This is a genomic window from Microbispora hainanensis, from assembly GCF_006874475.1.
GTDB classification, from domain to species: domain Bacteria; phylum Actinomycetota; class Actinomycetes; order Streptosporangiales; family Streptosporangiaceae; genus Microbispora; species Microbispora hainanensis.
The window spans coordinates 1-57,671 of record NZ_VIRM01000038.1 but is presented as its reverse complement, the minus strand read 5'-3'; the positions used below and the strand labels follow the sequence as shown (position 1 = coordinate 57,671).

35 protein-coding genes and 3 pseudogenes (1 of these 38 running past the window's edge) are annotated in these 57,671 nt (G+C 70.4%); 21 read left to right on the top strand and 17 right to left on the bottom strand.

Going from position 1 to position 57,671, the window contains the following annotated elements; all coding sequences use genetic code 11:
- Window positions 1-338 carry the 3' end of a CotH kinase family protein gene (locus FLX08_RS26830; RefSeq protein ID WP_142622612.1) on the top strand. 1,858 nt of this gene lie to the left of the window's left edge, so only the last 338 of its 2,196 coding nucleotides appear in the window; its start codon lies beyond the left edge, outside the window; its stop codon occupies window positions 336-338.
- Between the two features lie 56 nt (window positions 339-394).
- Here the strand turns inward: FLX08_RS26830 and FLX08_RS26825 are convergent, their stop codons facing one another.
- The 7 genes from FLX08_RS26825 to FLX08_RS26790 form a co-directional block, all read right to left on the bottom strand.
- The gene (locus tag FLX08_RS26825; RefSeq protein ID WP_142622610.1) at window positions 395-2,368 is read right to left on the bottom strand and encodes an outer membrane protein assembly factor BamB family protein; all 1,974 of its coding nucleotides are present in this window, start codon (window positions 2,366-2,368) and stop codon (window positions 395-397) included.
- Between the two features lie 13 nt (window positions 2,369-2,381).
- The gene (locus FLX08_RS26820) at window positions 2,382-3,734 is read right to left on the bottom strand and encodes a hypothetical protein (protein ID WP_142622608.1); all 1,353 of its coding nucleotides are present in this window, start codon (window positions 3,732-3,734) and stop codon (window positions 2,382-2,384) included.
- 470 nt (window positions 3,735-4,204) lie between these two features.
- Complete coding sequence (locus FLX08_RS41515; RefSeq protein ID WP_208761676.1) at window positions 4,205-5,587, bottom strand: 2-oxo acid dehydrogenase subunit E2; 1,383 nt, start codon at window positions 5,585-5,587, stop codon at window positions 4,205-4,207.
- Window positions 5,580-6,563 carry an alpha-ketoacid dehydrogenase subunit beta gene (locus tag FLX08_RS26805; RefSeq protein ID WP_142622606.1) on the bottom strand — a complete coding sequence of 328 codons (984 nt, stop codon included), beginning with the start codon at window positions 6,561-6,563 and terminating at the stop codon, window positions 5,580-5,582. The genes FLX08_RS41515 and FLX08_RS26805 overlap by 8 nt, the downstream gene beginning before the upstream one ends.
- A complete protein-coding gene (locus FLX08_RS26800; protein WP_142622604.1) occupies window positions 6,560-7,483 on the bottom strand; it encodes a thiamine pyrophosphate-dependent dehydrogenase E1 component subunit alpha in 924 nt (307 codons plus the stop codon). Before FLX08_RS26800 ends, FLX08_RS26805 begins: the two co-directional genes overlap by 4 nt.
- Window positions 7,480-8,979, bottom strand: a complete 1,500-nt coding sequence (locus tag FLX08_RS26795) for a condensation domain-containing protein (RefSeq protein WP_142622602.1) — start codon at window positions 8,977-8,979, stop codon at window positions 7,480-7,482. The genes FLX08_RS26800 and FLX08_RS26795 overlap by 4 nt, the downstream gene beginning before the upstream one ends.
- Window positions 8,976-10,397: a class I adenylate-forming enzyme family protein gene (locus tag FLX08_RS26790; RefSeq protein ID WP_244312905.1), complete on the bottom strand. Its 1,422-nt coding sequence runs from the start codon at window positions 10,395-10,397 to the stop codon at window positions 8,976-8,978. Before FLX08_RS26790 ends, FLX08_RS26795 begins: the two co-directional genes overlap by 4 nt.
- A 251-nt stretch (window positions 10,398-10,648) precedes the next feature.
- Here FLX08_RS26790 and FLX08_RS26785 point away from each other — a divergent pair, with 251 nt between their 5' ends.
- From FLX08_RS26785 to FLX08_RS26740, 10 genes are all read left to right on the top strand, one after another.
- Complete coding sequence (locus tag FLX08_RS26785) at window positions 10,649-16,699, top strand: non-ribosomal peptide synthetase (RefSeq protein ID WP_142622597.1); 6,051 nt, start codon at window positions 10,649-10,651, stop codon at window positions 16,697-16,699.
- Window positions 16,696-16,941, top strand: a complete 246-nt coding sequence (locus FLX08_RS26780; RefSeq protein ID WP_142622595.1) for an acyl carrier protein — start codon at window positions 16,696-16,698, stop codon at window positions 16,939-16,941. Before FLX08_RS26785 ends, FLX08_RS26780 begins: the two co-directional genes overlap by 4 nt.
- Window positions 16,938-18,284, top strand: coding sequence for a condensation domain-containing protein (locus tag FLX08_RS26775; RefSeq protein WP_142622593.1), 1,347 nt, complete (start codon window positions 16,938-16,940; stop codon window positions 18,282-18,284). Before FLX08_RS26780 ends, FLX08_RS26775 begins: the two co-directional genes overlap by 4 nt.
- On the top strand, window positions 18,281-20,122 hold the full coding sequence (locus FLX08_RS26770; RefSeq protein WP_244312904.1) for a N,N-dimethylformamidase beta subunit family domain-containing protein: 1,842 nt from the start codon (window positions 18,281-18,283) through the stop codon (window positions 20,120-20,122). The genes FLX08_RS26775 and FLX08_RS26770 overlap by 4 nt, the downstream gene beginning before the upstream one ends.
- A 10-nt stretch (window positions 20,123-20,132) precedes the next feature.
- Window positions 20,133-20,822: a hypothetical protein gene (locus FLX08_RS26765; RefSeq protein WP_142622591.1), complete on the top strand. Its 690-nt coding sequence runs from the start codon at window positions 20,133-20,135 to the stop codon at window positions 20,820-20,822.
- Between the two features lie 153 nt (window positions 20,823-20,975).
- Window positions 20,976-24,521 (top strand): DUF4132 domain-containing protein, encoded by a 3,546-nt coding sequence (locus tag FLX08_RS26760; RefSeq protein ID WP_142622589.1) that lies wholly within the window; start codon window positions 20,976-20,978, stop codon window positions 24,519-24,521.
- Window positions 24,518-25,594, top strand: coding sequence for an ATP-binding protein (locus tag FLX08_RS26755; protein WP_142622587.1), 1,077 nt, complete (start codon window positions 24,518-24,520; stop codon window positions 25,592-25,594). The genes FLX08_RS26760 and FLX08_RS26755 overlap by 4 nt, the downstream gene beginning before the upstream one ends.
- 2 nt (window positions 25,595-25,596) lie before the next feature.
- Entirely contained in the window at window positions 25,597-27,840 is a 2,244-nt protein-coding gene (locus FLX08_RS26750; protein WP_142622585.1) for a DUF5682 family protein, read from the top strand.
- A complete protein-coding gene (locus FLX08_RS26745; RefSeq protein WP_208761675.1) occupies window positions 27,837-29,036 on the top strand; it encodes a VWA domain-containing protein in 1,200 nt (399 codons plus the stop codon). The genes FLX08_RS26750 and FLX08_RS26745 overlap by 4 nt, the downstream gene beginning before the upstream one ends.
- The gene (locus tag FLX08_RS26740; protein ID WP_142622583.1) at window positions 29,033-31,024 is read left to right on the top strand and encodes a hypothetical protein; all 1,992 of its coding nucleotides are present in this window, start codon (window positions 29,033-29,035) and stop codon (window positions 31,022-31,024) included. Before FLX08_RS26745 ends, FLX08_RS26740 begins: the two co-directional genes overlap by 4 nt.
- A gap of 24 nt (window positions 31,025-31,048) precedes the next feature.
- Here FLX08_RS26740 and FLX08_RS26735 read toward each other — a convergent pair whose 3' ends face one another.
- The 4 genes and pseudogenes from FLX08_RS26735 to FLX08_RS26720 form a co-directional block, all read right to left on the bottom strand.
- Entirely contained in the window at window positions 31,049-31,498 is a 450-nt protein-coding gene (locus FLX08_RS26735) for a hypothetical protein (protein WP_142622581.1), read from the bottom strand.
- A 116-nt stretch (window positions 31,499-31,614) separates the two neighbouring features.
- Window positions 31,615-31,980: pseudogene (locus tag FLX08_RS26730) on the bottom strand (VOC family protein); the annotation flags it as partial.
- Window positions 31,981-31,996: 16 nt separating this feature from the next.
- Window positions 31,997-33,586 carry a serine/threonine-protein kinase gene (locus FLX08_RS26725; protein ID WP_142622580.1) on the bottom strand — a complete coding sequence of 530 codons (1,590 nt, stop codon included), beginning with the start codon at window positions 33,584-33,586 and terminating at the stop codon, window positions 31,997-31,999.
- 89 nt (window positions 33,587-33,675) lie between these two features.
- On the bottom strand, window positions 33,676-34,173 hold the full coding sequence (locus FLX08_RS26720; RefSeq protein WP_142622578.1) for an NUDIX domain-containing protein: 498 nt from the start codon (window positions 34,171-34,173) through the stop codon (window positions 33,676-33,678).
- 140 nt (window positions 34,174-34,313) lie between these two features.
- Here FLX08_RS26720 and FLX08_RS26715 point away from each other — a divergent pair, with 140 nt between their 5' ends.
- The 6 genes and pseudogenes from FLX08_RS26715 (at window position 34,314) to FLX08_RS26700 (ending at window position 40,636) form a co-directional block, all read left to right on the top strand.
- The gene (locus FLX08_RS26715) at window positions 34,314-34,727 is read left to right on the top strand and encodes an RNA-binding S4 domain-containing protein (protein WP_142622576.1); all 414 of its coding nucleotides are present in this window, start codon (window positions 34,314-34,316) and stop codon (window positions 34,725-34,727) included.
- A 361-nt stretch (window positions 34,728-35,088) separates the two neighbouring features.
- Window positions 35,089-37,785, top strand: coding sequence for a ricin-type beta-trefoil lectin domain protein (locus FLX08_RS26710; protein ID WP_142622574.1), 2,697 nt, complete (start codon window positions 35,089-35,091; stop codon window positions 37,783-37,785).
- 182 nt (window positions 37,786-37,967) lie between these two features.
- Window positions 37,968-38,276, top strand: a pseudogene (locus tag FLX08_RS42375) (ADP-ribosylation/crystallin J1); the annotation flags it as partial.
- Window positions 38,277-38,357: 81 nt separating this feature from the next.
- On the top strand, window positions 38,358-39,713 hold the full coding sequence (locus FLX08_RS43265; protein WP_341874350.1) for a HEAT repeat domain-containing protein: 1,356 nt from the start codon (window positions 38,358-38,360) through the stop codon (window positions 39,711-39,713).
- Between the two features lie 30 nt (window positions 39,714-39,743).
- Complete coding sequence (locus FLX08_RS43465) at window positions 39,744-40,016, top strand: DUF7710 domain-containing protein (RefSeq protein WP_425280642.1); 273 nt, start codon at window positions 39,744-39,746, stop codon at window positions 40,014-40,016.
- The gene (locus tag FLX08_RS26700; RefSeq protein WP_142622570.1) at window positions 40,013-40,636 is read left to right on the top strand and encodes a helix-turn-helix domain-containing protein; all 624 of its coding nucleotides are present in this window, start codon (window positions 40,013-40,015) and stop codon (window positions 40,634-40,636) included. The genes FLX08_RS43465 and FLX08_RS26700 overlap by 4 nt, the downstream gene beginning before the upstream one ends.
- A gap of 194 nt (window positions 40,637-40,830) precedes the next feature.
- Here the strand turns inward: FLX08_RS26700 and FLX08_RS26695 are convergent, their stop codons facing one another.
- Window positions 40,831-41,382, bottom strand: a complete 552-nt coding sequence (locus FLX08_RS26695; protein WP_142622568.1) for an LOG family protein — start codon at window positions 41,380-41,382, stop codon at window positions 40,831-40,833.
- A gap of 154 nt (window positions 41,383-41,536) precedes the next feature.
- On the opposite strand from FLX08_RS26695, the gene FLX08_RS26690 reads away from it, so the two are divergent.
- The gene (locus FLX08_RS26690; RefSeq protein WP_142622566.1) at window positions 41,537-42,136 is read left to right on the top strand and encodes an HAD-IA family hydrolase; all 600 of its coding nucleotides are present in this window, start codon (window positions 41,537-41,539) and stop codon (window positions 42,134-42,136) included.
- Window positions 42,137-42,332: 196 nt separating this feature from the next.
- Here FLX08_RS26690 and FLX08_RS26685 read toward each other — a convergent pair whose 3' ends face one another.
- The 3 genes from FLX08_RS26685 to FLX08_RS26670 form a co-directional block, all read right to left on the bottom strand.
- The gene (locus tag FLX08_RS26685; protein WP_142622564.1) at window positions 42,333-42,965 is read right to left on the bottom strand and encodes a LysE family transporter; all 633 of its coding nucleotides are present in this window, start codon (window positions 42,963-42,965) and stop codon (window positions 42,333-42,335) included.
- Window positions 42,966-43,253: 288 nt separating this feature from the next.
- Complete coding sequence (locus tag FLX08_RS26675) at window positions 43,254-43,889, bottom strand: VC0807 family protein (protein WP_142622562.1); 636 nt, start codon at window positions 43,887-43,889, stop codon at window positions 43,254-43,256.
- 12 nt (window positions 43,890-43,901) lie between these two features.
- Window positions 43,902-45,329, bottom strand: coding sequence for a beta-galactosidase (locus FLX08_RS26670; RefSeq protein WP_167530580.1), 1,428 nt, complete (start codon window positions 45,327-45,329; stop codon window positions 43,902-43,904).
- Window positions 45,330-46,026: 697 nt separating this feature from the next.
- Between FLX08_RS26670 and FLX08_RS26665 the strand changes: the two genes are divergently transcribed.
- Complete coding sequence (locus FLX08_RS26665) at window positions 46,027-46,632, top strand: TetR/AcrR family transcriptional regulator (RefSeq protein ID WP_142622558.1); 606 nt, start codon at window positions 46,027-46,029, stop codon at window positions 46,630-46,632.
- 82 nt (window positions 46,633-46,714) lie between these two features.
- Here FLX08_RS26665 and FLX08_RS26660 read toward each other — a convergent pair.
- Window positions 46,715-46,960, bottom strand: a pseudogene (locus FLX08_RS26660) (IS630 family transposase); the annotation flags it as partial.
- Window positions 46,961-47,607: 647 nt separating this feature from the next.
- Entirely contained in the window at window positions 47,608-55,755 is an 8,148-nt protein-coding gene (locus FLX08_RS26650; protein WP_142622556.1) for a protein kinase family protein, read from the bottom strand.
- Between the two features lie 258 nt (window positions 55,756-56,013).
- Between FLX08_RS26650 and FLX08_RS26645 the strand changes: the two genes are divergently transcribed.
- Both FLX08_RS26645 and FLX08_RS26640 read left to right on the top strand, forming a co-directional pair.
- Complete coding sequence (locus FLX08_RS26645) at window positions 56,014-56,910, top strand: toll/interleukin-1 receptor domain-containing protein (protein ID WP_167530579.1); 897 nt, start codon at window positions 56,014-56,016, stop codon at window positions 56,908-56,910.
- Between the two features lie 264 nt (window positions 56,911-57,174).
- On the top strand, window positions 57,175-57,570 hold the full coding sequence (locus FLX08_RS26640) for a hypothetical protein (RefSeq protein ID WP_142622552.1): 396 nt from the start codon (window positions 57,175-57,177) through the stop codon (window positions 57,568-57,570).
- Window positions 57,571-57,671 lie beyond the last annotated feature (101 nt).

The window sequence follows — 57,671 nt, the reverse complement described above, 5'->3', positions numbered from 1 at the left end:
GCCCCAGCCCATCGCCGAGCCCCTCGCCGTCCGGCGGGGTGTCCGGCGCCTGCTCGGCGGCGGTTCGGATGGTGAACTCCTGGCCCGGCGGCTTCCAGGGTGAGGTCACGGTGGGCGCGGGCAACGCGGCGATCAACGGCTGGACCGTGAAGTGGACCTGGCCCGGCGGACAGACCATCACCCAGCTGTGGGGAGGCCTGAACTCCGGCTCCGGCTCGGCGGTGACGGTGCGCAACGAGTCGTGGAACGGCTCGCTCGCGGCCAATGCGACCACGACCTTCGGCTTCCTCGGCAACGGTTCGGCCGCCACACCGACGGCCACCTGCACCAGCCCGTGACCTGAAGGCATCCGGCGAGGTCCCGTCCACCCGGACGGGACCTCGTCGCCCCCCGGTCAGCTCTCCTTGGTCTGGACGTAGACGACCGCGTGCTTCACGGCGACCGGGGTCCACGGCACGATGACGACGGCGCCGTTCCGCTCGAAGACCCGTGCGTCGTCCCCCTCGGTGCCGTACTCCATCGGCAGCGTCGCCACCTCCGCCGCCTTGCCTGTCGCCGCGTCCAGGCGGACGAGCCGCGGAGGCAGGTCACGCCAGTCGCCGGCCTCCAGGGCGAGCAGGCCGTGGTCGTCGGCCCGGACGGGGTTCAGCATCGTGGGCTGGGTGCCGGACGACTCCCACACCTGCTTGCCGGTCTTGAGGTCGAAGGCGAGCGCCTTGTCGCCCGATCGCGCCTTGCCCGGCACGTTCTCCGGGAAGGTCATGAGATAGAGGCGGTCGCCGTGCACCGCGTAGCGGCGCTGCTCGAACAGCCCGTCCACGAACGCGACAGTGTTCATGGCGAGCATGTCCACCTTGCCGGTCGTGAACTCACTGAGCTTGCCGCCTCGGTCGTCGAGGGCCGTGAAGGTGTTCTTGTCGCCGTCCTCCTGGCGGACGATCACCGGGTCGGCCGACAGCATCAGGGCCATCAGGCTGAAATCGCCCATCTTGTAGCGCCACTTGGGCGCGCCGCTCTTCGGGTCGAGCGCCTGCACGAAGTTGCCCGACCCCTCGAAAGTGCAGTCGAGGAGCAGGGCCACCCGGGCCGGCGCCGCGTTCACGTCCTTGATGTGGCAGCCGTCGGGCAGCCGCGCCGTCCACTTCTTCGCGCCGTTCGACACCTGGTAGCCGGACAGGACGTCGTTCGCGTACACCACCGCGATGTCGCCCGCGCTCATGATCTGGGGCACGTTGAGCGAGTTGGCCAGCCGGGACTTCTCCGCCGGAATCTTGATCTTCCAGGTGATCTTTCCCGTCGTAACGTCGACGCCCGCCAGGTGGTCGCACAGCTGGTCGCTGCCGTACGCCACGGCGCCCTTGCCGTTCGCCAGTTCGGCGGTGGCGCCGCAGAGCTGGTCGCCGGGCGAGGGGGCGCCCCAGGCGCGTTTGCCCGAGGCCAGGTCGTAGGCGAGCACCCCGTCTCGCTGCACCCGGATCACCGACTTGTCGGTCAGCCAGCTCGCGAACGCGAGCCCCTGGGTGAAGTCCATGCTGTCGGCGCTCGCGAGCGGGACGGCCCACACTCCCTCGCCCCCACCGGGTCCGCCGCCGGAACCGCTGCCCGAGCCGCCGCCCGCGACGAACCAGGCGGTCCCCGCGCCCACCGCCAGCAGCACCACCAGCCCGAGCACGACGAACAGCGCCGTCTTGCCCTTGCCTGCCGGGGCTTGCGGCTGCGCTTGTGGCTGCGGTAGCCCCTGGGCCGGCTGTCCCGGAGCGCCATAGCCCTGGCCGGGATAGCCCTGGCCGGGATAGCCCTGGCCGGGATAGCCCTGCATGCCGGGATACGCCTGCTGACCGGGGTAGCCCGGCTGCGGCTGCGGCTGCGGCTGCGGCCAGGATTGCTGCGGGTACGGCGAGCCCGGGTATCCCTGACCCGGCTGGCCTTGAGGCCGGCCTTGTCCCGGCTGGCCTTGACTGGGCTGGCCTTGACTGGGCTGGCCTTGACTGGGCTGGCCTTGACCGGGCCGGCCGTACGGCGCCGGTGCGCCGGGGGCGCCCGGACCCCAGGGCGGGCTCTGGCCGGGCGGCCCGTACGCCGGAGGGGCCGGGGCCTGCGGGCCGGGCCCGGTCTGCCCCGACGACGTGGGTTGTCCCCACTGCCCCTGGCCGCCCGGCTGCCCATAGGCCGGCTGCCCGTACACCGGCTGCCCGTGCACCGGCTGGCCGGGACCGTGGGGATATTGGTGGGGATATTGGTGGGGATATTGGTGGGGATATTGGTGGGGATATTGGTGGGGATACTGCGGCGGCGTGGGGGACGGCGGGGTGGACGGCTGAGGCGGGGTGGGCCCGCCGTACGGATTTCTGTCGTGCTGCTCCGTCATGACTGTTCCCCGATCACGCGAGCTGGGCGCGGACGTAGGCCGCCCACTGCCGCTCGAAGTCCGCCCTCGTCACGCCGAGCACCTGGAAAAGGGCGGCTTCGCTGTCGTCGCCCGGTGCCCGATAGGCCGCGACCACGCCCTCGACCAGCTTCCGCTCGCCGTACTTCTGGGCGATGAACCGCATGGCCAGATGCCCCATGAGGTAGTTGACGCTGGTCATCTGCTTGTAGTCCCAGAAGCTGTTGGTCGGCAGCTTCCCGTCGAACGGCACGGCGAGCCGTCCTGCCAGGTAGGCACGGCCCTCGGCGTACCGCAGGTTCTGCGCGATCGGCTGGTCGCGGTCGGCCACATACTCGGCGAAGCCCTCGGTGATCCAGTTCGCCCGGCCGAACAGGGCGAACTGCGCACTGTCGAGCCCGGCGACGAGCGAGTGCGCGATCTCGTGCTTGGAGATCTCCATGATCCCCTGCTGGTTTCCGAAGAACTCGGACGTCGTGTCCACGACGATGCGGGTGCCGCCGATCCTCACGGTGTCGTTCGCGAGCCCCCAGCGCGGCATCGGGATCGAGACGCCTGCCTCGTTCGCCTTGGCCGTACGGAACAGCCTGCCGAGCTGGGTCTTTCCCTTGACAAGCGCCACCACGAAGCCGCTCGGCACGGCCGCGTTCGGATCGCCGTTCTTCTCCCAGAAGGCGAGGTCGCTCGCGGCTGCGGAGGAGACGGTCGGCGCGACGCGCCGGGCCAGGGCGGCGTCCTCCGGCCGGGCGAGGACGAGGCTGCCGCCCGCCTTCTCCACCACGATGTCGGGCCAGATGTCCCACGGCCCGGGGAAGTACATGGTCTTCGACGCCTCGCCGCTGATCGTCGGCGGCGCGCCCTCCACCTTCGTCACGACCAGGGGCGCTTTCGGCGACGCCTTCTCGATGGTCCAGCGATACCACTCGGACACCGGACGCAGGTCGATGTCGGCGAACCGATGGACGAACGCGACGTCCTGCGTGAACTTCACGCCCCGCCCGAAACTGTCCTGAGCCCGGCCCTGGCGGCGCAACACCTCGTAGGACTTCTCGGCCAGCGGCATCTTGCTCAGGTTGGCGAAGACTCTCGCCTGGTCGCGGACGAGCGCGGCGTTCTTCTTGTCGAAGATCGAGGTGAACGCCTTGGCGTCGCCCGAGGCCAGTGCTTTGGTGTGCGCCTGGACCAGGTCGCGGATCTCGTCGTCCTTCACCACCACCGTGTTCGGGTCGGCGGGGGCATCGCCCGAGGCGTCGCCGCCGGAGCCGCCGGAGTCGCCGGCACGCAGGACGAAGCCCACCCCCGCACCCACCGCGACGACGAGCACGAGGGACAGGATGCCGAGCGTCACCCACATCCCGGTCCTGCGCCGGGGTCCGGGAGGAGGCGGAGGCTGAGGCTGCCACTGCTGGGGTGGGGCCTGCCACGGCTGCTGCTGTGGCGGAGGTCCGTACTGCCACTGCGGTGGCCCGGGTGGAGGTGGAGGTGGAGGTGGAGATTGCGACTGCCACTCCGGCGGCGGCTGAGGCGGATACTGCTGATAACCAGGCCCCGTCGTCACTCTTGCCCCGTAAATACTCAGAGTTATCGAAAGGCATAAAGCGTATCAGTGGTCAAGAAGCGGGCACCGGCGCTTCCCTCAACGCGCCGTACGCAGTGCCGAAATGTTCTCTGACCAGGCGTTTCGCGTCTCTCGACCGAATGCTCCGGGCTCTGCCGGCCAATCCGCAGCGGCTGGAACGATCCATTACCGGCACTCCGCAGTTCAGCCATCGGGAATGCCGGAATAATCTCGATCCCGCTGGTCGAAATCGTTGAAGATCACACTTTGCGGCCCTGATCGTTCGAAGATCGAGCGAGCGCTTCGACGGAGGCCCTGAGCGCGTTCAGGAAGAGGGCGGCGTCCCTGCCGTTGATCAGGCGGTGGTCGTAGGCCAGGCCGATGTCGGCGAGGGTTCCGTCGCGCGGCCCGGGGACGGCGAGCGCGCAGACGGTGCCCGGATAGACGAACGGAATCGCCAGCACGACCCCGTGCTCGGTGTGCAGGGTGACGACGAAGTTGGCGCCGGACAGGTCGCCCTCCGTGAACTCGCCGGTGGTGGCGGCGAGCCGGTGCTTCATGAGGGTGGTCGCGATGTCCTTCGTCGTACGGCTCGCCGCGTCGTGGACGACGGGGACGTACAGACCTTCGCCGACGTCGACGGTGACGCCGATATTCGGGGCCTCGGACAGCAGCGCCCTGGTGGCGGCGCCGTCCCCAGTGCCGCCATCCACAGTGCCGCCATCCACAGTGCCGCCATCCACAGTGCCGCCATCCACAGTGCCGCCATCCACAGTGCCGCCATCCACAGTGCCGCCGTCTACGGTGCCGCCGTCTACGGTGGCGAAGAACAGCGGGAACCGTTCGTGCAGGCTCGCGACGGCCTGGACGAACACCTCCGCGAGCCCCACCGGGCGGCGGATCTCCCTCGTCGCGGCCCGCGCGTACTCCAGCGCCGGGCCGAGATCCATGCGTACGACGGCGTACGCGGCGGGGATGGTCTGGCGGGACAACTCGACGGACCTGGCCACCGCCCGCTGCACCCGGGAAAGCCGGTGCTCGCCACGGGTCTCGCCGTCGGCAGGTGCGGCGGCCAGGCGTTCGACGTCGGCCCGCCGGACGACGGCGACGCCCAGAGCCCTGACCCGGTCGAGGCCGATGCCGAGCTCGTCGATGAGCGCCTGCGCGGGAGCCGTGATGAGCGGCGCCGGCTCGTCGCCCGCGCTCCGCTGTCCCGCGCTCCGCTGTTCCGCACTCCGCTGTCCCGCACTCCACTGTCCCGCACCCCGCGCGACCGCATCCTGCGCGGCCGGGACCGATGACGCCCGGTCCGTAGATGCCCGGTCCGTAGATGCCCGGTCCGTAGATGCCCGGTCCGTAGATGCCCGGTCCGTAGATGCCCGGTCCGGAGCATCGAGGCCGGGCGGCTCCGCTGCACCGCCGACCATGGCGATCACGTCGTCCGGACGGCACCAGGCTCCCGGTCGCATCCGGTGGCGCAGGACTCCCGCGGCGCCCGCGGTGAGTTCCTCGGCGGCCTTGGACGTCTCCACCAGCGCGACCGCGTCGTCCTCGGCGACCTGCGCGCCGTCGGCGGCGAGCCACTCGACCAGGAGATATTCGGTGTCGTTGTTGTTCAGCTTCGGCACGCGGAGCTCAGCCACCCAGGGCCTCCGTGATCGCGCTGTGGATCGTGGACTCGTTGACGAGGGCCGCCCGTTCGAGGTGCGCGGCCGTGGGGATGACCCCGCCGGCGGAATGGATCAACGTGACAGGCTGGGCCAGCCGCCCCCAGTGCCGCCGGTGGACGACATGGGCCACCTCGGCGCCCCATGTCCCCCCTGCGGTGCTCTCCTCGACGACGAACACCCGGCGCGCCGCGCGGATGTCCGCGTCGGCGTCATCGGGCAGGTCGAACGGATAGAGCCTGGACGGCACCAGCAGCGTGCAGGCGATCTCCTCCTCGACCAGCAGCGAGCGCATCGCGGCCAGCGCCCGGTGCGCCACCCCGCCGGGGGCGATGACCACGCAGTCGGGCGGGCCGTCGAGGGACACCCTGGCCACGCCGCCGGAGACCGCCACCGAGAACGGCGGCTCCACGACGCCCATCGGGCGCGTGTAGAGCACCTTGTCCTCGAAGAACACGCACGGCTCCCCCCGGGCGAACATCTCCTCGAACACGGCCAGGTTGTCGTGGAACGGCGACAGCTCATAGACGGCCAGATCGGGGATGCCGACGAAGTGTTTCTGCAGGCTCTGGCTGTGGGTCGGCCCATAGCCGCGCCCGCCGCCGACCGGGCAGCGTACGACCATGCGCATCGGCAGGCGCGAGCCGTACATGGAGACCGACTTCGACGCGAAGTTGAGCAACTGGTCGAAGGCGAGCGCGGCGAAGTCGCCGAACATGATCTCCACGATCGCCAGGTCTCCCGAGAGTGCGAGCCCGGCGGCGATGCCGGTGACGGCGTTCTCACTGATCGGGGTCGACAGGACGCGGTCGGGGAAGCCGGTGGACAGACCCCGGGTGATCTTGAAGGCGCCGCCGTACGGATCGACGACGTCCTCTCCCAGCACGTAGAGGTCCGGCTCCCGGGCGAGCAGGGCGGCCAGCGCCGTGTTCAGGTTCTCCGCGACTCTCATGACTGCACCCACCGTGACGGGCCCCGCGCCGTGACCTCGGCGGCGACCGCGTCGATGTGCGCGCGAGCTTCCGCGTCGAGTCTCGGGAAACGGCCGGGGCAGGCCGCCGCGCACCACGCGTACCAGTCCTGCTCGCGCAGGGCCTGTACGGCTCCGGCCGGCCTGGTGTCGTCGCCCTTGCTGTGCGGCCCGAGGCGCCGGGTGACGAACTCGACGACGAGCGGCGTCGAGCGGGAGCGGACCCGCGCCACCAGGGGTTCGAGCGTGCGGCGGATCTCGGCGACGTCGGAGGTGCCGATCAGGTGGTGGTCGATGCCGAACGCCGCCGCCCGGCCCGCGATGCTCCCCGCCAGATGCCGGGCGGTGGGCGTCGACTGGGCGATACCGTTGTTCTCGACCACGACGAGCAGCGGGAGCGCCCACAGCGACGCGATGTTCAACGCCTCGTAGACGGCGCCCTCGCCGAACGTGCCGTCGCCGACGTACACGCAGGCGAGGCGGCCGGGCTCGGCCCGCTTGAGGTGCAGAGCGACCCCCGCGGCGACGGGCAGGCTCTCGCCCTGCACGCCTGTGGACAGGAACCGGTCTCTGCGGATGTGCTGGCTGCCGCCGACCCCGGCGCAAACGGCCCCCTCCCTGCCCATGATCTCCGCGAGCAGCCCGGCGGGGTCGCGGAAGCGCGCCAGGTAGTGGCCGTGCCCGCGGTGGTTGCTGAACACGTGGTCACGCGGGTCGAGCAGCCCCTCGATGGCGACCGGGATGTACTCCTGCCCGAGGCAGGTGTGGGTCGTGCCGTTGAGCAGCCCCTTGCCATACAGGTCCAGCAGTTTCAGTTCGAACGCCCGGATCGTCAGCATGAGCGAGAGGTCGGCGTCGTCCGGCGTTCCCGCAGGTGAGACGGCCGTGACAGGCTGCGTCATCCGCGGATCACCTGGAGCACGCCGGCGATCGTCGGGTTGTCGAAGAAGTCGTCCAGGTCGACCTCCACGCCCAGCCGCTTGCGCATGCGGGCGATGATCTGCGTGATGATCAGCGAGTGGCCGCCGAGCTCGAAGATGTCGTCGTGCGGCTCGATGGGAGCGAGCTTGAGCACTTCCTCCCAGATGGCGCGGATCTCGGCCGCCAGGGGGTCGTCGAGATCGACGCCCGCGCCGCCGTCCTCCGGTGCCGCCTCCACTGTCGAGGGGCTGGGGACGGGCCAGGCGACCACGGGTCCCCGGGCCGGCAGCATCTCCAGGGACCGGGCGGGATCCTGGGCGATCGCCGCCAGCACCGCCCGCAGGTCGTCGGCGAACCCGACCGGGTCGGTCAGCTCGCCGGGGTCGTAACGCAGGCTCGCGGTCATCCCCGGCGTCGCCGGGTCGTCGTCCGTACGGCCGGCGGAGTCGAGGACCTGGAGTTGCAGGGCCCCTCGCACCGCGTGGTTGAACGCCAGCCAGTCGACCTCGCCGAACCCTGCCGTCGAACCTGTGGTCAACGGACCCCGGCGGTAGCTGACCGAGACGGGAGCCAGCGCCGCGTGCGGTTTGAGCCCGGCGACCGCCCTGGCCAGGGGGACCTCGCGATAGGCGTACAGGCTCCTGAGCTCGGCGCGCAGCGCGGCGGCGAACGTCACGAACGGCGCGTCGGCCGGCGGGCTGGAGAAGACCGGCAGCTCGTTGACGAAGGGGCCGATGTGTCCCTCCGACTCGGCGGTGCGGGTCGAGAGGTCGACCGCGGTGACGACGTCGGCGTTGCCGTACGACATGAGGAGCGCGTGCAGCGCCGCGAGCAGCACCTCGAACCTGGTCAGACCGGGCAGGCCGGGGACGTCGAGAGAGAACTCCAGCAGCCGCCCCGGGCCACCCCGGCGGGAGCGCAGCGCCCCGCCCGGCACGACCATGTCGCCCGGTTCGCGCCACCTGTCCGCCCAGAACGCGCGGGCCTCGCCGAGCAGGGCCGCCACTCGCTCCCGCTGCCCGGCGGCATGGTCAAAGGGGTCGAGGGGGGCGAGCGGCGGCGGCACGGCGCCGCTCGCGAACGCGGCCAGGTCGGCCACCAGGATGTCCTTGGACCCGCCGTCGAAGACCAGGTGGTGGGCGACCACCACGAGGGTGTCGCCGACCAGCGTGAACCGGACGAGCGGGCCGTCCTCCAGGTCGAAGGGCCGCCCGACGGCCTCCTCCACCGACCCCCCCGTCTCCAGCGACGGGGGCCGGGCGGCGGGCACCAGGTGGGGCACGCCGTCGTGCTCCCGCACGGCCCGGCTCAGCAGCGGATGCCGCTCGACCACGCGCGCGCACGCCGCGGCCAGCACGGCGGGATCGGGAGCCCGCGAACCGTCGAAGCGGATCACGACCGGCATGTGGTAGGCCGACCCCGCCCCCATCCGCTCGGTGACCCACATCCCATGCTGGGCGAACGAGACCTGCGTCATGGTGCGACCTCTCGCAGTGAGCGCTTGTCGACCTTGCCGCCGTTGTTGCGGGGCAGGGCGTCGAGGGTGACGAGCCGTACGGGAAGCTCGTGCGGGGCCAGCAGGTCCTTCAGGAAGATCCGCAGCTCCTCATGAGAGACGGTCCCGACGACGGCGACCGCGACGGCCTTGCCGAGCGTGGGGTGGGGCACCCCGTAGGCGGCCGCCTCGACGACGCCGGGATGGCGGTGCACTGCCTCCTCGACGTGGATGGTCGACACCTTGTAGGCCCCCGACTTGATCACGTCGCTCTCGCGGTCGACCAGGTAGAGGTAGCCGTCGTCGTCGAGATAGCCGAGGTCTCCCATGCGCACCCAGCCTCCGCGGAAGACCTCGCCCGTGGCGGCCTCGTCGCCGTAGTAGGCGCGGGTGGCGGCCGGCGACCGCATCCAGACCTCGCCGGTCGTGCCGGGCGGCAGCGCCACGCCGTCCGCCGCGGCGATCCTGACGGCCCCGCCGGAGACCGGGCGGCCCACGCTCGACGGCCGCTCGGGATCGTAGATCATCACGGTCTGCGCGGGCGCGGCCTCGGTCGAGGTGTAGTAGTTCGTGATCGTCGCGTTGGGGAACGCGGCGCTGAGGTCGCCCGCGACCCGCGCGGGCAGCGGCGCCGCCGCCGAGCCGAGCAGCAGCACGCTCGACAGGTCGTGCCTGGCCTGCACCCCGGCGGCGAGCATCTCGATCGCCATGGCGGGAACCACGAAGACCGTGCCCGCCCGATAGTGCTCGATCAGCGCGGCGAACCTGCCGGGTGTGAACCGCGGCAGCGTCACCACCTCGGGATGCGCGTCCACGGCGTTGACCAGCATCCACTGCCCGGCGTTGGTGCCGATGGGAAACGCGTGCGCGAGATGCCGGGAGTGGGTGAACGGCCTGCGGCGGCCGCCGCAGCCGTGGGCCAGGTTCGCGTGGGTGGCGGCGACCCCCTTGGGCCGTCCCGTGGTGCCGGACGTGTAGAGGATCTGCGCCGGGTCGCCCGGCCCCGACGGTTCGAGCTCCTCGCCTCCGCCGCGCCCGCCCCCGCCGCTCTCGGCGTACGGCAGCTCGCCCGGCCGCAGCACCGCCGTCGCACCGCAGTGCGCGAGCATCGCGTCGGTGTCGGCGGCGGCCAGGCGGTCCGAGAGCGGTACGGCGACCGCCCCCGCGTTGAGGACGCCGAAGAAGGCGACCGCGTAGTCCAGCCAGTCGCCGTTGCCGAACACGAGGCCGACCCGGTCGCCGCGCCCGATCCCCCGGCCGCGCAGCGCCCGGGCCACGCCGTGGGCCCGGTGCTCCCATTCGCCGAAGGTCAGCGAGCCCGTGCCGTGCACGGTCATCGCCACCCGGCCGGGATCGGCGGCGGCCCGCTCCCGGAGCAGGCCGGGAAGAGTCTTGCTCACGATCGGCTCCCGGAGTCGCCAGGTCGAGAATCGCCGGATCAGAGGCCGTGATCTATCCGGCCTCTAATAAGAAAGTTTACTAATTAAACTCTGGCGTCAGTCTGACACGAGCCCGCCGGGAGGGGCAACCCCCCGAGTCGGCCGCGCCGACGGAGGAGTCTTGCGGGTGGCCGAAGATCCGTGGAACACTGCGGCCAACCAGAAAACTGTTAAGAAGCTTTCCAGAAGGCCACCTGCCCGGGGGTAGGCACGTGAAGACAGGTCCGCTGTCGCGTGGTCAGGAACGACTCTGGTTTCTGAACCAGCTCGATCCCGACGATCCCTCGTACAACACCGCCTACGCCTACCGGCTGCGCGGGGAGCTCGACATCCCGGCCCTCGAAGCCGCCTTCAGCGTGGTCGCCGCCAGGCACGACGCGCTGCGCACGCGCTTCGTGCAGGCCGGCGGGCGGCCGGCGGCCGTCGTGGATCCGCCGGCCCCGGTGACGATCGAGCAGGTCGCGGCGGGATCCGCGGACGAGGCCGGGCGGATCGTCCGCGCCCGCACCAATGCCGCGTTCGATCTCGCCGAGCGGCCGCCGTTCCGGGTCACGCTGGTGCGCCTCGGCCCGGCCGACCACGTGCTGTGCGTCGTGTTGCACCACATCAACGGCGACGGCTGGTCGCTCAACGTGCTGCGAAACGAGGTGGCCGACCACTACGCGGGCCGGCCGCTTCCCGATGCCCTCCCACGCCAATATGGCGACCACGTGCTGGGCCTCGACGACTCGGCGGATCTGGACTGGTGGGTGTCGCGGCTGGCCGGGGCGCCCGTCCTGGAGCTGCCCGCCGACCGGCCCCGCCCGGCGACGCGGAGCACGGCGGGCGGGGAGGTCCGTTTCCGCATCCCGCCCGAGCTGGCCGCACGGGCGGCGGAGGCGGCCCGGCAGGCGCGCTGCACGCCCTACATGCTGCTGCTCGCGGCCTACCAGGTGCTGCTCTCGCGGCACAGCGGGCAGACGGACTTCTGCGTGGGCACCCCCTCGGCAGGCCGCGACAGCACCGAGCTGGAGCAGATGATCGGCTACCTGTCGACCACCATGGTGCTCCGGTGCGACCTGTCCGGCGCGCCGAGCTTCGGCGAACTGCTCCGCCGCACCCGCCGGGCCGTCCTGGACGGGCTCGCCCATCGGGACGTGTCGTTCGAGCGGCTGATCGGCGTGCTCGGCGTGGAGCGCGACCCGAGCAGGACCCCGCTGTTCCAGACCATGTTCGCGCTGCACACCCACGGCGACGTGGCCGATCCGGTGCCGGGCGTGGCCGCCGAGCCGTTCCCGCTCGGCTGGCATCCCGCGAGAGTCGACCTGTCGCTCGACCTGTTCGCGGAGGACGACGGCGGCGTGCTCGGCGTCGCCATCTACAGCGAGGAGCTCTTCGACCACGAGACGGTCGAGCTGATGACCGAGCGCTATCTCGTGCTGCTCGCCGCCGCGGTCGCCGACCCCACGCTGCCCGTAGGACGGCTCGACCTGCTCGCCGGGCGGGAGCGGGCCAGGCTCGCCGCGTGGAACGACACCGCGAGAGAGCTGCCCGCGCTCACGCTGGTCGACCTGGTGCTCGACCGGGCGGCCGCCGCGCCCGACGCGGTGGCGGTGGTCGCCGAGGCCACGCCCCGCCGGGAGCTCACCTATCGCGAGCTGGCCGTACGGGCGGCGGGGCTGGCGGCGCGGCTGCGCGACCGGGGCATCGGGCGCGGCAGCGTGGTCGCGGTGCACATGTCGCGCGGCGCGGACATGATCGTGGCGTTGCTGGGCATCGCCATGTCGGGTGCGGCCTACCTGCCGGTCGATCCCGGCTATCCGGCGTCCCGCGTGGCGTACATGATCGAGGACTCGGGCGCGGCCCTCGTCCTCACCGACGCCGACCTCCTCACAGCTGATGAGCCGACTGGGACCGCCCCCGTCGGCAGGCCTTCGCCGGACGACACCGCCTACGTGCTCTACACCTCCGGCTCGACGGGACGGCCGAAGGGCGTGGTGGTGCCGCACCGCGCGCTCGCCAACTTCCTGCCGGCCATGCGCGACCTCGTCGGCTCGACGCCCTCGGACGTCTGGCTCGCGCTCACCTCGCTGTCGTTCGACATCTCCGCACTGGAGCTCTACCTGCCGCTGGTCACCGGCGGCCGGGTGGTCGTCGCCGGCGCGGAGACGGCGCGCGACGGCGCGGCCCTCGCCCGGCTCATCGCGGACACCGGCGTGACCCACGTGCAGGCCACCCCGTCGGGCTGGCGGGTGCTGCTCGCGGGCGACCTCCCGCCGGTCGTCGCCCTCGCCGGGGGCGAGCCCCTCCCGCTCGCGCTCGCCGCCGAGCTGCGGGCACGCGTGGGCAGGCTCGTCAACATGTACGGCCCGACCGAGACCACGATCTGGTCGACCGCCTGGGAGGTGCCCGAGCGGCCCGATCGGGTGACCATCGGCCGGCCGATCGCGAACACCACCGTCCACGTGGTCGACGCGGAAGGCTCTCACATGCCGATCGGCGTGCCCGGTCAGCTGCTGATCGGCGGCGAAGGCGTCGCGACCGGCTACCTCGGCCGTCCAGAACTCACGGCGGAGCGGTTCGTACGGCACGGCTCGGAGCGCGTCTACCGCACCGGCGACGTCGTCAGATGGCTGGCGGACGGCACGCTGGAGTTCATCGGCCGCACGGACAACCAGGTCAAGTTGCGCGGGCACCGGATCGAGCCGGGCGAGATCGAGGCCGTGCTCGAAGCGCATCCGGCGGTCCGCCAGGCGGTGGCCGCCGTACGCGACGACCTGCTCGTGGCTTTCATCGTCCCCGAAAGCGCGGGAACACTCGATGACTCCACCCTCCGGCGGCACGTCGCCGGGCAGCTCCCCGGCTACATGGTCCCCGCGGCGTTCGTGACGCTCGACGCGCTGCCGCTCACCCCGAACGGCAAGGTCGACAGGAAGGCCCTGCCGCATCCTCAAACCGCCAAGCCGGTGGGGGTCCCGCCGCGCACGGACGCCGAGCGGCTGGTGGCCGGGGTCTTCGCCGAGGTGCTCGGCGTCGGGAGCGTCGGCGCGGACGACGACTTCTTCGCGCTCGGCGGCCACTCGCTGCTGGCCACCATGGTCACCTCCCGGCTGCCGGTGCGGATCCCGGTGCGTGAGCTGTTCACCCGCCCGACCGTCGCGGCGCTGGCCGAGCTGCTCGACGAGGCCGCCTCACGAGACCAGGACCCCGGCGACGGCCCGCGCCCCCGCCCGGCCGGGGAGCCCGCGCCGCTCTCTCCCAGCCAGGAACGGCTCTGGTTCCTGCATCGGCTCGACCCGGACGACGCGTCGTACGCCATGTGGATCGTGCGGCGGCTGCGCGGTCCGCTCGACGTGGCGGCCCTCGAACGGGCCCTGGCGGCGCTGGTCGCCAGGCACGAGAGCCTGCGCACGCGGTTTCCCGAGGTCGACGGCGCCCCGGTCGCGGTGGTCGAGCCGCCCGGGCCCGTGCCTGTCGAGGCGGTCTCGGCCGCCGACGTCGCGCACGCGGAGGCGCTGGTCGCCGAGCGCACGAACGCGGCGTTCGACCTGGCTCCCCGGCCGCCGCTGCGCGTGACGCTGATCCGAATCTGCTCCGCCGACCACAACCTGGATGACCACGTGCTGTGCGTGGTCCTCCACCACATGCTGGGCGACGGCTGGTCGCTGAACGTCATGCTGGACGAGCTGGCGCGGCTCTACTCGGGCGAACGGCTCGATCCGGTGCCCCTGCAGTTCGGCGACGTCGCCCGGTGGCAGCACGAGCGCGACCAGGACGAGCTCGTCGCCTACTGGAGCGAACGGCTGGCCGATGCGGCCCCGCTCGACCTGCCGGCCGACCGGCCGCGCCGCTCACCACCGGTCAGGAAGGGCGGCTTCCACACGTTCCGGCTGCCGGCCGAGGACGTGGCGCGGCTGGTCGAGCGGGGCAGGGAACACGGCGCGACGCTGTTCATGACGCTGCTGACCGCCTATCAGGCGGTGCTCGCCGCGCAGAGCGGTCAGCGCGACATCACGATCGCCACCGTCGCCTCCGGCAGAGACCGGGTCGAGTTCGAGAACGTGGTCGGCTACTTCGCCGACGTCCTCCTGATCCGCACCTGGCCAGAGCACGCGGACCGGCCGAGTTTCGGAGAGTCGCTGGAGCGCACCCGCGACGCGGTCCTGTCGGCGTTCGAGCATCAGGGCATCCCGTTCGAACGGCTGCGCGTGCCCGCCTTCCAGACGATGGCGATCCTGCACAACCAGGACACCGGCGCCGCCCCGGCCGCCTTCTCCGGGCTGGTGACCGAGCCGTTCGCGCACGGCTTCGAACAGGTCAAGTTCGACCTGATGCTGGAGGCGTGGCAGGACGAGCGCGAGCTGCTCGTCGTGCTCTCCTACGACGCCGCGCTGTTCGACCCCGGCACCGTCGAGGCGATGGCGGCCCGGCTGGAGCGGGTGCTGCGGCAGGACTTCGCCGCTCCCCCGCAGCTGAGCACCCCGGCGGAGGAGGCCCGCCTGCTGGAGATCGGCCGCGGGCCCGAGGTCATCCCTGAGCCGTACGTCCCCGAGCTGGTGGCCTCGGCCGTACGCGCCCACCGGGACTCGTGCGCGGTGGGCGACCTGACCTACGGCGAGCTGGACGCGCGTGCCGCAGAGCTGGCCGCGCTGCTGCAGGCGCGCGGCGCCGGCCCGGGTGACGTCGTGGGCGTCCTCCTCGGCCGTACGCCCGACTCCGTCGCCGCGCTGCTCGCGGTCTGGCGGGCCGGGGCGGCCTACCTTCCGCTCGACCCCGCCCTTCCGGGCGAGCGGCTGGCGTTCATGCTCGGCGACAGCGCCGCCACGCTCGTCCTGAGCTCCGCCGACCTGGCCGCCGACCTGGCCGCCGACCTGGCTGGGGGGTTGCCGCCGGGCGTCCCGGTGGCGTACGCGTCGGACGCGGTCGCCGGGAACACGCCGCTGCCCGTGCCGGTCACGGGCGACGCCGCGGCCTACGTGATCTACACGTCCGGCTCGACCGGGACGCCGAAGGGCGTGGTCGTGGAGCATCGCAACCTCGCGGCCAGGGTCGCCTGGATGGCCGGGGAGTATGGCCTGGGGCCGGATGACACGGTCGTGCAGTTCGCCTCGCTCGCCTTCGACACGCACGCCGAGGAGATCTATCCGGCGCTGGCCTCGGGCGCCCGCCTGGCGCTTCTGCCCGACGGCGCGGTGACGCTCACCGACCATCTCGACGGCGTCACCGTCCTGGACCTGCCGACCGCCTACTGGCACCACCTGGTCGACCAGATCGAGTCGATCGCCTGGCCGCCGTCGCTGCGGCTGGTCATCCTGGGCGGGGAGCAGGTGCACGAGGCCGCGGTGAGCCGCTGGCGTGAGCGGTTCGGCGACCGGGTGCGGCTGGTCAACACCTACGGCCCGACCGAGGCGACGATCATCGCGACGCTCGCCGAGCTGGACGGCTCGCCGGGGCGTCCGCCGATCGGCAGGCCCATCGGGGGCACTCATGTGTACGTCCTCGACGCCGGCGGGCGGCTCGCTCCCCCCGGCGCCGCCGGAGAGCTGTGCATCGGCGGGGCGGGCGTGGCCCGCGGCTACCTCGGCCGTCCCGAGCCGACCGCCGAGCGGTTCACCGACCTCTACGGCGAGCGCGTCTACCGCACCGGCGATCGGGTGCGGTGGCGGCCCGACGGGCAGCTCGAATTCCTGGGCCGGTTGGACGAACAGGTGAAGGTGCGCGGGTTCCGCATCGAGCCGGCCGAGATCGAGGCGCGCCTGCTGGCCCATCCCGAGGTGGGCGAGGCCGCGGTCGTCGCGATCGGCGACACGCTGGTCGGCTACGTCACCGGATCCGCCGGCTTCACCGGGCTGGCGGAGTTCACCGGCGCGGCGCTGCCGCCGCACATGGTGCCGACCGCCTGGGTCCGGCTCGACCGGCTGCCGCTGACGCCGGGCGGCAAGGTGGACCGGGCCGCGCTGCCCGCGCCGCAGGCCCACCGGGAGGCGTACGTCGCCCCCGGCACCGACGCCGAGGAACTGGTGGCCGAGGTCTTCGGCGAGGTGCTCGGCGTCGAGAGGGCCGGGGTCCACGACGACTTCTTCGCGCTCGGCGGCCACTCGCTGCTCGCCGTACGGATCGTCTCGCGGCTGCGCGGCACGACCGGCCTGGAGCTGCCGATCCGCACGCTGTTCACCCATCCCACGGTCGGTGGGCTGGCCCGGGCGATCGAGGACCTCCTGATCGCCGAGCTCGACGAGATGTCGGACGAGGAGGCGGAACGCCTCGCCAAGGAGCTGGAATGATCAAGGAAAGGCTCGCGGAACTCGTCGCGGAGTCGTCCGACGGCGCCGTCACCGCCGATGAGGTGCTGGCCGCGACCGTGCCGCTGTCGGCCCTGGGCGTCACGTCGATCTCGATGCTGCGGCTGATCGACGCGATCGAGTCGGAGTTCGGCGTGGAGTTCGACCTGAGCGACGACGGCATGGGCCTGCTGGACGATCTCGACCGGCTGGCCGCACACCTGGCGTCCACGGCCTCCCGATGAGCGTCACCGGCCCGACGCCGTACGTCGAGTTCGCCGGACCGGGTTCCGCACCTTCAACCGGACCGCCGACGGCGCCGCTGACCTGGGGTCAGCGGGCCATCTGGGAGGCGATCGTGCGGACGGCCCCCGACGACCACTACTTCAACTTCGGCCGGGTGCTGAAGGTGCCGGGTTCCCGCACCGTCGCCGAGGTGTGCGCGGCGCTGGCCGCCCTCCTCGCGCGGCACGGCGCATTTCGCACCCGAATGAGCGACCCGCTCCGCACCACACTTGCGGAGCCCTACCAGCGGCTGGCGGAGAAGGGCCGGCTGCCGGTCGTGGTCACGACCGAGGACCCCGACCGGGTGCTGGACGAGCTGGCGGCGCGGCCGTTCGACTACTTCGGCGAATGGCCGGTGCGGGTGGCGCTGGTGCTCGACGGCGATCGGGTCGCCCATGTGGTGCTGGTCTTCTGCCATCTGGCCGCCGACGGGCTCGGCGCGGAGGTCGCACTGCGCGACCTGCGGATACTGCTGCTCCGGGGTCCAAACGTACGGCGGCCCGCGGCTCCGCAGCCGCTCGACCTCGCGCGCCGGCAGGCCGGTGCCGAAGGACGGCGGGCGGCGCAGACGGCGGCGGCGCACTGGGAGCGCGAATATCGGCGCATCCCGCCGACGATGTTCGCCGCGTTCTCCACATCCTCAGCGCCGAGCGGATCTCCGGCCGGGCCGCCCATCTGGCGTGCGCTGCTGCGCTCCCCCGCCCTGGAGCTCGCCGTCCGCTCGATCGCCGCCGAGCACGCCGCCTCGACCTCGACCGTGCTGCTGACGGCCGTGGCGGAGCTGGTCGGCAGGTTCACCGGCCACGAGACGTGCGCGGTGCTGCCGATCTCGGCCAACCGGTTCCGCCGCGACACGACGGACATCGTCGCCACGATGTCGCAGGAGGGGCTGTTCACGCTCGACCGGCGGGAGGCGACCTTCGCCGGCCTGCTGCGGGCCGCCGGGCCGGCCGCGCTGCGCGCCTACCGCAGCGCCTACCACGACCCGGCCGACCGCAACCGGATCACGGCCTCGGTGAGCGCCGAGCGTGGCGAGCCGATCCACCCCTACTGCTGCTTCAACGACATGCGTTTCGCCGACCCGGGGCCCGCCCGGTGCGACCCGGCCGAGATCACGGCCGCGCTGGCCCAGACGTCGGTGACCTGGCCGATGAGCCAGGACAAGCTCAATTGCCGGTTCTGCGTCCACCTCACCGCCGAGGGCGTCTCGCTCACCGCCGACACCCGCTGTCTGTCCCGGCCCGGCATGGAGCGTTATCTCCTGGAACTCGAAGCCCTCCTCGTCGAAACGGCCCTCCGATGACCAGTCCGATGACCGTGCGGGCCTATGCCACCTCGACGTCCTGCGTGCAGGGGGCCTCGCTGGGCTTCGTCCTCGACCGCCCGGCGCCCGTGGTGGTGACCGACGCGGCCGACGACCGGGTGATGTTCGAGGGACTCGCCTCCGCGCCCCGGTGGGAGCTCGGCATCCCCGCCGGCTGGCGCAGCTCGCTCTATCGGGCTCGCTTCGGCCCCGACGAGCCGTGGCCGTTCGGACTGCCGGGGAGCGCGCCGTGCCCGGACAACGAGGTCTACTTCGTGGTGCGGCAGGCCGTGCCCAGCTCGCCGGTGCTGCTGAGCGTCCCCTTCACCACCTGGCAGGCGTACAACAGGGCGGGAGAACCGGGGCAGAGCATCTACTGGACCGAGTCGCCCACTCGGGCCGCGCGGGTGACCTTCGACCGGCCCGGCGGCGGGCCTCCTCCCGAACGCTGGGAGGAGGGGCTGATGCGCTGGCTGCGCCGCGGCGGCTATGACGTCGCCTACTGCTCCAACCTGGACCTCCACGACGGCCTCGGCCTGCTGTCCCGGCACCGGCTGCTGATCGTCAACGGGCACGACGAGTACTGGTCTCTGGGGATGCGCGACGCCGTCGAGGAGTTCGTACGACGCGGCGGCAACGTCGCGTTCTTCTCCGGCAACACCTGCTGGTGGCAGATCAGGCTGGAAGACGGTGGCCGCACCATGGTCTGCCACCGCGACCCGGTGACCGACCCCATGGCCGCCGCCGATCCCCGGCAGACGACCGTCGAGTGGTCGGCCGCGCCGGTGAACCGGCCGGAGAACACGCTGACCGGCGTGAGCTTCCGCGCGGGAGCCGGAGCCTGGGGACCGCACATGCCGCGCATGCTGGAGGAGTCGTACACCACGCGTTTCGCGGCCCACTGGGTGTTCGAGGGGACGGGGCTGACCGACGGCGACAAGTTCGGCGAGGGCTGCCTGGGCTACGAGACCGACGCCGCGGAGTTCGAGGAGGTCGGCGGGGTCCCCCGGGCGACCGGCAGGAACGGCACGCCGCCGTCGTTCGTCGTCCTCGCCACCGCCGACCTGCGGCACTGGAGCGCGTACGGCCAGGGCGGCATGGCGACCATGGGCGTGTTCACCAGCGGTCTCGGCACCGTCTTCACCGCCGCCACCGTGAACTGGGGCAACGGCCTGCACGACCCCGTCGTCGACCGGATCACCCGCAACGTGGTCGACCGGCTGTCGGCCGCCCCCGGCGAGGAGCGCTGGGACGTGATCGGCCCGCCGGCCGACCTGCGGGCGCTCGCGGTGCTCGGCCGCACCCTGCACGCGGTGAGCGCGGACGGCACGCTGCTGGCCCGGGAGCTGTGCGGCCAGAACCTGCCCTGGCGGCCCGTCGGCGCCGCCGACGGCGTACGCGCCCTGGCCGTCCCCCGCGAGGCCGCGGGCGGCGTCGCCGCCGGCCTGTACGGCGTCACACGCGACGGGCGGCTCCTGCGCCACGACGAGCCGGGATGGCGGGAGGCCGGCCCCGCGCCCGGGTCCGCCGTCGGCCTGGCCGTGGCCGACTGCACCTTCTGGGTGGCCACGTCGTCGGGGGAGTTGTGGCGGCAGCCGTTCGGCGGCGACGGCTGGGAGCGCGCCGGCTCGTCGGGAGGCGCCGTCGCCCTCGGCGGGATGAACGGCAGGCTCTTCGCCCTCGACTGCGAGGGTCGTCTGCTGACCCGGCTTCCCCCGCCTTCCGCGAACGACTGGGAGTGCCACGCGGAGGCGGTGCCGGGCACCACGTTCACCGCCCACGCCGGGCTCGTCGTCGCCGCCGGACCCGGCACCCCCCTGCGCTGGCGCCCTATCTGACGCCTACAGGTTGCTCGCCGTCCTCCTGTCGGTCTCCCTTTCCACCACGTCGTGCCTGGACGAGGAGTTCGGGGGAGGCTCGAACGCCTCGGAGACCGAGAAGGGGCAGGTGCAGGAGCCGAAGAAGGCGAAGCAGCCGAAGGAGCCGGAGAAACCGAAGGGCCCGGTCTGCCCTGCTCCGGGGCCCATCACGAGGTCCCAGCTCCCGAGCTTTTCCCCGGCGGACGGGGTCAGTGTGATCGTGCAGAACCCCTGCATCAGCATCGCGGGCCTGGCCGAAGACGTCCTCGGTTTCATCCCCGAAGGGCGCTCCGAGGAGTTCAGGGAGTTCCGCGGCGGGCTCGAGCGCTTCGTCAGCAGGGTGAACGCGGTCAACGACGCGGCGGAGTGCGCCTATGAGACCGACCACCTGGCGCTCGGGGTGTATCACCACGACCGCGCCGCGTGGTCGATCGGCATGGTCGCGGTCGTCCGCGGAGACCTGGACGCGCTGGTCGACACCGGGGTTTGCTGGCTGCTGAGAAGGCTGCCGTTCGACATCCCCACGGGAGACGTTCTCAGAGATGACGGTTTCCGTCCCGACTTCTGCGCCGACGCCGTCACCAGGACAAGCAAGGGCTATCGCTTCACGATCCTGTGGATCGGCTCGTCCGACGTCATGTGCAGGAACCTCGCCAACCGCTACACCGCCACCGGGTAAGGCCGCCGCAACCGTCGTGATTGCCGGATTGTCGGTCGGGCGCGCGATACTCGCCGCTGGCGATCACGAGGATGAGGCATCCGAGATGGCGCGGTCACTCCGTCGTGTCGCTTGAACAACGAGCTACGTCAAGCACACGGTGGAGGTGTCGGCATGACCGCGGAGCGGATGCTGACCTATGTCGGCGGCGGTTCGGCGAAGTTCTGGGAAGTGCGCCAGAACGGCACGGAGCTGAACATCCGCTATGGGCGGATGGGCACGGCCGGTCAGTCTCAGGTGAAGTCGTTCGGCTCCGCTGCCGCCGCCGAGGCGGCGGCCGGCAAGCTGGTGGCGGAGAAGTTACGCAAGGGCTACACGGAGGACGCGGCCGCCGCGCCGGTCACCGCCCGGCCGGCGGCCTCCCCTCCGACTACCTCCCTTCCGGCCACCTCCCCGGCGGGAACCGGCAGCGTCGCGGACGAGGACCGGCTGACGATGCCGGCCGCGTGGCTACGTGTTCTTCATCCGCGGCGGGGCGGCGTGAAGGTGGCCGTGAAGAAGCCCGACGCGCGGGCGCCCGGAAAACTCGCCGCGCTGCTGAACCAGCACCGCGAGCAGCTCCTTGACGTGCTGACGAAGTGTTCCGATCCGGAGATCGCCTCCGCGGGCACGGCCTACCTGGCCGGGGAGCCCGACGCCCCGCCGCTGGGCGCCGCGGTGGTCGCCGCGATCGTGGCCGCGTCCTGGCCTTCGAGTGAGGAGCCGTCGCTCCTTCTGTTCGCCGAGGCATGGCTGGCCGAACGCGGCCTGGCCTTCGCGGCAGTGGCCGCGACCGAACTGGCCTCGCTGCATCCCTATTTCTTCTCGGACACGCGGCCGGTCCGGCGGCTGGCCGACCACGAATCCCCCACACACTGGCGCGACTGGAATCGGCTGAAGCCCGCCACGCGGGTCCGCGCCGTCCTCACCACCGCGTCGGACGCCGAGTATGCCGAGGTCGTCGCGGCGCTGGCGCAGAGCCGTGAGGGAGGGCTGCACCACCGAGTGGCGGCCTCCTACCTGGTGCCGACCGAGGCCGACTGGGTCGCGGCCGACTGCGCGGAGATGAGCCGCCTCAATCGAGGGCTCGCCTTCATCCTGATCACCGCGATCAGCACGCCGGAGCTCGCGACGCTCATCGCGACCCACGCGCAGGCGTACTGGATCGCGGACTCCCTCGCCCTGCTCGCCACGCTCGTCGACGGCCTGGGGAACGCGGCCGTGCCGGTGCTGGCCGGATGGTTCGACGAGGTCGACCACGCGGACAGTCAGCGGCGGCTGCTGGGCGTGCTCGCCGAACTGCCGGCCGACGCGGCGATGCAGGCGCTCCTCGACCGGATCGATCACAAGCACACCCAGCCGGCCCTCCTGCGCGCGGCCGCCCGCTTCCCGCGCCGGGCGATGCGGATGCTGGCCGCCCACGACGGCAAGGCCGCAGACCTGCTGCTGCGCGCCCACGTGCTGTCCCATCCCGGCCTGGTGACCGAGGTGAGGGCGGCCGTCGGCGACGCCGCCGCCCGGCGGATCGACGCGATCGCGACCGCCGCGACGGCCGCCACCGCTCCGGCCGGGGCCCTGCCCGAGGTGCTGGTCACCCCGCCCTGGACCCGTCCGCGTACGGCCCGCAAGCCGGTCGTCGTGGCCGGCCTGGTATGCACCGACGAGCCGGCCGTGGTGTGGGGGCCGGGCGAGCGCGACGCGTGGCGGCCCGCCCGGCCGGGTGACGAAGCCTGGGACCGGCCCTGGCGCGAGAGCTGGGAAGCGGTCGCCGGCCGGATCGCCGACGGCCGGGGTGCCGTGTGGCACGACGAGATCGCCCTGTTCGTCGCCGGGCCCGACGAGCTGGCCGCACCGCTGATCGAAAAGTGGCGCCCGGACGACCTTTACGGGGCCTCCGAGTGGATGCCGAGGGTGGTCGCCAGGTTCGAGCTGGCAGCGCTGCCCGCGGTGCTGGACAGCGCCCGGCGCGGCCCCGCGACGGTCGCTCCGGCGCTGCTTCCGTTCACCGGCCCGGAGATCGCCGTGCTGATGGCCGAGTGGCTGGCGCGGCTGAAGTCGGTGCGGGCCACCGCGCTGGCGTGGCTGGCCCGTCACCCCGAGGCGGCCGCGAGTGCGCTGATCCCCCCGGCGCTGGGCAAGCCCGGGGTGGCCCGGCGGCAGGCCGAGCAGGCGCTGACGGTGCTGGCCGCGGGCGGCGCCCGCGACGCCGTCGCGCGGGCCGCCGCGGGTTACGGCCCCGCCGCCGAGGCCGCGGTCGCCGACCTGCTCGCGGCCGACCCGCTCGACGTGCTGCCCGCCAAGATGCCCGTGCTGCCCGAGTGGGCGGACGCCGCGATCCTGACCCCCATCCACCTGCGGGGCGACGCGGGCGCGCTGCCGCCCGAGGCGGTCCGCCATGTGATGACGATGCTGGCGATCTCCCGGCCCGGCGAACCGTACGCCGGTCTCACCCAGGTCAAGGAGGCATGCGACGCCCGCAGCCTCGCGGACTTCGTCTGGTCGCTGTTCCAGCGCTGGCAGGCGGCCGGCTATCCGTCCAAGGAGAGCTGGGTCATGGACGCGCTGGGCCTGCTCGGCGACGACGAGACCGTCCGGCGGCTGACGCCGTTGATCAGGGCCTGGCCCGGCGAGGGCGGGCACGCCCGTGCGGTCGCGGGCCTGGACCTGCTGGCCGGCATCGGCTCCGAGGTCGCGTTGATGCACCTGCACGGCATCGCCGAGAAGGTCAAGTTCAGCGGGCTCAGGAACCGGGCGAGGCAGAAGATGGACGAGGTCGCCGCTGAGCTCGGCCTGACGCCGCAGGAACTGGCCGACCGCCTGGTGCCGGACTTCGGGCTGTCCGCCGACGGCAGCCTGACCCTCGACTACGGCCGCAGGCGGTTCGTCGTCGGCTTCGACGAGCAGCTCAAGCCCTACGTGGCCGACGCCGCGGGAAAGCGGCTCAAGAACCTGCCCAAGCCTGGCGTGAACGACGACCCGGAGCTCGCGCCCGCCGCCTACCAGCGGTTCGCCGGGCTGAAGAAGGACGTGCGCGCCGTGGCCGCGGACACCATCCACAGGCTGGAGCAGGCCATGGTGAACCGGCGCCGCTGGAGCGGTGAAGACTTCACACGGCTGCTCGTCGGCCACCCGCTGCTCTGGCACATCGTGCGGCGGCTGGTGTGGGGGCTCTACGACCCCTCGGGCCGGCTCACGGGCGCCCTGCGCGTGGCCGAGGACCGCAGTTTCGCCGACGTCGAGGACGAGACGCTGATCTTGCCCGGCGACGCCGTCGTCGGGGTGGCGCACCCGCTGGAGCTGGGCGAGGACCTGGCCGCCTGGGCGGAGGTGTTCGCCGACTACGAGATCCTGCAGCCGTTCCCGCAGCTGGGCCGGGAGACGTACGGCCCAGACGAGACGCTGCTGGCCGAGATCTGCTCGGCCAAGATCCCCACCGTGAAGGTGATCGGCCTGGAACGGCGCGGCTGGCGGCGGGGTGACCCGCAGGACGCCGGCCTCCAGTTCTGGATCGAGCGAGACGTGCCGGGCGGCCAGGTCATCACGATCGGGATCAGCCCGGGCATCGCGATCGGCTATCTCGACTTCGCCGACGAGCAGACCCTGGAGGGGATCGCCCTCGACGGCCTCGATCCGGTCACCGTCTCCGAGATCCTGCGCGACCTCCGGGAGATCACCCGATGAACGAGCACGTCCAGCGGCCCCCGGCCGAGATCCGCTACGCCGACGAGCTGGCCCGGCTGCGGGACGCCGACACCGACGCCCGGCCGCCCGGCTGGGCGCTGAGCCTGCGGGCCGCCCGGCGCTTCGTCCTCGGCGACGAGAAGCTCGGCATCAGCCGCAAGTTCGTGGGCGACCCCTCGCTGATCGACCGGTCCCTGGTGACGCTCGCGACCAACCGCGGGCTGATGCTGGTGGGTGAGCCGGGCACGGCCAAGTCGCTGCTGTCGGAGCTGCTCGCCGCGGCGGTGAGCGGCACGTCGACGCTCACCATCCAGGGCGGGGCGGCCACCACGGAAGACCAGATCAAGTATTCGTGGAACTACGCGCTGCTGGTCGCCGAGGGCCCGTCCACCCGGTCGCTGGTGGCCGCTCCGCTGCTGCGCGGCATGGCCGAGGGCAAGGTGGTGCGCTTCGAGGAGATCACCCGGTGCCCGCTGGAGGTGCAGGACTGCCTGTTGTCGCCGCTGTCCGACCGGGTGCTCGCCATACCGGAGCTGACCGGCCCGGAGGCGATGGTGTTCGCCCGGGAGGGGTTCACCGTCATCGCCACCGCCAACACCCGCGACCGCGGCGTCAACGAGATGAGCGCCGCGCTCAAGCGCCGGTTCAACTTCGAGACGGTCTTCCCCATCGCCGATTTCGACACCGAGCTGATGCTGGTGGAGGCGGAGGCCAGGGCTCTCCTGCAGCGGTCGGGCGTCGGCGCGCCGCCACGGCGCGACGTGCTGGAGGTCCTGGTCACCACGTTCCGGGAGCTGCGCGAGGGGCAGACGGCGCGGGGTGACGCCACCGACCGGCTGTCGGGGGTGATGAGCACCGCCGAGGCCGTCTCGGTCGCGCATGCCGTCGGGCTGCGCGGGTGGTTCCTGCGCGGCGAGCCCGGTGATGCCGCCGACCTCGTCTCCTGCCTCGCCGGCACGGCGGCCAAGGACAATCCGGAAGACCTGGCGAAACTCCGCAGATATCTGGAGCAGAAGCGGCCGGGAGACCAGTGGAAGGCCGTGCATGAGGCCCGTCACCTGCTGCCGGGCTGACCATGGCGGTCACGTTCCTCGGCGTGCGGCACCACAGCCCCGCCTGCGCCCGGCTGGTCGCCGACACCATCCGGTCCGTACGGCCCGCGTACGTGCTGGTGGAGGGCCCGGCGGACATGAACCACAGGATGGACGAGCTCTTCCTGGGCCATGAGCTGCCGATCGCGGTCTACACCGGCTATCGGGATCCGCAGCGGCGGCACGGCTCGTGGACGCCGCTGTGCGACTACTCCCCGGAGTGGACGGCGCTGACCACCGGCCGTGAGGTCGGCGCCGAGCTGCGCTTCATCGACCTGCCCGCCTGGCATCCGGCGCTGGCCGAGGTGCGCAACCGGTACGCCGACGCGGAGGCCCGCTACGGCGAGGTGACCGGGCGGCTGTGCCGCGCCTTCTCGGTGGACAACGTGGACGCCTTGTGGGACCACCTGTTCGAGATCGAACCGGCCGACGGGCTGGCCGAACGGCTGGCCGCCTACTTCGACCTGGTGCGCGGCGACACGCGGGCCGGCTCCGACGACATGGCCCGCGAGGCGTACATGGCGCAGTGGATCCGGGCCGCGGCCGCCGACGCGGGCGACAGGCCGGTTGTCGTGGTCACCGGCGGCTTCCACCGCCCCGCTCTGATGCGGCTGGCCGAGCAGGGCGACCGGAGCCTGCCGGAGGTGCCGCGGCCGCCCGCGGACGCGGTCGCCGCCAGTTATCTGGTGCCCTACTCGTTCCGGCGGCTGGACGCCTTCGACGGCTACCAGTCGGGCATGCCGTCGCCCGGCTACTACCAGCACGTGTGGGAGTCCGGCCCCGCCGACGCCGCCCGCAGGCTCACCGAGGCGGTGACGGCCCGGCTGCGGGAACGGCGCCGGCCGGTCTCCACCGCGGACCTGATCGCCGCCCGGGCCACCGCCGACGGTCTCGCGTTGCTGCGCGGTCATCCGCTTCCGGCCCGGGTCGATGTGCTGGACGGCCTGGCGAGCGCACTGGTCGGCGAGGCGATCGAGGTCCCGCTGCCCTGGGCGACCCGCGGCACGCTGCGGGCCGGCACCCACCCCGTGATCGTGGAGATGATCGCGGCCCTCAGCGGTGACCAGGTGGGCCGCCTGCATCACGCGACTCGGCTGCCACCGCTGGTCCACGCGGTTCTCCCCGTGCTGGGCGGCCCGGGTGAGGAACGGCTCGACCTCGGCACGGAGGCCGGCCGCGAGCGCAGCCGGTTTCTGCACCGGCTGCGGGTGCTGCGGATCCCCGGCGTGGTGCGCACCTCGGGACCCCGCCTGGCGGACGGCGCCGAGCTCGCCGAACGATGGACGCTGACCGACTCCGACGACCGGCTGCCCGCGCTGATCGACGCCGGTGGCTACGGCGTCGACCCGCAGGAGGCGGCGGCCGGAGCCCTCGCCGAACGGATCCCCGGCGCCGGCCTGGACCAGCTCGCCGACATCCTGTTCGACACGGCGCTGTGCGGCATCGGCGAACTGACCGGACGGGTGCTGGACGACCTCGCGCGGGCCGTCGGCGCGGCGTCCGACCTGGGATCGCTGGGCCGCACCCTCACCGTCGCCCTGGCCATGTGGCGCCACGACGACCTGTTCCGCACCGGCGGCAGCACCACCCTGGGCACGGTCGTCGCGACCGCCACCCGCCGGGCGTTGTGGCTGGCCGAAGGCGTGCGCGGCGGCCCGGCACCGGCCGACCTCCAGCGCATCGGCGCCCTGGTCGCCGTACGCGACGCGCTCCGGCACGCCGGCCCGTCGCTCGGACTGGACACGCAGGCGGCGCTGGGCGTCGCCGACAGGGTCGCCGTCCGCCAGGACGCGCCACCCGACCTGCGGGGAGCGTCGCTGGGCCTGGGCTGGTCACTGCGGGGCACTGCCGCCGCCGACCCGGCCCGGGCGGTGCGCGGCGCGTTCGTCCCCGCGTCGGCAGGCGACTGGCTGGCCGGGCTGTTCGCGCTCGCGCGCGAGGAGGTGCTGCACACCGGCGGCATGCTGGAGCTGCTCGACGAGCTGGTCGGAGAGATGACCGATCACGACTTCCTGGTGGCCCTGCCCGCCCTGCGCCAGGCGTTCGGCTTCTTCCCGCCTCGCGAACGGCACCTCATCGCCACCCGTCTGGTCGAGCGGCGCGCCGGGAGCGCGTCCGCATGGGACCTGATGCGGCTGGACGCGGCGCCCGAGCTGGTGGCCGCCGGCCGGGCACTGGACGAACGGGTCGAGGCGGCGCTGCGCCGGGAGGGACTGATCACACCATGACCGATCACACCATGACCGATCACACCATGACCGATCACACCATGACCGATCACACGCTCGACCCCGCGCTCGAACGGTGGCGCCTGCTGCTCGGCGAGGCGGGCAGCGCCTGTCTCGCCGAGCAGCCGCTCGGCGCGCAGGCCGCCGCCCGTGACGCGGCCATGGACTGGCTCTACGGCCGCGACGAGGAGCTGCGCCGGCGCGGCGTACGGCAGGGTGTGCAGCAGGGCACGCGGCAGGGCGGGACAGGCGAATCGACGCTGACCACCTTCGACTGGCTCGACGACATCGCGCGGCTGTTTCCCAAGGAGACCGTCGAACGCCTGCACCGCGACGCGGTCGAGCGTTACGAGATCCATGACGTGGTGACCGACCCGGCCGTGCTGGCGCGCATCGAGCCCAACCCCGTGCTGCTCAAGGCGGTGCTACGGACCAAGCACCTGATGAACCCGCAGGTGCTGCGGCTGGCCAGGCGGATCGTGGAGCAGGTGGTCAGGCAGCTCATGGACAAGCTCGCCACCGAGGTTCGCAGCGCGTTCTCCGGCGCCAAGGTGCGCAGGCCCGGCCGGATGCGGCTGGCCCGCAACTTCGACATGGTCAGGACGCTGCGCGCCAACCTCGGCCGCTATCAGCCCGGGACCGGCAAGGTGGTGATCGAGACTCCGTACTTCTTCTCCCGCACCCGCCGCCACCTGGAGCAGTGGCAGGTGATCCTGCTCGTCGACCAGTCCGGCTCGATGGCCGGCTCGGTGATCCACGCGGCGGTCACCGCGGCCTGCCTGTGGGGGTTGCCCGGTGTGCGCACCCACCTGGTCGCCTTCGACACCGAAGTGGTGGACCTGACCGCCGATGTCGACGATCCGGTGGAGCTGCTTATGAAGGTGCAGCTCGGCGGCGGCACCGACATCGCCCGCGCGGCGGCGTACGGCGCGAGCCTGGTGGACCAGCCGCGCCGCGCGATCGTCGTGCTGATCACCGACTTCTTCGAGGGCGGCGATCCGCGCCGGTTGGTGCGGGTCGTCCGCGACCTGGTGGCGCAGGGCAGCAAGGTGCTGGGCCTGGCCGCGCTCGACGAGCAGGCCGATCCCGCCTACGACCGGGAGCTGGCGCAGCGCCTCGCCGACGCCGGAGCCCACGTCGGCGCGATGACACCGGGCGAACTGGCGTCCTTCGTGGCGGAGCACGTGGGCCGATGAGGACGGATCTGCTCGGGCTCACCACGGACTCCCTGGCCGCGCTCACCAACCGCGGGCTGGTCAAACGTGCCGCCAAGGAGCCCGCGCCGGAGGTTCGCACCGACGCCGACGGCACCGTGCACGGCAGCTTCCCCGACGGCCCGTCCGCGACCCTGCCCACCGGCGGCCTCGACGCGGCCCGCTGCACCTGCGGCGCCACGGGCGTCTGCCGGCACGTCATCGCGGTGATCCTCGCCTACCAGCGCCTGCCCGCCGCGGCCACCCCAGTGGTGGAAGAGGCCGGTGCGGCGCCGTTGCCCTGGTCACCGGGGCAGGTGACCGATAACGAGCTCACCGCCAAGATCGGCACCCGCCTGATGGCCGCCGCTCGCCGCACGCACAGATCCGGATTCACCGCACGGGTCCGCCGGGCGACCCCCGCCGATCCGGTGCCGGAGGTCGAGCTGGCCACCGCGACCGTGCGCTTCCTGGTCCCCGGCGACCTCGGGTTCGTCCACACCGACACCGTCGCCGGCAGTCGTGACGACGTCATCGCCCTGGCGGTCTGGGCGTTCCGGGCCGCCGACGAGCTGCACCCCGGCGTCCCCGACGTACGGATCGACGTCGGCGGCGAGCCCGGATCCGGCACCGAAACCGGCAGCGAAACCGGCAGCGAAACCGGCAGCGAAACCGGCGCTGAATCCGGGCTGGGGCGTGCCCTGGGCCTGGCCGGCACGGTCCTGCGCGAGGGCGCGGCCCACCTCGGTCAGGGGCTCGACGCCGCCATCGCCGACGTGCGACGCCATCTCGACGCCGCCGGGCTGCGCTGGCCGCTGCTGGCGGTCGGCGACCTCGCCGAGCAACTGTCCTCCTATCGCGACCGCGGCGCCCACTATCGCCCCGAGCTGCTGGCGAGCCACATCGCCGAGCTGCACGCCCGGCACCGCGCGGTGACACGGCCGGACGCCACCCTGCGCGGCAGCGTGCTCGGCACCGCCGAAGCCGCCGAGACCCCGTTGCGCCGGGCGCGGCTGGAGAGCCTCGGCTGCCGGATCCGCGGGTTCGGCGACCAGCGGACGGCCGAGGTCTACCTGGCCCACAGCGACAGCGCCATGGTGCTGGTCCTTCGCCGTCGATGGGACGGCGACGACGACGGGGCGGCGCTGGCCGGGCGGCGGATCGCCACGTCGACGCTTGCCGCTCTGGCCACCGGCACCCTGGTCACGGAGTCCGCCGTCCGCAGCGCCAGCCGTACGGTGCGGCTGTCGACCGGGCGGATCTCCAAGACGACGGTCAGCCCGTCGCGCGGCGACTGGGGCGAACTGCCGTCGTCTCTGCTGGTGACCGACGTCGCCGCGCTCAGCCGTGAGCTCGACGCCCTCCCCCTGCGGCCCATCCGCCCGAGGGTGGAAGCGGAACTGGTCCGGGTCGTCGCCGTCGCCCGGGTGGAGGCCGTCACGTACGCGCCCGGAGACCAGCGCCTCGACGCCGTCATCGTCGACCAGGCGGGCAACACCGCCATCGTCAGGGCCACGCACACCGGCGCCACCCCCGGACGCCTCGACGCGCTGGCCACCGTGCTCGGCGGCGAGGAGGGCGAGCTGCGTTACGTCAGCGGCGTGCTCGGACGGATCGCGGGCGCTGTCGTCATCGATCCGATCGGCCTGGCGGTCGGCGGCCGGGTCGTCGTCCCCGACCTGCGGCCCGCCGGTGGGAGCGGCACGCTCGTGGTCGCCGACGACGTCCGGCACGAACCACTTACCGCGGCCCTGATCGACACCCGGGATCTGCTCGCCGAAGTGGCCCATCACGGCCTGTCCCACCTGCCGCCGACGTACGACGACCGGCTCGCCGCCGCGGCGCGGCGGCTGACCGTCCTCGGGCTGCACCGCATCGCGCAGGCCGTGACGGCCTTCGCGGCGGCGCGGACCCACGACTCCGACGAGGCCGTCGAACGGGCCTGGATCGACGCCTACCTGCGCCTGGAGGTCGCCCTGGACCTCAACTGACCTGAACTGACCCGCGCACGTGCGTCAGACGCGGGTGAAGTCCATCGTCCAGTTGGTCTCCCAGGTCTGGCCGTCGTCGTAGGAGAACGCCTGCTCCCAGCGGCACGAGCCGGGTGTGATCCCCGACCAGATGAACCGGATGAGGATCGGACGGCCGTCATCGGTGTCGTCGGCATAGAAGGTGCCGACCCCGTCGACGAAACGGCCCACGACCGGGACCGGATCCAGGCCGCGCCTGCTGTTGACCCAATGGATGGACCACTCGTCCCGCTCGGCGTCGTACGTCCGGATCGTCGCGCCGTCGAAGTCCTTTGTAGGCAGCGTGAGCGTGTCGAAGCTGCCCGCGCCGCCGAAGAAGCCCTGCGCGACGCAGCGTCCGGGGAACTCCTCCCACTCGTCGCTGCCGACACCCCGCTTCAGCAGCCTCCGGTTGGTCACGTCCCACGTGCCTGCGAAGAAATCGAAGTCGTGCACAGTCCCGTCCCTTTCACCCAACTCACGAACGGCCTTCTCGCTGAACGCCATGCCGGGACCGTACGGCTCCTCCACTGACACCTACTGTCAGTGGAGATGCGGGCTCGGGCTCAGGCCGGGGCGAGGACGCAGAACTCGTGGCCTTCGGGGTCGGCGAGGACGACCCATGAGACGTCGCCCTGCCCCACGTCGGCGGGCGTCGCCCCGAGCTCCTTCAAACGCGCGACCAGCTCCGCCTGATGGGCCGCGGAGGTGGTGGCGAGATCGAGGTGCACGCGATACCTCACCGTCTCGGGCTCCGGAACGGTGACGACACAGACGCAGACGGCGGCAGGGTCCGGCCAGACGAAGCCCACCGGCCCCACGCCTGTCACAGCGGGTCCGTCGCTGAACACATCCCAGCCGAGCGCATCCGCCCAGAACCGCCCCAGCGCCGAGCTGTCCCGAGCCTTGAAGTTCAGCAGACCAAGTCGCAGCGACATGCCGCCCACCCTACGGTCAGTCCTTGACCAGGAGGCCCTGGTAGACGACCTCGCCCTCGTCACCGTCCCATCGGTAGGCGAGCCCTTCCCCGCTCTGGATCAGGGCGATCCTGCCCGGGGCGCACGTGTCCAGCCGGAAGACGAGTGCCGTGGCCGAGCTGCGCGTCAGCGTCAGGCTCCCCCGGCATGAACTGTTGGTGTCCTTCCAGGTTCCGGTGCGCCCGCCCGCCTTCAGCACGATCTGTACGTCGGTCTCGCTGGTGCCGACGAGCTCGTCGGGTTGTAGGTGGCCTCCCCAGGTGCCGGCGAACGCGGCCGGAACCGTCCCGCCCGGCGTGGTCGACGGCTCGGCGGCCGCTGCCGGAGTCGCCGCGGCGTCCCCCGCAGCGTCCTCCGCCGGGTCCTCTGTCGCGTCCTCCGTCGTCACACTGTCGTCCTGCTCCGCGCCATAGGCCGTGTCGTCTGCCTCGGGCGTGGCGTCGGCGGGCGGAGGCGACGAGCCGGCCGCGCGCGAGACGGTCGTCGTGGCGGCGGGCGTCGTGGCGGCGGGCGTCGTGGCAGCGGGCGTACCGCCGGACAGCAGGCGCGGCGCCAGCAGGGCGGCGGTGACCGACACCGCGGCCACGGCGGCCACCACCCCGGCGACGATCCCCGCACGGGACGCCTGCCGGTGGCCGCCCGCCCCGGTCGGCTCCGCGCCCGACGGGAACGTCCCGCCCGGACCGGGAACCGGGAGGACCGCGGTCGTCCCGCCTTGCCGTACGCCTTCCGGCCTGGTGGTCGCCGCGGCCGCGCCCGCCTGGAGCGGGTCGCCGGCGGACCCGACGAGTTCCAGCAACAGGTCGCGGGAGGACGGCCGGCGCGCGGAGTCCTTCGCCAGGCAGCGTTCGACCACCGAACGCAGCGGCGGGGGCAGCGCCGAGGCGTCGGGCTCGGCGGTCAGGATCCGGTGCATGACGGCGGGGACGCCGTCGGCGCCGAAGGCCGCACGGCCCGTGGCGGCGAACACGATCGTGGCACCCCAGGCGAACACGTCGGAGGCGGGCGTGGCCGGGGCTCCGGCGATCTGCTCGGGAGCCAGGTAGGCCGGGGTGCCGACCGGGCCCGCCGTGATCGTGTCGCTCGCGCCGTGCCTGGCGATGCCGAAGTCCACCACCCGCGGGCCGTCCGGCCCCAGCAGCACGTTGGCCGGTTTGAAGTCGCGGTGCACGATCCCGGCGCCGTGAATGGCCGTCAGCGCCGTGGCCGTGCCGACCGCGAGGCGTTCCAGTTCGCCGCCTCGCAGCGGACCGCCGGAATCGACCCGCTGCTGCAGAGACGGCCCGTCGATGAACTCGCTCACCACGTACGGCATCCGGCCGTCGACCACCGCGGTCAGCACCCGGGCGGTGCAGAAGGGCGCGACCCCGCGCATCGCGTCGAGCTCGCGGACCAGCCGCTCCTTCACCGACGCGTCGAGCCCCGACTTGAGCACCTTCACCGCGACCGGTTCCCCACGAGGCGACCGGCCGAGGAACACCACCCCCTGCCCGCCCTCGCCGAGCCGCCCGCTCAGCGTGAACTCACCCAGCACGCGCGGGTCGTCGGGCTCCAGGGGGGTGACCATGCACCGAACCCTAACGACGAGGGGCGCGGCGCGATACGCCTCACAGCAGCCGGACGCCGGCCACCGCGACAAGCCCGCGCCACCCCAGGTCAAGCACCACTCGGCCGGGGGCGACCGTCCTCCAGATATGCGGTCTGGCCGGCGTCCGCCGCCGAGATCGCCGCGTTCATCCTCCGCGCCAGGCCTGGCGGCAGGAGCGTGTCCAGGTCCGCGGGAGCGGCGAACACGTATTCGTCGAGTTCCTGGGGCTGCAGGCGGATCGCCGCGATCTGGGAACCGGTGAGCACCCCCGCGTCGAAGACGAACATCAGCCCGGCGTCCCAGGGCGGCGCGGGTGGCACCCAGTCGATACATGCGAGCCGGCCCACCTGCGGTGCGATGCCCAGCTCCTCCCGTAGTTCACGGAGCAGAGCGTCGGTGGGGGACTCCCCCGCCTCGATCATTCCGCCGGGGATCTCCCAGTCGTCCTTATAGACCGGGTGCACGACGAGCACCCGCCCCTCGCGGTCTCGGAGCAACGCGCCCGCCGCGGCACGAAGGCGCGGTACGGAGGCGAGGAAGGCCAGGTATGACGCGGAGTCGCTCATGACGGCTCCGACACTACGAGCCGCGCACGGCCTGGCGCCGGTGTATCTCGGAACCTGCTCGTAGCGGGCTCGCCGCTCGCCCTCGGCCGTTGACACGGGCCGATCTGCCGGCAGGGCATGGCTCTCAGTACAGTGGCGGAGTGTCGGGTGAGCAGGTGAGCGCGCGGGTGGACATCTGGATCTGGTCGGTCCGGCTGACCAGGACTCGTTCGATCGCGTCCGACGCCTGCCGGGGCGGTCACGTCCGGGTAAACGGGGTGCGGGTCAAGCCCGCGCACGTCGTGCGGGTCGGAGACGAGATCCGGCTGCGGCACGAGGGGCGCGAACGCATCGTGGTCGTCTCCCGCATCATCACCAAGCGCGTCGGCGCCCCCGTGGCCGCCGAGTGCTACGTCGACAAGAGCCCGCCGCCTCCGCGGCGTGAAGAGGCCGTGACGGTGGCCGTACGGGCTCGGGGCGCGGGGCGTCCCACCAAACGCGAGCGCCGCAGCATCGACAAGCTGCTCGGGCGTCCCGTGGCCGAGGGGCGGGACCACCGGCCCCACCCTGAGTGAACGGGCAACACGCCCCCTCCCATCCGCTAAAGATGGGATGACTCCCCACAGGCCGCGTCGCGCCCAGCCGGCATGAGGAAGCGCGGCGCACACCTCGTGACCGCCGCCCCGGCGCCAGCCCTTCCTTCCGGTGAAAGTTTCAGGCAGTTCTCGCGCGATTCGTCGGCCGTCCCTGCCGACCGGCTGGACGCTACCCGGCGCCCAGGATTGTTTCTTGACCCCACACATCACACGTCATACGTTGTACGAAATCGAGCCTATTCATGGGATGTCCGCGCAACGGCACACCCCTCATGAGTCCCGCCACGGCGGGGTGATTTCGCGGCGGAAATCCGCTCGGAACCAGCGAAAGGAACAGAGCGTGAAGTCAGCCCTGTCCACCACTGAGAGGGCGTTAGCAGCGCTCGCGGTGTTCGTCGCCGCAGTGTTGCTGCCGACCTTCGCAGGGAGCACCCCGGCCTCGGCCGCGACCCAGGCGACCTACTACGTCGCCCCTGACGGCAATGACGCGAACCCCGGAACGATCACGTCACCGTTCAGAACCCTGCAGCGCGCGAGGGACGTCGTCCGCACGGTGAACGCCGGCATGACAGGCGACATCTACGTGTACCTCCGCGGAGGGAACTACCCGGTCAGCAGCACGATCGACTTCACCCCGGCCGACTCCGGCACGAATGGGCACCGGGTCATCTACAGCGCCTACCAGAACGAGACGCCGGTCCTCAACGGAGGCGTCCAGGTGACCGGATGGACGCAGCACAGCGGCAACATCTGGAAAGCCCCGCTGAATCGCGGCAACAAGCTCCGTGCGCTCTATGTCAACGACAAGCGGGCGTACATGGCGTCCAAGACCATAAGCTCACAGGGGTGCTACGGCACCTACACCATCACGGCGGGGCAGGCGCCGTGGGCGTGGGAATCGGGTTCGCAGTGCGCGGGGGCGAAATACAGCCTGAATGATTTTCCCGCTGTCGCCGCCAACCAGGACGACATCGAAATAGAGACGTCGACGACCTGGACCACGGCCATCGTGGGAGTCCGGCAGGTCACCGCCGACGGCTCCAACCGCGTAGCCCTGTTCCAGCAGCCGGGAGCGGCCATCGCCCAGGGCGCCTTCAACGGGAACGCCCAGGTCGGCGGCACCCACAAGGTCATGAACGCCTACGAGTTCCTGGACTCCCCGGGCGAGTTCTACTTCGACAAGTCGAGCAAGACCTTGTACTACTACAAGGCCGGCTCCGAAAACATGTCGACCGCGACGGTCTTCGCGCCGAACAACGTGTCCACCCTCATCAAGGTCGCCGGAACCTCCACGAGCAACCGCGTCCGGAACATCACCTTCTCCGGTCTCACGGTCGAGCATTCCGACTGGAACCTCTTCAACGTGGCCGGTTCGGTGTTCAAGCAGGCCCAGCAGGGCAACCTCGGCGCGCTCGTCTACGCCAAGAAGAACTTCCACGACTACTACTACCGCAATGTCGACATGGCGCCGGGCGCCATCCAGATCGACAACGCCGACGGGCTCGTCCTGCAGAACAACCGGATCCAGCACACGGGCGTCGACGGAATCAGCATGGTCAACGACGTGGTGAACACCCAGTTGATCGGGAACTACACGAACGACATCGCCGGCTCCGCCGTCGTCGTGGGCCATCCCCAGCATGTCTACATCGGGGACTACACCTCGACGAACCACGAGAAGTATCCCGTGGGGGTCGAAGGAGCGCCCAAGAACATCGAGATCAAGAACAACTACATCTACGACAGTGCCGTGCTGTTCAACGGGCACAGCCCCATCTCGGCGTACTTCGCCGACACCCTGACCATTCAGCACAACCGCATCGAGAAAGCCCCGTGGTCCGGCATCACGCTCGGCTGGGGCTGGTGGAACTTCGACGGATCGTCAGGATCGATCGCGCCGAACCGGCCGACCACCACGGCGAAGAACAACACCATCAGCGACAACCACATCATCGACACGGTGCAGCGGCTGGCCGACACGGCTCCCATCTACACGCTGGGCAGCCAGCCGGGAACCACGATCAGCAACAACTACCTGCAGGGCGTCCCGGCCGGTCACAAGTACGGACTCCACCCGGACGAAGGCTCGGCGTACATGACCTTCCGCGACAACGTCCTGAGCGTGGACAAGAACGTCACGTGGCTCATCAACTCCGACGACTGGGGGCGTAAGCACGATCTGAGCATCACCCAGACCTACGGCCCCATCAACAAGGTCTCCAACAAGAACCTGCCGAACAGCACGGTCCAGGACATCCTCGTATCCTCCGACTACGTCTGGCCGTCGCAGGCCTACGGCATCGCCGTGAACTCCGGCCTCGAGGACGCGTACCGGACCATCATCCCGCAGAGCAATCTCTCCCTGCCGGACTACGTCCTGCCCGCCAGCACGTTCGCCGGCGCCGGTGTGACGTCGATTCCCATCCGGAGCGCGGGCGACGCGAGCAAGACGGTCTGGCTGGCCCCCTCGGGCACGACCTCCTTCACCGAGGGCAGCACGATGACCAGGGCAAGCGGGACCGCGACCTCCATCGCCGTTCCGTCGTCGAACGGTGAGTATCGGCTCTTCGTCGTGGACGCCCAGGGCAATCGGTCGGCCGAGTCCAAGTCGCTCGTCAGGCAGGGCAACGGCGGCGGAACCGGCCAGCAGAGCGGCTCGCTCGTCGGCGGCCAGTCCGGCCGGTGTGTCGACGTGCCGAACTCCAGCACCACCAACGGCACCCAGGTCCAGCTGTGGGACTGCAGCGGACAGACCAACCAGCGGTGGACGTACACGTCCGGCAAGCAGCTACAGGTGTACGGCAACAAGTGCCTGGACGCGTACAACCAGGGCACCTCGAACGGCACCCAGGTGATCATCTGGGACTGCAACGGACAGACCAACCAGCAGTGGAACCTCAACTCGAACGGCACCGTCACCGGTGTGCAGTCCGGGTTGTGCCTGGACGCCAACGGCGCCGCCACCGCCAACGGCACGAAGATCATCCTGTGGTCGTGCAACGGCGGCACGAACCAGCAGTGGAGCCTGCGCAGCTGATGTGAGGTTCCCGCCGGGCCGCGGACGGTCGTACACGCACCGCCCGCGGCCCACCCCGCCGACCTCCGACGGGGATATTCAGTGGTCAGGGCCCGGCGGGGTCGCGAGACTCGGTTCTCGTGAACGGCAAGCAGAGCGGAGCGCGTACGGGCCGGCGGGCCACGCTGACGTTGTGGCGCCCGGTGGGACCGGCGGAGTTGTCGCTGGTGCGTGCCTCGGGGTGGAGGGCCTGGCCGCCTCGGCTGCCCGATCAGCCGATCTTCTATCCGGTGCTGAACGAGGCGTACGCAGTCAGGATCGCTCGCGACTGGAACGTCCCGGCGTCGGGGGCCGGTTTCGTGACGCGTTTCGAGGTCGACGCGGACTTCGCACGCCGCTATCCGGTGCGGCAGGCGGGCGGCCGGACCATCCTGGAGCTGTGGGTTCCGGCGGGGGAGCTGGAGGAGTTCAACGCCCATCTGGCGGGGCCGATCCACGTGGTCCGGGAGTTCCACGCTCCCGGATATGGCCCGCTGGCGACGCGGGTCGCCGCAGCCGCTGCCGGGCGGGAGCCGGCGGACGAGGTTCTGGCGATGTTGTCGGTCGCCGGGGCGAAGACCTGGATCGGGCTCGACGGGGCACTGCGTACGACGGCGGTGACGTACGGCGGGCATGCGACGAAGGCCCGGCTGCCGGAGAACGAGCGGCTGTCGTCCCTCGTGGCGGGCTGTTCATGGGACGGCCACCAAAGGGAGTCGGCGGTCGCGGGCCTTGCCACGGCTGCGGACGGGTTGCTGCTGCCCCTCCTGGTGCTGCGGACCGCCGACTGGGTGCCGCAGGTGCGTGAGCGCGCACGCATGTCGCTGACCACCGTGTTGCGGTCGGCGGGTGCGTCGGCGTTGCTCACTGCGGCGAGTGTCGCCACGGCGATCGGATCGTGGGCACGTGGTGGCCATGCCGTGGAGGCCCTCGCGGAGGCGCTGCGGACAGCGCCGTACGGCGTGCCCGCGACGGCCCGTACGCACCAGGACCTCGGGGTGCGGCGCCTGGCGTACCGGTTGTGGCTGGAATCCGGCCGTTCCCGATACGAGGAGGTCATGAATGCCACCCTGGGCGAACCAGATGGAGTCTGCCGTCTCCTGTGCGCGGAACGGCTCGTGGCCGACGCCGTCCGAGACCGGCGCGTCGACGTGCTGGAAGAGTTGCTGAGGCGGGGAAGCGCGCAGGTCGGGATCGAGGCGCTCACCGCCCTGGTGAAGCTCGGCCACCCTGAAGCCGGTGAGGCCCATCTGGCGGATCGGTCGGCGATGATGCGCGCCACCGCGCAGTGGGCGGTCCGTCGCGCGGGCCGCGATCCCGCCGCGATCTACCGGAACGCCCTGGCCGCGGACCCGCCGGTGGGCCGGGCTCGTGCGCTGGTCGTCGGCCTCGCCGAATGCGGCACGCGTCAGGATGTGGACATGCTCCTGCCTTTCCTGGAGCACCCGAGTCCCCGGATGCGGGCGGCGGCCGTACGCGCCGTCCGCCGCCTGGGCGGATCCCCCGCCAGCATCGCCGGAATGCTCGCCGATCCTGCGCCAGTGGTCGTCCGCGCGGCCACGCAGGCGTTGCGTGGCGAGCCCGCCGCCGTGCCAGCCGTACGGCTGTGGGAACTGCTGGCCGCCGAATCACCGCCGCATGTTCGGCTGGGGGCCTATGAGCAGCTCCGGGCAAAGGACACCTGGACCCGTGTTCACGTCGACCTCCACCTGCTGGTCACCCGCGACGTGGAGCTCGGCCACCGGGCACACGCCGACCTGAACGACTGGGCACGCCGCGGCGCCGCGACCGCCTACAACGCGCCGACCAAGGAGATGACACTCCTCCTCGGCCGGTTGGTCGACGCAGCCGAGCCGCTGATCGGCGCCCAGCAGGCCCGCCAACTGCGCCGGATCCTCGGCATCGGCTGATCGCGCCGCTCGTCGACCGGCCGGGCGGTGATGCGGCTCATCGCGCTCGCACGCGGGAACCGCCGTCCGCTCCTGCCGATGAGCTCGTTCAGGCCCGAGGGCCTGCGCCGCAGGCCGACCTCCGACCAGCGCAGTCCCCTCAGGCCAGTCGTCTGGATCTTTTACGGTTGCGAAGCCCGGTACGCCTCCGGCGTGTTCGAGACGCTGGACGCCGCACTCGCCTGGGCAGGCAAGCACGAGGTGTCCGAGATCCTGACCGAGTACCCGTGGACCGGTGACTCAGGGATAGCATCCCAGATATGAGACGCGCTGCAGATCGAGGGCCGCAGAGCGCCGACCAGATGGAGGCCCGGCTGGCGAACAGGCTCGCCGAACTGCGGACGGACCACGGCTGGTCGCTGGATGAGCTGGCACAGCAATCGGGCGTGAGCCGTTCAACCCTGTCGCGGCTGGAGCGCGGGGAGATCAGCCCGACCGCGGCAGTGCTGGGCAAGTTGTGCGCAGCGTACGGGCGGACGATGTCGCAGTTGCTGGCCGAAGTGGAGTCGGAGCCCCCGCAACTGGTGCGATCGGGCCGGCAATTGGAGTGGCGTGATGAGAAGTCCGGCTTCAGTCGGCGGTCGGTGTCCCCGCCCCATCCGGGTCTGAACGGCGAGATCCTCGAGGCCTTCCTCCTGCCCGGCGCGGACATCCCGTACGACAAACCGCCGGTCCCGGGCCAGGAACAGCACATCTGGATCCTGGAGGGCGCTTTGCGGATCACGGTGGATGGCGCGGCGCACGAACTCCATAAGGGAGACTGCCTGCGCTTCCGGCTGTGGGGGCCCTCACGATTTCAGAACCCTGGCCCCGGCCCGGTCCGTTACGCCGTACTGATCGTCCTGCCGTCGGCCGGCCGACCGGCGCCGGGGATGAGAGCATGACTGCGAGCTCGGCATGGCGCTCCGCACGTCGCCGGCCTCGGCATCGGCAAGCTGCCGGTCCAACGAGTCCTGAAGATCGCCGCGGACGGTCATCATTCACGGGCGACCCGTCACCAAGCCGCACATGGTTCGCATGCCCCTCCGGCCGGACCTCACCTGACGCGGTGGTGGCCGAGCCGGATCAGTCTGGATGGTCAGGCGGTGACGATGCGGCGAGAGAGGGCTTCCAGTGCAGCAGGCAGTTCTTGCTCCACGACGATGTCCTCCAGAGCAACGTCGGACAGGAATCCGGCGGCCACTATGGCGTCCAAGGCCCGTAGCAAGGGGCTCCAGAAGCCGTTGGCGTTCAGAAAGCCCACCGGCTTGCGGTGAAAACCGAGCTGCCGCCAGGTCCACACCTCGAAGACCTCTTCAAGCGTGCCGAGTCCTCCGGGCAGAGCCAGGAAGGCGTCGGCCTTCTCCGTCATCATCGCCTTGCGCTCGTGCATCGTCTCGCAGACGTGCAGTTCGGTGATGCCATGGTGCGCCCACTCCCGATCGACCATCTCCCGCGGAATCACCCCGATCACCTCGCCACCGGCCTGCCGTGCCCCGTCGGCGACCGCGCCCATGAGCCCGGCACGGCCGCCGCCGTACACGACACCGATCCCCCTGCGAGCCAGCTCGCGACCCACATCGGCCGCGACCTCCGCATAGCCGGAGTCGGCGCCGGGCGACGAACCAGTGAAGATGGCAATGCGCTTCATGCGGCTCCTCCCGATAACGGGCGACAAAACCCCTTAAGGTATCTCATATACGGGAAAGCATCCCATAGTTGGGAATCAAGATAGATTCGAGAGAGGAACAACGAACACCTCTCGGCAAGGCGTTCGGCATGCCGCAGCGCGCAAAGGACACCACATGAGCCGCCCACGTGTAGTCGTCGTCGACCTCGGCGGCGTGTTGTTCCACTTCGACCACGCCAGTCGCCTGCGGCACATGGCCGACGCCTTCGAGCTCGCCGCGGACCGGATCGACGAGCTGCTGTGGCGGTCCGGGTTCAGTGCCGACTGCGACGCGGGCAAGTACCGGAATCCCGCCGAGATCCGGCAGTACATCCGTGCCGCCACCGGCTTCACCGGCAGCGATGACCGCCTCGACGCCGCCTGGTGCAGCGCCTTCCGGCCGGACCAGGCGGTTCGCCACGTGCTGGAACGCCACCGCGGCACACGGCCAACGGCGCTGTTCACCAACAACGGCCCACTGGAGGAAGACGCCCTGCTCCGCCTCTACCCCACCATGTTCGACAGCTTCGACCACCTGCTGTTCAGCCATCGCCTCGGACACCGGAAACCAGACCCGGCCGCCTTCGCCACCGTATTGAAACGACTGGGCGCCCTTCCCGACGACATCCTGTTCGTCGACGACAGTCCCGCCAACACCGCGGCGGCACGCGCCGCGGGTTGGACCGCCGTTCACTTCCAAGGACCGGACACTCTCGAGCACGCCCTTTCGCTGTGAGCATGGTGTCCCCGGTCGAGCGCGGTCACCAGGCGCCGACCACCGTCGCGCTCGGCCTACCTCCCGCCGACGCCGAACACGGCTACGCCAACGCGGCTCTGTCCCCTGGACTATTCCGTGGCGGCGCTCGTCATGCATCCGCGCGCCGCGCGGCACTGACCGGCTCACGCGCTGATCTCCTCCGGCACCGGGAACGCTACGTCGCCAACGAGAACATGTGCAGAGCGAGATAGAGGATCACTGCGTTCGATATCAGCGCGGTGGCCAGCCGCCCCCGGCTGCCCGTGATGAATCGACCGAGCAGTGCGCCGCTCCCCGCCAAGAGGAGTTGCCAGCTCGCTGAGGCCGCGAAGGCGGCGACGACGAACATGGCCTGGTCAAGGACGCGCACGGTTGTCGCGGTCTGAATGCCGAGCACCAACGCCGCGAAGTAGATCACGGTGAGGGGGTTCAGCATCGTGAGACCCAGCAGCGTCCAGAAGGCCCCTGCCGGAGCGAGCGGCCGATCATCCATCGTCGCGGGGTGGTGGCGTTGACGGTACTGCCTGATCGCCGTCGTCGCGCCCCGTAGGACAAGGGCGATGAGGATCAGCGCCGCACCCCGGCGCAGCGGGGCCACGATCGATTGGACGAATGGAGTGAGCGCGGCACCGCAGAGGGTCGCGATCAAGGCGTACAGACCGTCCGCGGTCGCCACCCCGAGCGCGGCGGAAGCTCCGGTCTTCAAGGACGTTCGAGCGGTGAGAGCTACCAGATATGTCGCGATCGCGCCGACCGGGATGGCGATGCCATAGCCGGCCAGCAGCCCCGCCACCAGTGCCGCGATCATGTTCGGACGAGCATCGGCCGGCGGCTTTGCTGCCGGTCCGGCACCGCCACGTCGGCCGCGGCGGTGGCGGGGCCGGTTCTCGACGCCGGATCTGTGCGGGTCAGCAGGTGGCGCAATGTGATCAGCCGTCCGGGGAAAGGTGTGGGGGATCTAGAGATCGGTGAGGTAGACGTTGATGCGGTCATCCAGCTCCAGGCTTCCTGGACAAGCCGGAGTGCTGCGGCGGCGGTGAACGTCTTGGCCGGCGAGACGGCGGGAAAGCCGGTGTGGGAGGTCGCGCATCGGCCCTCAGCGCAGTGCCCTGATGTTGCCCGAGGCGGCTGCTTTGCCGAGCCGCCGCTGCCGATAGAGCAGGGACCAGCCGATCAGCAGTGCGAACGTGCCCAGCTGCAGCGCCGTGGACAGGCCGGTCATGACGTCGAGCGGCAGGCGGTAGATGAGCGGGATCCTGGTGATCGACTCGGCGAGCAGCCCTATGCCCCAGACCAGCGTCAGGGTCAGGAACACCTTGCGGAACTGGGGCTCGAACCGCCACAGCCGCTCCCATTCGGCGAGCTTCCGCGGGTCGTCGGCACTCAGCCGGCGCACGAGCGCGTACATGAGAGGCCGCCCCAGCAGGCAGGAGCCGAGCATGAGAAGGCCGAGCAGCCCAGACAGGACGGACTCCTTGGCCAGGAGGAACCGGGGGTCGCCGGTCAGGAAGGTCAACAGCAGGCCCACGGCGAAGCCGCTGCACACCAGGGCAGCCAGGCCGTTGAACCGGCGCGAGACGACCGCCACCAGCAGGACGCGGATCAGGGCGGCACCCGCGCCGAGCAACAGCGAGATCGTCTCGTGCAGCCCGAACCTGCGGCATGCGTAGTAGATCGCGATGGGTAGCACGACGTCCGGGACAAGGGCCTTGAGCAGGGTTGTCTTGTTCATAAGTGGCTCCCTTCAGGAGATGAGGACTGGAGTGCCGGAAAGAGGCAGATGGATTCGGCCGTCGGCGATCTTCATCGGCACCTCGGCGCCGAACGCGTCGACGGCATGCGCGCAGGGCAGCGGCCACGGCCAGTCGAAGTCGGCGGACGGCTCGTCCTCGATGGAGAAGCCGGCGGATTGCCGCCAGACGACGATGAGCGGCCCGAGGGGCTCGCGACGGATGTCGAAGAGGTAGACGTCGGGAGCGCCTGCCACGTCGACCCTGTGAACCTCGGTCACTCCGCGCAGGTGGTGCGACAGCAGTTCCACCGTGGCGGCGGTCGGGCGACGGCGCCCGACCTCCTCGCCGTCGTAGTCGGTGAGGGCGAACGTGCCGAACATCAACGCTCTGGTGGTACGGATGTCGGCTTCGTGGGGCGATTCCGGGGCGAGCTGAAAGACGGCCGTTCTGCGTACACCGCCGGCCAGCAGCAGCAAGGTGCGCATCACGATGTCGCGGCCGCTCATTCTGACGCGTTTGGCCTCCAGCTCCGGCGAACACCCGGACAAGAACATCTGGAGGGTCTCGGGCAGCTCGTCCATGCGCTCGTAGAGGGCCGCCACGCCGGGTTGGGCCTTGCTTTCGAGCGGACCTCCCTCCGGAATCGCGCTCTCGCCAAGGGCCTGCCGACGGTGCGCGGCCAACGCCTCGATCAGGTACGGCAGATTGCCGGGGAACGCGGTGGGCATCGGGCCGTTGAACTCGCTGGCGACGATAGGTTTGCCGTATCCGTGTGCGTCCATCAGCCGGCGGCAGGCATCGATCATGGCCGGAATCTGGTACGGATCGCCGTACGGATGGATGTCGAAGACATCGAAGCGATCACGAGCGCCCGCCAGGACGCGGTCGAAGTAACCGATCCAGCCGGCGCCGCTGCCCTTTTCGTCGCCGGTCATCGCACTGGGAACCGCCCCGCCGAGAGCGACCAGGGCCCGCGGATCGACCTGTTTGACGGCCTGGTGAAAGGTATGCAGGTGTTCCAGATAGTCATCCGGCGCACCAGACCACAGCATGGGGATGTTCGGCTCGATCTCGCACTGCCAGAAGCGAACCCGGCCGCGGGCCCGCCGAACCAGCGCGCTGACGAACCTCTCATAGGTCGCCGGCTCCTTGGCCGGTGAGGCGGGGAGAAATCGGGTCGCCCGCCTGGTGCCCCATGGCGAACCGGCGCATACGGTGACCCAGACCTCGTCATCCTCCTCGATCTGATCGACGAGGCTGTCCACCACTCCCCAGTCGAACACGCCCGGCTCGGGCTCGACCTGGGACCAGAAGAGATTGACCCTGACGAACCGGGCACCGAGCGCCCGCGCGTGGTGCATGAACTGCTCGGGAGCACCGAATAGGCCATAGGTGCCGCCGCGATTGACGCCCGTGCGGATCTCATCCAGAACGACCATCTCGTCTACCACCTCACGTGAAGGCCAGTCTCTCTTTAAGAGACTCATGTACCTTAACCCTAACATCTAGGATCGCAATAGGAGACGATCAGGACCTTATTTGGAACGTCAAGGCCGAGGCGCTGAACGCCAGCGCCAGCCGTACGACCCTCCATCCGGTGAGTACTCATCCCAGGTCGAGGTGCACAGGCCCAGGCAGCTGCTTCACGAGGTCCGGCACCATACGCCTGGCCGCCGACCATCGGTTGCACATCGCTCTCGGCGCCGACGAAGTGCGCGTGGGCGAGCAGGCGGGCGAGCAGGCGGGCGAGTTCGGCCAGGCCGCCGCAGGGCTCGTGGAACGCGGCTCGCGGCTCGCGGGACGGGGCTCGACGAGCGTCGGGCGAGCGCCCGCGCCTCCTCGGCGCGAGCGTTGCAGGGTCGCGGTCGCCCTACTCAGCCGCAGTCGTTCCGCGCCACGACCCCACCGACATGGTCATCCAGCTCCCGGCCCGGCGACTCCAGGAAGCGGCCGAGAGCGGCGCCCATCCCATCGGGCGGGTCCGGTTCACCTGACACGACTCCCCCTCATCGGCGCCGAAAGGTTCGATCTTGAAGCACCGGAGAAAGGGGACCATGTAAGATACCAGAGAATCTTATATAGGTTTTCTTTAGACCTCCATAAGAGCTTGAAGTCTCGTAACGATCTGGAGGGGCCGTGGCATCCGCGACAGGGACGGAAGGCGACAAGCGCTCCCGGCGGCGAGGCGCGGAGCTTGAAGAGGCGCTCTTGCAGGCCACGCTCGACGAGCTCCTCGAGCGTGGCTACGCGCAGCTGACCATTGACCGCGTCGCACAGCGGGCAGGGACCAACAAGTCAGTGATCTACCGCCGCTGGCCGCACCGCGCCGCTCTCGCCTTTGCCGCTTACCGCCACTTCGTGGCCCGGCCAACAGCCCTGCCCGACACCGGAGACCTGCGGACGGACGTGCTGGAACTGTTGCGAGGAGCGGCGAACCGGATGGAGTCCGCGGTGGGCGGCGAGATCCTGCGCGGCATGATGTCCGAGATGCACGCCCATCCAGAGCTGTTCAAGCACATACGCGAGGAACTCGCCCAGGAGCCCGGCGCCATGATGACCATTCTGGGCAGAGCGGTCGCGCGAGGCGAGGCCAGACCTGCCTCCCTGCGTCCCCGCGTGGCGACCGTCCCCGTCGTCCTCCTCCGCCAGGAATTCCTGATGAACCCGGAGGCAGGCATTTCCGAGGAGATACTGACCGAGATCGTCGACCAAGTCTTTCTCCCCATGGTGCGGCTTGGCTAGATGTACTGACCACAGAGGTCAGGTACGGGGCGACACGCCTGGATGATCTTGTAAGGGATCAAGGGCCGTGGGAACAGAACAGCTAGTGTCCTGCGCCTGAAATTCGTCGGCAATATCGTGCGAGGGATTCGAGGATCTCCTCTGCCGTCTTCTTCCATACGAACGGCCGAGGGTTGTTGTTCCACTGAGCGATCCAGTCGCGGATGTCCTTCTCCAGGGACTGGACGCTCTTGTGCACCCCGCGCCGGATGAGCTGATCGGTCAGGAACCCGAACCACCGCTCCACCTGGTTGATCCAGGAGGAGCCGGTCGGGGTGAAGTGCATGTGGAACCGCGCTGACCGTATCCATCACGCGTCGCGTGCGACACGGCAGCGGCGAATGCGGCAACAACCGCGCGGGGGCGGCGGCGGATTACCTACGCCCGGGACAGACCCGTTGATTGGACAGACCCAGTCACGGCCCGCCAAATGTAAACGCCGACGAGATACCACGGCGGCTCCATGAGGGTCCAGGCCCGGCCGGCCCACGTCGACCTGGCCTGCGCCGACGCCGAAGCCGCTCGCGTGCTGCAGGAGCAAGCACGGAGCGGCGTTCGTCGCCTGGGGCCAGCACTGGAACTCTCCGACCTCACGTGATCAGCTGCGAGCGTCTCTCGCAACCGCCGCCTGGCGGCCACCAGCTCGGCCTGGTCGTTCGACGTGATACCGGGCTCCAGACCCACATCGATGCGCTCTTGTCTGCGCCAGTTGTAGATGGTCTGGTCGCTAATCTGCCGATCGGCGGCCACCCGCCGCATGGTGCGATCGGCCTTCAGCAGGTCCAGGACTTTGCGGCGGAAATTCGGGGGGATAGTTCCTCGGCATGCTGACCTCTCTTGGGTTTCGGGCCTGCCAGTCAACCAAAGGGACTCCACGAAAGCCGGTGAACATCAAGGCCGGGGCGGTTCAGTGCAGTCCAACCAGAGCCTCGGCCATTATGAGAGGGCGACCTCGAGTATCTCGTCCACCATGCGGATGGCTGGCGATGGAGTTCCCAAACTTGCAAGCGTCTCCCGCAACCGCCGTGCGAATTTCGCGATGCGGTGGGGCTCCAGGGCCTCGGCCCGAACGGCCTCGATGAGGTGGGAGTGGTCGCGGATTACGTCGTTCTCCTCATCCCCGGTGAGACTGGCGGTGAGAAACTCGATCACTTCCGTCAGATGGTCCAGCTTGCGCCGGAGTTCGGTCTGCGCCGTGCCGGAGAGCGTAACCGGAGGGGTTACCGAAGGAGCGCCTACGGGCACCCTCGTCGCCCTTCGATCTTTGTGCTGCAGTTCGAGCACGGCCTCCTCTAGGGCGTTGCGCAACTCCAGAGCGCTGGGGAACCGGGCGTCGGGGCGTTTGCTCACGGCCTGCCAGACGGTACTGTTCAACAGCCCATACCCTGGAAGAGCCGGTGGGCCGAATCGGAACGACTCCTGGTCGGCGTAGGGCAGGGCGCCGGACGGGTGCAGCAGTTGGTAGAGGATCGCTGACAGCGCGAACACGTCGTCCTGAGGCGATGCTGCCGGTGATGTGCCGTCGCGGGCTTCGGGCGGCGCATAGTCCGATGGGTGCCGGGCTGGAAGGAGCGGCTGGCCAAGCGCCAGGTCGGTGCCGGAGCCCCAACCCAGCACATGCAGCTCGCCTGGGTCCTCCCCGACCAGCACGAGGTTCTCCGGCCGTAGGTTTCCGTGCGTGATCTGCCGCGCATCGAGCATCCGGTGCAGTGTGTCGCACGCATCGGCGATCCAGCGAGCGGCATTGACAGGGCTAATCTCTGCGCTTCCGGCCAGCTTGGCGTCGAGCTTCTGCCGCAGACTAACCCCTTCCACCGCGCGGAACAGCAGCCAGTCCCCGCAGGGGGACAGCATCTCGGGCACACCAGCTACGTTCTGCGTGGGGTCGAAAAGGATCTCGTTGAGTCGGGCTAGCGTCGCCCGGTGCCCGGGGTGGTGTCGGGCCAGCAGCGGCTGCTTATGGTTGTCGTGCCGCAGCAGGCAGGTCTTCGGCCAGACTCCGTCGTCGACGCGGCTGACGACGACGTATCCAGCACTCCTAAGGGCTTCCTCGTCTGGCTGCCAGGCGGACTGCGTGCGGTCGGGGTTCCGCGGCCGCCGCGTGTCCAGCCAGGTGCGCACGATCTGGTTGATCCACTGCCATTCGTCCTGCGCCTTGACGAGGATCCCGAACGCGCGCAGCGCCTCGAGGTCCTTGAACTTGGCCGTGCCGAGCTGCGCCTTCACCGCGGCGTCAGATGCGCCCTCGTCGATGAGTTCGGCGATCTCGTACAGAAGCTCCAGCGCCTGTTCGCGGCGTCCCTCGACGTAGGGGTCGAGCAGGCTGATCACCGCATCGTCGTCGGCCACCACCCGGTCGAACGCCTTGTCCACGAGGTCCGTGTCCACAATTACCCGCTGCCCGTCATGCAGCAGTTCCAGCACCCTGCTGCCGAGCATGTGGATGTGCTGAGGGTGGCCCTTGGTATGGGCCCAGACCCGTGCGGCGGCCTGGGGCATCACGTCGACGGGCGGTAGGAAGCCCTGGTGAAAAGCCTGCAGTGTTGCTTCCATGTCCAGCGGCCCGATGAGGTACGGCGTCGTGAACTCCTGCTGGAAACGAGTGCCTTCCAGCAACTCTCGGATCCCGTTGGTGGTCGCGGCCCCACAGAATAGCAGAGCCAGATCGCCACGATTCTTCAGGCCGCGCAGGTCGCTCAGCGCGGACTCTAAGGTTCCAGACTGTTTCAGCTGGCGCAGCAGATGCTGGAACTCGTCGAGGATCAGCAGCAGGCCCACGTTGTCCTGCCACAGCCGCTGCCGAACGTCCCGCCACCAGCGCAGGAAGTCCAGCGAGCCGGCACCCTCGGGCATGCCCACGTCTGGTGCCTGGCCGCTGAAGGCCTGGTTTACAGCGAGGGCGACCGCCTTGGCGATGTCGGTCATCAAGTGGCCGTCGGCGTCGGCGGTCATCTCGGCGTTCAGATAGACGGGGAATACGCGCGGGATGCGCCACTTGCTGGGCGGCGGCAGTTCGGCGGCGCCGGGCGGACGGACTTCGCTGAGCTGATGCGCGATCGACGTCTTGCCCGCCTGACGCGAGCCCGTCATGAACAGTGCCCGTGTGTTGGTCCGGGCCGCCTTCTCGTAGTGGTGAGTCAGGTCCTCCAGTTCCTTAGTGCGGCCGACGAACAGCTCCGGGTCCACCGGGTCGCTCGGGTTGAAGCGTGCGGCCAGCCGTTGATCGTGCGGGTAGCGGGTGACCGGTGCCGTCTGTGTCTTCTCGGTCGGCTTGCCGTCCTGCAGGCCCGAGGCGGTGACCTTCACCTCCTGGGCCTCGCCGGGCAGGACGAGGCGTCGTGTCGCGGAGGAGTGGGGCTCCAGGTCGCCCACCACGAGCGTCCTCTTGTCGACGCGCACCGTGACCTGCTTCAAGGGCTGGCGGAAGCTAGTGATCTCAACCTTGACCTCCACGGGGCCGCTGCCCAGGCGGGTCGCCCTGTGCACCGTCAGATCCAGCCAGCGCTGGGTTCCGCCGCTCTTGAGGTGATGCCGCGCCACCTCGTCCCACGCTTCCTGCAGCGCACGGGAGAGCGAGACAGCTGCTTCGCCGCGTGCCGTGGAGATGAGGTTCTTCGCGAGCTGGCGCTGCAGGTACATGTCGCTCTCGACGCGTGTCGCCGACTCGACGAGGTCACGCGTCGTTCTGCCTGCCAGCCGGGACGGCGAGTCGGGGTCCTCGAACTGCTCGGCCAGCCGCGTCCACAGCTTCCTCAGCTTCTCCAGGCCGATCGCGTCCTGCGGTCCCGCATCAACCTTCAGTTGATCCACGGCCGAGGTCAGGGCCTCCGCGAGGGAAGCGCACCGGCGGACTACCACCGCTTGGACGAGCTGCGTGGTCTCCTCCGGTAGAGCCTGCGGTTCCATCTCAGAGGACATGTTGTCGACGTAGGCCAGGTCCTCGTCGCTCGGCTCGATGCCGAGTTCGGGCAGGGTGACGATGGCGTAGCGGTAGCCCTCTGCGTACGAGATCCGGTCGCAGAAGGATCTAAGCTCGTGTAAAATATTGCCCTTCTCCTCCGCAGTGGCCGCGCTCTCGACGAGCCCCCGCCACACGCTGTAGGCGTCGCGCACCAGCCCGTGCTCGGCGAGCAGCGTCGCGCAGTACCCGCGTGCCTCTCGCACCACCGTGCTATCCAGGGCGGTCGCCCTAAGCTTGATGTGGTCCTGAAGGAATCGCAGCAGCCGCGGCGTGTCCATGCGCAGGTGCTCCACAATGCGCTCCAGGTGCCCCCGGCCCAGGGGCGGTATGGCCGTGTCATTGAGGATGTCGGGGACGTCGTACTCAATCGCCCGGGCGATGAGGGCATCCGGCTCCTCGTTCCGGGGGCGGCGCAGCTCTTGGAGTGCTTCACGCGCAAGGTCGCGTTTGCGCTGCTGGTTGGCCAGGACCACCGCGATGGCCAGCGGCAAGTCGGAGGTGCCCGGCTGGCGGCGCCGGGCGAACTCCAGGAGGAGCTTCGGTGCCACCGAGGCGCGGTTGGCGAGGTGGGTGAGCAGACCTGCTTGAACGATCGCCTCCTCCGCGGAACCGTCGTGCAGCGTGAGAAAGAGCCCAAGGAGACGGCCGGCTTCGTTGTAATCACCCTGGGCGCAGGCAACCTGCACCTGCAGGCGTACCCCGTCCGGAATGTGCCCCAAGACTCCGGCGACCGCGGCGGCGTCGTCAACCATGCCGCACTTGAGCTGGCAGGCCACCGTCGCCCGGGCCAAGGCCACGTCCCTGGGATGCTTCTTCAGCAGCTCCTTGAACAGCCGGGTCGCCGTCTCCCAGTCCTCGTCCGTGGCGGCCTGGAACGCGGGCTTGGCCTGCGCGCGCAGCGTCGTCGACAGCAAACGGTTCAGCTCCGCCTTATCGACCTTCGGCTGGAACCAAGTCAATGCCTTCAGCCGCAGGTCGCGCACCTGGTCGTCGTACTCGTGCACCAGCTGCTGGATCGCCTGGTTCACCGACACTCGGGGGTTTTTAACCTTGGCCAGGACGCCCCGGTCGCCCACCGGCAGGGCCTGTCGGAGAGCTGCGGCGCTCTCCCTGAGGACGGCCGCCTCCACGGATCGGCGGTTGCGCTGGAGTGCAAGGTCGGCGTACTTGAGCAGCGCCTCCTCGTCGTTCTGTCGCTGCGCCAGTTTGGCAAGGCTGAGGTACACCTCATAGGAGGAGTTCGGCCTTTGGTGCCGCTCCAGCAGCCTGCGCAGCTCCCCCTCGTGGCCCAGCTCTCGGGAGATGCGAACCGCCAGGGCCAGCAGCGCGGGTGCCGCACGAGTTCGGTCGATCCACTGCCGGAGCAGGTTCCAGGCCTCCTCCGCCCGGCCGGCCGTTTCAAGTACGGCCGCCATCTCGGCGACGGCTTTCGGGTTGAGGTCGGTCACCAGCGCGAAGAGATTCCGCATCGTTGCCAGGTACCGGGCGACATTGCCGGACGGCCGAGACTGCATGGCCCGACGCACCGCCGTACCGGCGTAGTAGAAGTTGTGGCTGGTCGGTGCGCTGCTGCACTGCGCGATACGCCGGGCCGCCTCCCCCTCGGCGCTGTCGGCCCCGTCGCCAAGCGCGGCGACGGCCTGCTCGCCGGTGCCTGGCCGGGCGTTGCCGCCCCGGGCCAGCAGCAGCTTGCTGCCCGCAGGGGTTGGCACCGGGCGGCCCACCGACTCGAAGAGCGCGGTGAGCACCCTGCGTTGCTCGTCCGTGTAGCTCCAGGTGGACACGCGCGCGTGGTACTCGAAGGTGGTGGCGGCCTCCTCCAAGTGGCCGGACGCCATGTAGGCGCAGCCCAGGTTCCACGCCGCGGACGAGCCGAGCCAGTACCGGTCGGACACGCTGTGGTAGAAGGCGACCGCCTCCTCGGCCCGGTCGGCCAGCACCAGCGTCGCCAGCGCGTTGCCGAGGGCCAGGGAGTGCCCGTGGTGTACGGCTCTGAGCCAGGCGTCGGCGACGAGAGAGGCTTCAGTGTTCGGCGGCAGCTGCTGCGCCTCGTGAATGAGGAGGTCCGCAGCCTGCGGCCCGCCGATCTCCTGGACGTGGACCTCGGGCACGAGCGACGGATCCACAGCCCGCCGGACACTGGTGACCTGCGCCGGCGGCGAGGGTGGATCGTAGCTCCCCTGGGGCAGCCCGCCCCTGCGGACGGCCTCGTCTCGCAGGAAGACCACGCGCGGCAGCCGTTCGGGCGGTGTCCAGGCGACGCAGTCCTGCAGCACCCGTACCGCCGTACGGTGATCGCAGCCGTTGATCAGCCACAGGGCGAGGTCGCGGCTGAGGAAGGAGTCACGGCACTGATTGACCAGGCCGATCAGTCGTTCGGTGATGTCGGCGCGAGGCACGGGGATTCCCAGGGTGCGCAGCTGAGTGGTGAGCACGCCAACGATGACGGGTTCGCGCAGCGAGGCCCAGGTAGTGGTCTCCAGCACGTCCTGGAGTCCGCGCGTGCCCAACTGGGCGGCGAAATACTTCCGCCAGGCCTCGATGTCATTGGTGCTGGTGGGCGGCGGCGCCACGCCAGTGGCCGGCACAGGCGTTAGCCGGATCTCGACCCGGCCGGCCGGCTGGGCGCGCAGCTGGTGGAGGAGTTTCTCCGTCCAGTCGGCGGTGGCGCCCATCTGCTGGGCGCGGTCGAGGCGTTCCTGCGCGAGGGCGACGTCCCCGGCCTCGAGTGCGTTGCGGGCGAGTTCGAGGTGGTGCCGCCAGGTCGCCACCCCAGCCGCCTCAATGCGGTCGACCACCGAACGCGCCCCGGCCAGGTTGTTGCCCTCGCGGTGGATGCGTAGCAGCAGGAAGGCGCCGGGGGATCGCGGATTCACCGTCAGCAGCTGTTCCAATCGGGCCGCCGCCTCCTGCGCACGGCCCATGGCGTGCAGGTGTTTGGCTTCCTCCTCGGGGTGCATGGGCCCAGTGCCCGTACCGGGTGCACCCTGGAAAGCCGGTTCGGGTGCGGGACGGGCGCCGTGAAGGGCCATAAACTCCCTCATTGCACGTCGCTGGTTTGGTTCCATGCGGCCGGAAAGGATGTCTTGGAAGACGTCCAGCGCCTGAAGCGCCTGCCGGGCGGAGCCGACGGCGGCGTAGGCGGCGGCGATGTTCCAGGCGGCCGCCCCGTTGAGATACTGGTGCGGCCCAAACCGCCGGTACAGGTGGAGGGCGTCCGCGGCCCGGCCTGCACGGACCGCCCAGCCGATGGCATAGCCGAGCGCGGCTGTGTTGCCCGCCTCCAGCGACCGTGCGTACAGCCGCGCCTCCTCCTCCTGCGTGCGCGGCCCGGCTCCTGGGCCGCCGCCCGCCTCCGCAGTGACGTCGGCGCCGCGGAACGGCCGTACGTACGGGGTGAGCAGGTGTGCGCCCGGTACTGACTCGCCGACCGTCAGGCTCTGGGGCGGCAGCGGCGGATGGCCCCGCCGGAACACGCTCTCGGCCCGCTCGGTCTGGCCGAGGCTACGCAGCGCGTCGTACTGCAGCTGCCACAGGGAGGGGTACAGGACGGGGCGGGCCCGGTGCAGCGCCAAGTCGGTGAGTTCGACGACCAGCTCGGGTGCGAGGTGCAGCAGCTCGCGAGCGGTGCTCACCACGTCGGACAGCGGCCCCGACCGGCCCAGCTGCCCTACGTCCCACTCTAGTTGCCCCCGATCGGCTGTCTGATGCGTCGGAGTCCGGAAGGCGGCGAGGATGCGGGCGGGCAACTCGTCGTCGTGGACGGTGTCCGGGGTATTGACGGGACTAGCGATGTCTGCGGTGTCAACCTGGGCAGTGGCCGGGGGTTGCTTTGGTTCCGCGAGGGCTGCCGTCGGCTCCGCGTCCTGCGGCCGCTGCTGACACGCCGGTTCCGGGTCGCCAGGCAGGGCCTGCTCAGCCTGAGCGACGTAGGACTCGGCCGCGCGCAGATCGCCGCGTTCCAAGTGCAGTTCGACAGTCCTGAGGTGGAGCCGTACCCCGTCCCCGTCCCCGTCCCCGAGAGTGGCTAGGGCCTGCTGCACGGCCATCGCCCTGACCTCCACGGCCGTGCGTCCGTCCAGCTCCTCTAGCATGTCCAGGCCCTGCTGAGCGTCGGGCAAATCACCGCGTACCAGGGCGTCGAGGATCAGACTGTGCAGGTCCTCGCCCTCCCCGTCCGGATCTTGCGCCAACCCCCGGAAAAGCATGTCCGCACGCTCGCGGATTCTCTCCAGCGGCTCCAGTGCCGGCCCGGTCACCTCCTCCGGCACGCCAGCTCCCCTGGCCGCCAGGGCGATCAGATGCCGGTGCTCCCCGGCCACCAGCGTCAGCGCCTCGGCAGCGACCCTCGTCACCCAGCTGTCGTCGGCGTCGATCCGGGGCGCATCCAGGTCCGGGGAGGCGAACAGAAGCGCCTCGACGACGGGCACCAGGACCGGGTCGAGCCGATCCAGCGGCGGCGCGGAGACGTCGGGAACGTGCCAGGTATGCTCGGCCGCGATCTCCAGCAGGTAGCGCACCAGTTCGCAGACCTCCGCGGCATTTTTCACCAGCACCGGCCAGCGTTTGCCGTTGCTGGGGACCGGCGCAAGATTACCCTGGCCGCGGTGGGCGACGTTGACGCGGGAGACGAGCATCTCCGGGGGATGCTCCAGCAGCCCGTGATCGTCGATCACACCTCGGCTGAGATCGTGCAGGACCGCTTCCACAGGCTTGACGAACAACTGCCGGGTGAACGTGTGGTCGACGCTCGCAAGGCGGTCCGTCTCAGCCCTCAGGTGTTCGGCCCGCGCGCGCAGCACCAGCGATCCGGTGACCCGGCGCATCACGGCGCCATGCCGGGTCACCAGGTCGTGCAGATGCCGGTACACGGGCTCGGGCAGCGCACGACGAGCGTAGAAGTAGCGCTGGCTGGTGCGCCCGGTCCAGGCGATCTCCGCCCAGTCCAGCAGTTCAGCGAGCGCGTGCTCGCCCACGGCCGCCGCGCGTTGACACAGCCGGGGCAGCAGCACGACGTGCGGGCCGGGGCTGACCACTCGGTCCGTCGCCGGCACCAGCACGGAGGCCGTCATGGCGACTCTGCGGTGCAGGAACACCGCGAACGGCCCCACGCCCTTGAGCACCGCCGGAGAGTAACTCCCCTCCGCGGTGCGCCCCCGGCCAGACAGGAACAGTTCAAGATCCCTAGCTGCCGTCGAAATCCCACTGGAAGCCGTCACGGACACGTGACCTCCCGTTATGCCTCGCGTATCAAGGACAGAGAGGAAGAGGCATCAGTTTATCCGACGCCAGTGGACTTGCACGGCACCTGAGTTGACAATAGGTCAGTCCGGCTGCAGGGTCGGGCCGCCGGATGCCCTCACCTCAAGGAACGCGCCAGAGTGAAGCTCTTTATCAGTTGGTCCGGAGAACTGGCCGAGCAGTGCGCCTCGTTTCTAAAACTGTGGATCAGGAAGCTGAATCACACCATCGACCCGTGGTGCTCGAATACCGACATCGCGAAGGGCGAGCTGGCGAGGTCCAAGATCGCGAACCAATTGCAGGTATCCAACTTCGGCATAGTGTGTGTCACGCGAGGGAATCAGGCGGCCCCCTGGCTCAACTTTGAGGCAGGGGCGCTGTCAAAAGCGGTGTCCGACAGCCGGGTCATGCCGTTTCTCATCGATCTACCAGAAAAGGACCTGACGCCCGGGCCGCTGTCCAGCTTTCAGGCCACTGACTCTTCGAACAAGGGGCAAGTGTGGCAAATGGTCCAGTCGATCAACGACGTGTGCGACAGCAAGGGCAAGGTCGAAACCGACATCCTGCGGGGACATTTCGACCAGTACTGGGAGGAACTGGACAAGACGCTTCAGAAGATCAGGCAAATGAAGCCATCCCCGAAGGCATTAACCCGAGCTACGCCCGCCATCCTCAACGAACTCGTTAGCCTCGTCCGCGAGCAGAATATAAGGATTAAGGCGCTGGAAAGGAGGCTGGAGATACTGGGAAGGACCTCGTCGGTCACCACCCATGTCCAGCCGGACCCGGACATCCCGGCGAAAGGCGTGAGGGACGCCCTCTGTAAGGAGGTGGTTCTGAACGTCCACGAAATCATCGGTAAGTCCCATGTTCGCCAGCTGCGGACCACGGAAAGTGGAATCACCGTGCGCTGCGACAGCGAGGGATATCGGCGGGCCGCCAAGAACTACGGACGACTGCAAACGCTCGCAGCCAGCGTCGGTTCGGCGATCGAGGTCACCGATGACATCGAGATCTTGGTCTTCGAACCTCTCTAGTCCCCGAGCAAAGGAGCCCCCCTGTCCACCCTGATCGCCACGCTGGTCACCGCCATCGCCAGCGTCCTCATCGCCGTCCTCGCATACTTGCTCAACCAGCGCGGAGAGCTCGCACGCGCCCGGCGCCAGGCCCGCCTGAACCGTGTCGACTCCCAACTGCGAGACCTATACGGGCCGCTCCTGGTGCTCGTGGAGTCGAACGAGCGTACCTGGGATGCCTTCCGTCGGCAGCATCTGCCATCGGCCGAGGAACGCCGGCGAGGCGTGGAGTTGACCGAGGAGCAGCACAGGCTGTGGCGCCGCTGGGTACTCACAGTGTTCCTGCCGTCGGCGCGCCAGATGCGGGATGCCATCGTGGACCACGGCGACCTGTTCATCGAGGACCAAATACCACACGTAGTCCTAGACTTCTGCGCCCACATTGCTTCGTACGAGGTGACGGCCGCCGAGTGGGCGGCAGGGGAGGAAGGAAAAATCCTCGTGAATCACCCGGGCGAGGAGTTCGTCGCCTACGTCCGGGAGTCGTACAAGAGCCTCAAGGACGCCCAGGCCGAGGTACTGCTCAGTACGGCCTCCATCCAGAAGACCAACACTCAGCTCGCGACGGCGGCCGGTGACAGCGGGTTGGACACGCCCCCCCCGACGCGAGCGTCTCCGTAATCGTGTCACCGTGCAGCGTCGTCGATCCTGACGCCGCCCGCGTTGACGCCGGTGGCGATCAGGCAGTGCACGTTCACCGTCCGCCCGCCCTCGCGCACCTT

What these genes read in the sequence shown, in the direction of transcription:
- FLX08_RS26825 (WP_142622610.1), bottom strand. Translation starts at nt 2,368, where the DNA reads ATGACGGAGCAGCACGACAGAAATCCGTACGGCGGGCCCACCCCGCCT.
- FLX08_RS26805 (WP_142622606.1), bottom strand. Translation starts at nt 6,563, where the DNA reads ATGAGAGTCGCGGAGAACCTGAACACGGCGCTGGCCGCCCTGCTCGCC.
- FLX08_RS26800 (WP_142622604.1), bottom strand. Translation starts at nt 7,483, where the DNA reads ATGACGCAGCCTGTCACGGCCGTCTCACCTGCGGGAACGCCGGACGAC.
- FLX08_RS26795 (WP_142622602.1), bottom strand. Translation starts at nt 8,979, where the DNA reads ATGACGCAGGTCTCGTTCGCCCAGCATGGGATGTGGGTCACCGAGCGG.
- FLX08_RS26780 (WP_142622595.1), top strand. Translation starts at nt 16,696, where the DNA reads ATGATCAAGGAAAGGCTCGCGGAACTCGTCGCGGAGTCGTCCGACGGC.
- FLX08_RS26775 (WP_142622593.1), top strand. Translation starts at nt 16,938, where the DNA reads ATGAGCGTCACCGGCCCGACGCCGTACGTCGAGTTCGCCGGACCGGGT.
- FLX08_RS26770 (WP_244312904.1), top strand. Translation starts at nt 18,281, where the DNA reads ATGACCAGTCCGATGACCGTGCGGGCCTATGCCACCTCGACGTCCTGC.
- FLX08_RS26760 (WP_142622589.1), top strand. Translation starts at nt 20,976, where the DNA reads ATGACCGCGGAGCGGATGCTGACCTATGTCGGCGGCGGTTCGGCGAAG.
- FLX08_RS26755 (WP_142622587.1), top strand. Translation starts at nt 24,518, where the DNA reads ATGAACGAGCACGTCCAGCGGCCCCCGGCCGAGATCCGCTACGCCGAC.
- FLX08_RS26750 (WP_142622585.1), top strand. Translation starts at nt 25,597, where the DNA reads ATGGCGGTCACGTTCCTCGGCGTGCGGCACCACAGCCCCGCCTGCGCC.
- FLX08_RS26745 (WP_208761675.1), top strand. Translation starts at nt 27,837, where the DNA reads ATGACCGATCACACCATGACCGATCACACCATGACCGATCACACCATG.
- FLX08_RS26740 (WP_142622583.1), top strand. Translation starts at nt 29,033, where the DNA reads ATGAGGACGGATCTGCTCGGGCTCACCACGGACTCCCTGGCCGCGCTC.
- FLX08_RS26725 (WP_142622580.1), bottom strand. Translation starts at nt 33,586, where the DNA reads ATGGTCACCCCCCTGGAGCCCGACGACCCGCGCGTGCTGGGTGAGTTC.
- FLX08_RS26720 (WP_142622578.1), bottom strand. Translation starts at nt 34,173, where the DNA reads ATGAGCGACTCCGCGTCATACCTGGCCTTCCTCGCCTCCGTACCGCGC.
- FLX08_RS43265 (WP_341874350.1), top strand. Translation starts at nt 38,358, where the DNA reads ATGTTGTCGGTCGCCGGGGCGAAGACCTGGATCGGGCTCGACGGGGCA.
- FLX08_RS43465 (WP_425280642.1), top strand. Translation starts at nt 39,744, where the DNA reads ATGCGGCTCATCGCGCTCGCACGCGGGAACCGCCGTCCGCTCCTGCCG.
- FLX08_RS26700 (WP_142622570.1), top strand. Translation starts at nt 40,013, where the DNA reads ATGAGACGCGCTGCAGATCGAGGGCCGCAGAGCGCCGACCAGATGGAG.
- FLX08_RS26695 (WP_142622568.1), bottom strand. Translation starts at nt 41,382, where the DNA reads ATGAAGCGCATTGCCATCTTCACTGGTTCGTCGCCCGGCGCCGACTCC.
- FLX08_RS26690 (WP_142622566.1), top strand. Translation starts at nt 41,537, where the DNA reads ATGAGCCGCCCACGTGTAGTCGTCGTCGACCTCGGCGGCGTGTTGTTC.
- FLX08_RS26685 (WP_142622564.1), bottom strand. Translation starts at nt 42,965, where the DNA reads ATGATCGCGGCACTGGTGGCGGGGCTGCTGGCCGGCTATGGCATCGCC.
- FLX08_RS26675 (WP_142622562.1), bottom strand. Translation starts at nt 43,889, where the DNA reads ATGAACAAGACAACCCTGCTCAAGGCCCTTGTCCCGGACGTCGTGCTA.
- FLX08_RS26670 (WP_167530580.1), bottom strand. Translation starts at nt 45,329, where the DNA reads ATGGTCGTTCTGGATGAGATCCGCACGGGCGTCAATCGCGGCGGCACC.